The sequence below is a fragment of the Photobacterium arenosum genome, assembly GCF_014841115.1.
Lineage (GTDB): Bacteria > Pseudomonadota > Gammaproteobacteria > Enterobacterales > Vibrionaceae > Photobacterium > Photobacterium arenosum.
The window spans coordinates 401,873-459,543 of sequence record NZ_JACYTP010000002.1; the positions used below are offsets into that span (position 1 = coordinate 401,873).

Sequence of the window (57,671 nt, forward strand, 5' to 3'; positions counted from 1 at the left end):
GATCTGCGAGCCGGAGTGATTCGCGATAATAAAATTCTGCTGGTCAAAGAACGTGAGGATGGCGGCTGGACATTGCCCGGAGGGTGGGCCGATGTCTGTGAAACCCCTTCTGAGGGTATTGTCCGCGAAGTGTTGGAAGAGTCCGGTTTGGTCGTCAGTCAGCCCAAACTGATTGCGATAAAAGACCGAGCGGTTCACCCCTACCAGCCCGACTATCCTTACCACATTTATAAACTTTTCTTTCTCTGCCACTTTGTGTCCGGCGAGCCAAAAGAGAATATCGAAATTTCAGCGATTGATTTTTTTGCTCGAGACACTATTCCGCCTTTGTCACAAAGCCGGGTACTTACCGAAGATATCGTCATGATGTTCGAGCATTTTGAAAACCCGAACTTGCCCGTACAAGTTGATTAATGAGCTCGGGCGGGAAAGGCAACGTAACGAATAAGATGTATAAAAGGACAAGCATTTGAAATATATCTGGCTATCTGTTTTTACGGCGGTTCTTCTCTGGTCTGGCATTGAGCCGAAAGATACTTTTACCTGGTTTCTTGAAGTGTTGCCTGCGCTGATTGGCCTTGTGCTGATTGCGCTTACTTACAATACTTTCAGGCTCACCCCGCTACTGTATGGACTGATTTTACTGCATTGTATTGTGTTAATGGTGGGGGGCCATTACACCTATGCAGAAGTCCCTTTATTCGACAATCTGTTCGGGGCGCAAAGAAATAACTACGATAAAGTCGGCCATTTTTTTCAGGGATTTGTTCCGGCTATTCTGGCTCGGGAAATACTCATCAGAAAGCAAATAGTCAATGGCCAGTTTTGGGTAAGTGCTGTTGCTGTGTCTATGTGTTTAGCCTTCAGCGCTTTTTATGAACTGATTGAATGGTGGGTAGCACTGGCGACAGGTGAAAACGCAGAGGCTTTTTTGGGTACACAGGGTTATGTCTGGGATACCCAGTCTGATATGGCATTCGCATTAGTCGGAGCGCTGTGCGCGACGCTCATGCTGTCTCGCTGGCATAACAGCCAGCTGGTTTCTCTGCATCAAACGATTGAACCACAACAAAGGAATGAATCATGGTGACTTGTTTTTTACGCTACATTATTGACCCTTATAAAGTCAGCGAATTTGAAGAATATGCCCGTAACAACGGCTATCCCTGTAAAGTGATCTAGCTGTCTCGGGCGTAGCTAAAAATACACTAATAACAAATATGTCATTATTGTTGTGTGTTTGTTTTGCCTTCGCAATGTCGTGAAAATAAATTTAAATTATTTTTATGATCAATCATCAAGTTTTCAGTCTGTTATTTGTTCGTGTCAGCCCAATGCTATAAACCTTACGAGTGGGAAATAGATGGATAAAGGGAATTACCCCTATTTAAGGAAGCAGGTATGGAGCAGTTTACATTTGAAAAGTTGGAAAAATTAGTTGGCGATAAAATGTCGATGACTCTTGATAAAGGGGCATCCTGCGAAGTGGAAATTACCGGGGTAAAACGAACTGGCACTCACAGTAACACATGGGAGTCTTTTGCATTGTACCTCGATTGCAGTGGTCTGAATGGCGCAGTTGAACAAGGCACTTATCTTATCGGTCACGAAAGCTTAGGTGAAGCTCCTTTGTTTGTTTCACCTAATTCTGCCAAAGAGCTGGAAGTGATTTTTTCCCGCAAGGTTACTCACTCATAACCATCAGAGGTCAGCATGGAACCTTATATCGGTAATATTCAAATGTTCGGTGCAAACTTTGCACCGAGAGGTTATGCCTTTTGTGACGGGCAGGTGCTGCCGGTCAGCCAGAACGGGGCTTTGTTTGCATTAGTTGGAAATCAGTTTGGCGGTAATGGTCAGACGGATTTCAAGTTGCCAGATTTTCGCGGCAGAATGCCGGTTCAGCCAGGTGTTGCTTTCCCTTCTCAACGGCCCATCACGCAGGCGAAAACGGGTGGCTTGGAGCAAGTCGCGTTGACGGAAGCCGAAATGCCAGCACACACCCATGGCATCGCAGTTTCATCCCAATCTGGCGACTCATTCCGTCCTTATTTGCTCAGGCAGCAAAAAGCGACAGTCCTTGCTGCCGCCGCCGGAGATACACCGGTTTACGCTGTGCCGCAGAATCTTGAAGCGATGAATCCTGAAGCGGTGGGCGCAGCAGGTCATGGGGCCGGGCATGAAAATATGCAGCCTTCAGCTGTTATCAATTTTTGTATAGCCCTGACCGGTATCTTCCCGGAAAGAGATTAGGAGATCAGGAATGTCTGAACGTTATTTATCTGAAATTACCCTTTTCGCAGGGAGTTATGCACCGCAACGTTGGGCTTACTGTGCGGGCTCTTTATTACCGGTTTCATCCAATGAAGCTTTGTATTCACTGCTTGGGACCCTGTATGGCGGTGACGGCAGAACAACATTTAGTTTACCGGATCTGAGAGGCCGTGTACCGGTGGGGCGAGGGGGCGGTAATGGACTGACACCCCGCAATCTCGGTCAAAGAATGGGGCAGGAATACGTTACCCTGACGCTGAATCAATTGCCTGAACACCGGCATTCACTGATGGCTGCCGATACCCCGGCGACGTCTTCTGAGCCTGCATCAAATCTGGTGGTGGGTAAGGCCAGTCAGTTCGTTGCTTCCCCTGTTGCAACTGATTGGGTTGCGTTACAGCAAGATGCAGTGAATACCACCGGAGGTGGAGAGCGTCATTTGAATGTCGCGCCCTCGCTGGCATTGAACTTTATTATTTGCACCGCAGGTATTTACCCGCAAAGAAGCTGAGGAAAATCAGATGAGTGAAGCTTTTTACGGCGAAATTATGATGATGCCTTATACGTTTGCACCACGATTTTGGGCATTTTGTAACGGACAAACACTCAACATTCAGCAAAACCAAGTGCTGTTTGCTGTGATTGAATATAGCTTTGGTCGCTCCAGCCCGAGTACATTTCAATTACCTGACCTGCGTGCCCGCGCACCTATGGGGACGGGCAATGGGCCAGGACTGACGCCCAGAGTCCTGGCAGAAAGGTCTGGCGAAGATATGATTACACTGGACGTCACGGAAATTCCGTTACACAACCATGCGATGCAAGCGGTGAATAACAGTGCGGATGCTGAAAGTGGTCAGAACGCAGGGGTGGGGATTCTGAATGCAAGCGGTGTTGCCGAGGCTCGGTATTACACAGGCGACCCGGATAATCTGTTAAGTGCTCAGGCAATGGCAGTTTCTGGCGGATCGCAATCCCATGAGAATATGCAGCCTTATCTGGGCGTGAACTTTTGTATTTGTATGGACGGTATTTTTCCGTCAAGGTCGTAATGTATCAGGCACTGTTGGGTTGTCGGTGCCTGAACAGCAATTTCAGTGATTCAGGTTGTTCATGAAGCTGATGTTCTATGTCATTGCGCTGACCTTTACTGCGTTGGCGCAGGCCCAGGTTTGGCCGGAATCTTTAACCCTTCGGGTGCAGGAGGAAAACGTCCAATTCCGCTTCCTTCCACAAGCGACCGGTGCTCCGGTATACATTCATCCATGGTTGGGAACCAAAGCCCTGCAAGTCGGGACGCGGGTGTTAGTAAAGCATGAAAAAGCGCTGAAGTTGGCCAACTTACGTCACCATCTGATTGTCAGTTCGGCGGTTGTGTTCGAGTTGGAGGCGTATTATTGGTCTGTGATGGAGACACAAAGTCCACTGGCATCGCTTGCGCTGGTGCAGCAATTACAAAGCTTACCAGGGATTGTGATGGCTGAACCGGATCTGCTGCAAATTCGTCTGGGGACGCAGGGCGGTGAAACAGGGCGGTTACCCATGCCCCCTCCGAAACCTGTCCGTCAGCAGCTGAGCATTGAACAATGGCCCGCAACACCGGGTGCAGAGGTGACTCTCGCTGTGATCGACAGTGCATTCGGCCTGGCTGATCCGGCTTTGCAGCCTTTTTTACCAAAACTGCATTACGATATTGATCAACGTCGCCCTTTGCCGCTGGAACCCAGTGAAATTGCAGTGAATGGCTATGATTCGTTCCATGGTGATGCAACACTGGCGACCCTTTGGTCAAGGCACCCGGACACTCAAGGACTGGCCTTTGCGGCTGATGCAGTGCTGCTGCGCCGGGATACTAACTGGACGTCAGATATTCTGGTTGCTTTGCAATTGGCCTATCTCAGCCAGGCTGACTTGATATTGGCCGCGTGGACTTTACCTCTGACCCAGCAGGCCTTGTCTGATGCACTGACGTTTGTGGCTGAAAATGGCCGACAAGGGAAAGGAACGCTTCTGATTGCTGCGGCAGGAAATTTCAGAGAGAACCTGAATCAGAGCTTCTCACTGGCAGCTCAGCCACAGGTTCTGACAGTCAATGCCGAAAGTCAGGGCACCGTCTGGCCTGTGATCGGCGAACCGATCGCGACTCAGGTTCCCGTGCCTTATCTGACTTTTTCACAGGAGACAGGCCGGTACAGTCTGACATTTTCGAACACATCGGCGGCGGCCACTGCCGTAGCCGGCGTTCTGGCCGCGGTACTGAGTGAGCAGCCTGCACTGACCGCCGCGGACTTACACCGGCTTGTGCGTCAATACAGCCAGCCTGTGTTTGATGCGCAAGGCCTGATGCAGCACTTTCAGCGTTCTGCACAGCATTGATCCGGTTTCGATAACAAGGATGTGAACAAGATGGACAAACAGGATTTGAAATTACCGGGCGGGTTGCATGTTCGCCCATCCAATTCGTCGGCGACGGATCGGATCTTTCTCGAAAAGCTCCATCGAGAGCGCCGGGATGACTTGCGACTGATCGAGGGCGAGCAAGATTTCATCGAATCCTTAATCGACATGCAGTTTCAGGCGATGAATCAGGGCTACGGGGAACAGTTCCCCAACGCGCTGTACTTTATCATTGAATATCATCAGTCGCCGGTTGGCCGCGCTGTGCTGGACTTCTCGCAGGATCAGGTTCATCTGATCGATATCGTGTTTACCCGACAGGCCAGAGGGCACGGGCTGGGAGAAGCGGTGATCCGTTCCTTTATGTATTCCGCGAACCAGTTGAAAGCGCCGATGACATTGTCGGTTCAGCAAATCAATCAGCATGCCCGGCAACTTTACCTCCGGCTGGGATTTAGTGTCACCCGGATTGAACCGCCTTATGAGCGGATGATCTGGTATCCGCCCAGTGTCCAGCCGCTGTATGCCGGTATGCCGACGTGATCCTGTGTTTCTCTGCGGAAGTAATCCATGAATGCGAGTGACGATAATACCTTGAATTATGTGATGAGCAGCTGTGCGCGGTTTCCACTGCTGCTGAATGCAATGCGCTGTAGCCTGCTGGTGAGTGCGCATAATCTTGACTGCCTGTTTGTCATCCGAGGGTGCGGAGAGTCGCTTGTCGTTGAACATGTCCGCCAGCCCAGATTACTGGGGATTGCACTGAGTGACGATCAGCAATGCTTATCGCTGGCGTCATATCAGCAAATCTGGGATTACCGGCGGGTTGACCCCGCCGCTCTTGTGGGTGAGTCAACGCACATTGTTGCCGGGAAAGATGCTGTCTATTCGCCTTGCGGCTCGACCGTTACCGGGCATCTGAATACGCATGATATGGCCTGGGGCACGGATGGTCTGTACATGGTGAATACCCGTTTTAATTGCATTGCCAAACCGACCGACGGAAAAAGTTTTGAGGTGGTCTGGATGCCACCTTTTATTTCTGAATTGGTGCCTGAAGATCGGTGCCATTTGAATGGACTGGCAATGAAAGATGGACGTCCGGCATATGTGTCGTATTTCTCGCAAGTAAACAGCCCTTACAGCTGGCGCCAAGCGAGCAGTTTTAGCGGAGAAATTATGTCTGTTACGACGCATCAGCCTGTGGTGACCGGCTTGTGTCTGCCGCATTCTCCCCGTATTCATGACGGTTATCTGTACTTTTGTGAATCCGGTACCGGACGGTTGTGGCGCTGCCTGGAAGATCGGCTTCCGGCCTCTCGGACGGATCTGGAGCTGGTGGCGGAACTGAATGGGTTCACGCGGGGATTATCGCTGATGGGGGATGTGGCCTTCGTCGGTTTGTCTGTGGTGCGTCGCCCGAAAGATGGCTCAGCGCGGCATGCAGACATGCCCTTACATCAGTTGCGGGAACCCTTGTCTTCGGGTGTGGTGGTGCTGGATCTGCGAAGTGGTGAAGTGATCGCAAACCTCACGTTTTCCGGCGATTTAAATCAGATTTATGATGTCGAAGTGCTGAAAGGCAGCACGACGCCATGGATTGTGGATGCTGAATCAGCGGAATTGTCGGATCTATTTATACTCTGAATGAAAGCAATAGCAGTTTATTGCATAGTAAAATATTCTTATATGTCATATTTTTGAGAGCATCTGCTTGCACATTGTCAAAGCTCTGTTTCAATTGCTACGAGTTGCATTAATTTTTTTATTTTTTGTGTGAAGGTTTTATCCGGTGTCGGGAAGTCGCCGGGTGAACCGCACCTTTTGCATCATAAACTTGCAGGCAGAGTATGACGAACGACCTGATCTTGTCGCGATTAGCCCGTGCGACGCGTCAGCACTTCACACGGACGGATGAAGTGCTCCCATTCTGTGATTCGATTGAGTCGGTAAAAAAAGAGCCCGCCCGCTGGGTGGTTTCCCTGGCGATCGGGTTGGCTGCCAGTCCCTTGATTTTCATGCCAGTCTATGCCGGAACCGACGTATCCGGAATGCCATCGAAAATTCAGACGTCATCACGCGAGTTCCCAAATCCTGCACCGGATGATGCACAGCCTGAGTCTCAGCACTCAGACGAACAGAATTTTGATCTGGATAGTTTTCTGGCACAAACCCAACACCTCAAAAACGGCGTTCAGACTGCGAAACGGGTTGTTGGGGAACTCTCCCCCTTGTCAGCCGGGCCGGGAAGCCGAGCGGATGGTCGCAGCGGTGAAGCCATGACAGCAGCCTGGGAATGTTATTTTGGGTATTGTTACGATGGTCCGATTTCAAACGGCCACTCCTGTTCAACGGATGCGGATTGTAATGGAGGGCCATCCAACAGTGAGCCGACAAATATCAGCCTGACGTCAACCAGCATCAATCAGTCTGTGACGGCATTTGGCACCGATGTGGGCACCTTGTCGACGACAGATGCAGACAGCGGGGACACCCACAGTTATTCGCTGGTTTCGCAAGGGAACAGTGCGTCCGGCAGTTGTACCTCAGATGCAGCGAACAGCCAGTTTCAAATCAATAGTGCGACACTGGAAACCGGGAGTGCTTTGTCGGCAGGGAACTACAACGTTTGTATACAGACTCACGATGGCATTACGACCTTTCAAAAAACCTTCCCGGTTACCGTGGCAGATGATGTCGCACCTCCGGCACCTTCCACACCGGATTTGTCCTCGGGATCAGACAGCGGTACTTCCAACAGTGATAACCTCACGAATCTCACCACGCTGACCTTTACTGGTACTGCGGAAGCCGGCAGTACAGTGAAGCTTTTCAGTAACCAGTCAGTGGGAGCAGAGATCGGCTCAGCGACTGCTATAGGGGGGAATTGGAGCATCACCACCAGCGCTCTGGCATCGAATGTCACGCATGCATTCACGGCCACGGCGACGGATGGGATCAATGACAGTCCGGCATCTTCCGCCCTGAATGTCACCATTGATCAGGTTGCGCCGACCGGGCAAAGCGTCGTCTTTGGTCAGCTGTTTTACACCAGTGCCGATGTGGCTGCGGCATCCTTTACCTTTGCCTCAGCGGAGGTAGGCACCGATTTCGCTTATACCATCAGTTCCAGTGGTGGCGGATCGAACGTGACCGGATCGGGGTCGATCAGCAATGCAGCCCAGTCTGTCACGGGGCTGAATCTGAGCGGCTTGTCCGATGGATTGCTGACGTTATCTGCCACGTTAACGGATAGCGCAGGGAATACGGCTTCAGCCGTGACGAATACTGCGACGCTGGATAGTCTTCAGCCGGGCATCCCAAGCTTTACCAGTAACAAAAGCGCATTGAAATCCGGAGAAACGGCGCTGATTTCAGTCACGCTCAGTGAGATCAGTACCAATTTTATTGGGACTGATTTTGTTGTTTCCGGTGGTTCTTTGTCTAACTTCACAGGCGTTGGACTGAATTATTCTGCGATCTTTACGCCCGACCCGGACACGGAAACCACAGCAACCTTGGATTTGCCTGCTGGTGTCTTTACCGATGCTGCAGGGAACGCCAATACAGCGGCCACGCAAGTGTCGATTACTGTTGATACCGCGCGGCCAACAGTGGCGATTAGTAGCGATAAGCCTGCCCTGAAAGCCGGAGAAAGCGCGACGCTGACTTTCACATTGAGTGAAAGCAGTGCTGACTTTGCTGCCGCTGATGTCACAACTGCCGGAGGCACCCTGTCGAACTTTAGCGGCAGCGGCATGGTCTATACCGCGACTTACACACCCGCCGTGAATGCCACCAGCGGAACAGTCAACGTGTCAGCCAGTCAGTTTACCGACGCCGCAGGGAACGGCAATACAGCGGCAACGCAACTCAGTATTGCGGTAGATACGGTTCAGCCAACGGTGAATATCTCCAGCGATAAAACAGCTTTGAAGAACGGCGAAACCGCGACTCTGACCTTTACGCTGAGCGAAAGCAGCAGCGATTTTGCTGCCGGAGATGTGATTGTTTCCGGGGGGGCGCTGACGAATTTCACCGGCAGTGGCGCCAGCTACAGTGCGACCTTTACACCTGACGCGAATAGTACGGCTGGCGCGACGGTGAATGTGGCCGCGGGTGTCTTTACCGACGCCGCAGGGAACGCGAACACAGCCGCTTCTCAGTTGGCAATCAGTGTGGATACTGTTCTGCCAAGTGTGACCATCAACTCGGACAAATCCGTGCTGAAGCAGGGTGAAACTGCGAACATCACCTTTACATTGACCGAAGAGAGTACAGATTTTGAAGCGACGGATATTGCGGTCAGTGGCGGGACCTTGTCGGGTTTTAACGGAAGTGGGAGCAGCTTTAGCGCGACTCTGACGCCGGTCACCGACGGGAATATCACGCTGGATATCGCCAGTGGCCAATTTACCGATCCGAATGGCAACGGAAATCTGGCTGCGATTCAGTTGGCGGTGAGCTATGACGGCATCGCGCCGTATATCAGCGCACTCAGCCCGGCTGATGATGCCACAGATGTCAGCCGAAATACCAGTCTGACACTGACGTTCAGCGAAGACATACAGATAGGACATTCCTCAGGCACACTGAGTCTTATTGATGCCACGGATGCAACAACGCTGGTGACATACGCGATGTCTGACTCCGAGGTGAGCATTTCTGGCAATCAGCTGGTGGTGGATCCGAGTACCACTTTCACACCGACACATGCTTACTACGTCACCATGACGAACGATGCGTTAACCGATATGGCGGGCAATGCCTTTGCCGGTATCAGCGGTGATTCGGTCTATAACTTCACCATTGCCAACGCCGCACCGGTTGCAGCCGACGATGTGGTCTCTGTTTCGGAAGATAACCTGATTGCGATTGATGTGCTATCGAACGACAGCGATGCAGACAGTAGCCTGAATGCAGCCAGTGTCACCGTCGTGACAGCACCTTTGCATGGTGCCACCAGCATCAATACCGGGACAGGCACCATAACGTATACGCCGGATGCGAATTTCGCCGGGACAGACACCTTGACCTATCTGGTTCAGGATATCTACGGCGCTGTCTCTTCTCCGGCGACAGTCACCGTGACAGTGACACCTGTCGCTGATGCGCCGGTGGCAACGGCTGATGTCGGCAGCACAGATGAAGATACATTGGTGGTGCTGGATGTGCTGGCGAACGACAGCGATGTGGATACAGGGGATACGCTGAACGCAGCTTCTCTGACTGTGGTAACACAGCCGACCCATGGTGCCACGACGGTTGAGAACGGCAAGATTCACTATCAACCGGGGGCGAATTATGTGGGCACGGATACCCTGAGTTACACCGTACAGGACAGCACTGGGCTGGTGTCCAATACCGCTCAGGTGACGGTGAACGTGGCAGGGGTGAATGATGCCCCGATCACGGTGGCGGATGGTCTGGCAACGAATGAGGATGAAAGTGGTGTGATTGATGTGCTGGCCAATGACAGTGATATCGACGGTTCACTCAATGCCAGTACGCTCCAGGTGATCACTCAGCCCCAGCACGGGCAGACCAGCATTGATGCGAATGGACGGGTGACCTATACCCCTAACGCGAATTACTTCGGCAGCGACAGCTTCACCTATGTGGTGCAGGACGACCTGGGGGCGACCTCCCAGCCAGCAACGGTGTCTGTCACGGTGTCCAGCGTCAACGATGCGCCTGTGGTCGCGGATGATACCGCGACGCTGCTGGAAGATACGCCTCATACGGTGAATGTGCTGGGGAATGATCAGGATATTGACGGCACGATTCAGGCCGGAACACTGACGATTGACACCCAACCTGGCGAGGGCAGCGTGACCGTTGAAAGCAATGGTGCGGTGGTCTATACCCCGGCAGCGAATTTCAGCGGTGAGGATCAGTTCACTTATAAAGTGAGCGACGATCTGGGTGCTGAATCCAATATTGCGACTGTGACCATGACGGTACAGGCCGTGAATGATGCGCCGGTGGCCAATGCCGATCAGGCGACGACGCAGGAGGACACCCCGGTTGATATCGCGGTCAGCGGTAATGACAGCGATCTGGACGGGACGCTGGATCTGAGCTCCATTCAGGTGCTGACGCCGCCTCAGCTGGGTCAGGTGCTGGATCTGGGGAACGGTAGCTTGCGCTATACCCCGGATACGGATCAATCCGGCACTGACAGTTTCAGCTACACCATTTCTGATAACGAGGCTGACGTTTCCAATACAGCCACTGTGTCGGTGACGATCGAGACGGTCAATGATGCGCCGACCATCAGCGGTACGCCAGTGCTTAACGTCGATCAGGACCAGAACTACGAGTTCCAGCCGGTGGCTGCGGACGTAGAAAGCGATGGTCTGATCTTCAGTATTACTAATCTGCCTGACTGGGCGAGTTTCGATACCCAGACCGGGCGTTTGTATGGCGTACCAGATAATGGCGCCGTCGGTAGTGTCAGCAACATAGTGATCAGCGTTACTGATGGCGATAAAACCGCAGCGCTGCCGCCGTTCACCCTGACAGTCAACAACGTTAACGATACGCCAGTTATCAGCGGGCAGCCTCAGGATAAGGTGTCTGAAGATGCTCAGTACAGTTTTATCCCTCAAGCTTCCGATATGGATGCGGATACGCTGACCTTCAGCATTGAGAACAAGCCGGTTTGGGCCAGCTTTAATACGCAGACAGGTGAGCTGTCCGGCATACCGGATAATAGCCATGTCGGCAGCAGCAGCGGCATTGTTATCAGCGTCAGCGACGGCAGTGAATCGGCCTCTCTGGCAGCCTTCAGTATCAGTGTGATTAATGTCAACGATGCACCGCAAGGGGAAAACCTGACGCTTACTCTGGCCGAAGATACCAGCCTGAGTATTGCCCCGGCCATGACAGATGTCGACAGCACAGCACTGGGTCTGCTGGTGGGTAATCCGCCGCAGCACGGTAACCTGAGTGCGCAGGGCAGCAGCTGGTTGTATACACCACATGCCGACTTTAACGGTGTCGACAGCTTCAGTTATCAGGTTACAGACGGCGAAGCGCTATCCGGTATTTATACTGTTTCGCTTGCTGTGACACCGGTGAATGATCAGCCAGTGATTGTTTCTGATTCGTATCACTTTAAAGCCAGCGCGTCGGGCCGTTATGTACTGGATGTGCTGAGTAACGACACGGATATCGATCAGGATCTGCTGAACCTGCTCTGGGTGACGGCGGTGAAAGGGACAGCCACCATACAAAATGGTCAGGCAGTTCTGACCACCACACAGCAGGGCACGTTTTCTCTGAAATATGGAGCCAGTGATGGTGGAGGGGGCCAGCACATTGGTCAGGTGACAGTGGTTATTGAGTCGGCGGTCAGCCAGCCTCCGACGATTCAACCGCCAGTTGATATTGAGCTGAACGCAACCGGTCTGTTTACCAGAGTGAACCTGGGCGTAGCCAAAGCCAAAGACAGCCAAGGCAGGCCACTGGCTGTCTCTCTGGTTGATCAGGCACCTGTCTTTAAGCCGGGAATACATACAGTTTACTGGCGGGCGGTGGATGCGCAAGGCAATGAGACCCAGGCCAGCCAGCAGGTTGTTCTGCATCCATTGATCACACTCTCTAAAGATGACCACACCACAGAAGGGACGACGCATAGTATCAGCGTTCACCTCAACGGTCCTGCGCCTGATTACCCGGTAACTATTCCTTATACCGTGTCAGGCAGCAGTGATGCGGGTGATCACACCTTGCTTGACGGTGTGATTGAGATTGAGCAAGGCACTAGTGCTACGATTGAGTTCGATGTGCTGAACGATGGTATGCCCGAAGGGCCGGAGACACTGGAAGTCACTTTATCACCCACGCTGAATCTTGGCAGTAAGTCAGATTACACACTGACTATCTCTGAAGAGAATTTAGCACCAAGGGTGAGCACTGAGATTACTCAGGATGGTGACTCCCGGCACATTGTGTCTATCTCTGGCGGTCAGGTTACTGTGAGTGCACAAGTCACAGATGTGAACAGTGCAGACAACCATAACTATTTGTGGGAAGCCAGTGACAGTGCGATAGCCAATATCAGCACAGATGATGAACACTTTATCTTTGTGCCGGGTGCGCTGTCGCAGGGTGTGTACAGCCTTAAACTGACTGTTACGGATAACGGTACACCTGTTCAGTCTGTGATTAAACATATTTATCTGGAGGCCGTTGCTCAGTTGCCGCAGTTAGGTGGTGAGGACAGCGATGGCGATCTGCTGCCTGACGACCTGGAAGGCTACATTGACTCTGATAACGACGGCATCCCGGATTATCTGGATATGGCGGCAGACTGTAACGTCATACAAGAGCAGGCCTTGGTATCTGGCCGCTATCTGCTGGAAGGCGACCCAGGAGTGTGTTTGCGCAAAGGCGCGACGGTTGCAGCTAATCAGATGGGAGGCGTACAGCTGTTGGACAGTGAAGTCCCGCCAGATGCCGAGGTCAAAAATACTGGCGGTGTGTTTGACTTTATTGCTCATGGTTTACCGACAGTTGGTCAGAGTTATCAGGTGGTACTGCCGCAACGCTTACCCATACCGGCAAACGCGGTTTATCGTAAATTCACTGAGAGTCAGGGCTGGAAAAATTTTGTCACAGATGCGCAAAACTTTGTGTCATCTGCTCAGGGGGAAGCGGGTTACTGTCCGCCTCCGGGTGATAGCCAGTGGCGGGCAGGATTACAGGAAGGGCACTGGTGCGTGCAGCTAACTATACAAGACGGTGGCCCGAATGATGATGACGGCCTGGCCAATGGCAGTGTCATGGATCCGGGCGGTGTTGGCGTACCGCTGAGTGCTAATCTGTCGCCATCGGCGGTGGATGACGCTGTATTGCTTAATCGGAACGGGAACACAATGATAGATGTGCTGGCCAATGATACAGATGCCAACAATGATCCCTTGTCTGTGATGGCAGCGTCGGTGGATTTTGGCGTTGTGAACCTGACGTCTAATCAGATCCACTATGCCGCCCCCGATGGTTTTTACGGTGTCGCGACCATCAGTTACAGCATTTCAGACGGGACAGGCGGTACAGCTATTGCGCAAGCTAAAGTGACAGTGCTGAACAGCGATTACCCGGTTGCGGTGAACGATATTGTTCAGACTGATGATAAAACGGCCGTGGTCATTGCTGTGCTGGATAATGACACAGATGCAGACGGTGACAGTCTGACAGTGGTGGCTGCAGTGGCAAACCGAGGATCGGTGACGATAAACACAGATCAGAGCCTGACATTTACGCCCGAAGCAGGTTATGAAGGAGAGAGTATCATTACCTATCACATTCAGGATGCGACCGGCCTGGAGGCCAGCGCTCAGGCACGCGTTACCACAACACTCAGTGAAGGCATGGTGGTGAAAAACCGGGCAGGAGGGACTGTCACTGCCCTGATGCTGGTATTACTCGGCGGTCTGGGAGTCATGCAGCGCTGGGGCGGACGGCTGCTTGCGCTGGTATTGGCGCTGATCAGCTTTAACAGCCAGGCAGCCTGGTTTGTCGATGCTGAGTTGGGCGTGAGTGAAGCCAGCGAGCGACATACTCAGCCTGCGGATACCCTTGTTTCACAAGATGACAGTGATACGGCTGTGTCACTGGGTGTGGGCTATGAAACCCGTCATCACTGGTTACTGACGGCCCGTTATTTGGATCAGGGGGACGGCAAGGCCACACTCAAACCAGTTAGTGCTGTGTCTGATGGCTATCATCAGAGTGTGGTTAAGGCTACGCCTGTGCTGACCTCGGGGGTGGCGCTGGACATACGTTATCCTGTGGTGTCTGATAATGATTTTCGGTTTTTAATCGGTGGCGGTGTTTACCGCTGGGAAGCAGATTACAGCAGTACGTTTCAGGGGCAGACAATCAGCTCATCTGACTGGGGGGGCGATCCGTATCTGACAGCCGGGTTGGATTATCGCATCACTCCGGCATGGCGGGTCGGAGGGAAATTCAATCGTTATTTCATTGATATCAACGATGTCAGCCAGGTCACATTGACACTGAGTTACCAGTTTGGTCAGTAGGCCGTAGCCAGAAATTATAGTCAGGTAAAATATTGCCAGGTAAATCAGTTCCAGATAAACCCGATGCTGGTATGTGCCAGCATCGGGCGTGGTATCCGTTTGGCAAGGGCCGTTTATACGAACTGGGAAAAATACTTCCCTTTGATTTGTGTCGTGGTGAAGGTTTTCACTCTGACATTGGGTGACCAGTGGTTGATCGGCCAGCCTGCTTTTTGCTTCAGTGCTTTGATAAAGGCAGCCGGTGAGGCCAGTTTATCCCATACCTGGGGTAAAAAGACCGCCTGCGAATGGTGCTCGGTCAGGATCACCCCCACTTTGTGCTCTTCAAGATAGGCGATGAGCGCTTCTTCGGAATCGACCTGCAGCAGTTTAGGATCGGAAAGCACAGAAATCTCTATGGTCAGGCTGCTGAGCTGCTCTTCGGTCAGCGGCATGAAGCGTCTGTCCTGATAGGCGCTGTCTCTGGCTTTATTATGCACTTCAAGTACCAGAGGCTCATTGGCGGTCACTGTCCCCAGGCAGCCCTGCAGTTCGCCGTCGACTTCCAGGGTGACAAAACATGCGCCATTGGCGAGCAATTTGCGGTTGTATAAATCCAGTTGTGGTGGTCGCGGCAGTGCTTCAGAGAAATGGCTGCGAATGGCCTCTCTGGCAATATCCAGCAGTTGGGTCATTTCCCCTTTATTCAGGGCCGGTTTGGGTGGTGGTGGACACGAGGTAACTGACATATCCAACGACTCTCTCCTTATCTCCGGCTTCTGTATCGCCGGAGTTTTTGTATTCTAATTGTGTTAAGAAATAGCCTCTTTGCTTCGCCAGTAATAACAAGGTGTTGATCCCGGTCGAGCCGCAGGCTTGTTGCGGTGTCAGACTGGGGTCGAACGTTTCGATCACTTTCAGTGTGCGATGATCGATATCCTGTGCATCTGCATAGGGGTGGTAATGGCTCAGATCACTGCTGATCACCAGCAGGGTGTCGTCCTGCCACAGGGGATCGATAATCTGTGCCAGCCGGGATGGTGCAATGCGGCTGGTCAGAATAGGCAGCAGGGTAAACGCAGAAAGGCAGCTTTGCAGGAAGGGTAGCTGTACTTCCAGGCAATGCTCCAGTTCGTGTATGTGATCTGATAACTCAATATCATTCAAATGCGACAGCTTTTCAACACCTTGTAAGTCGATTTTGACTTCACCTAACGGTGTGGCGAAATACTGGTCAGCAGGTAGGGCACAACCGTCAAACGCATAATGATGACTGGGGCCAATCAAAATGACTTTGCGATACGGGCTGTGCGCTTTTTTCAGCCAGCGAAAAGCACTGGCCGCCACTTTTCCGGAGAACATATAGCCCGCGTGCGGCACGATCAGTGCCCTTGGCATCAGCTCAGCGTCACAGGGTTCAGCAAACCATTGCTGAATCTGTTTTCTTAGCCCGAGCGGTGAAGCCTGATAAAACCGTCCAGCCACGGCGGGAGCGCGAATGGTCATTGTCTGGCCTTTGTCTTGGTAATTACTGCAACAAGGCAACGCACTGCTTGCAGGCAAGAACAGAGCGCCACCAACTATAGTTAAGTATAGGAAGGAATAATGACCGGACTGTTACCAGAACTGTTACCAGAACAGCTACCGGACCATTGTCAGCAACCCAACCGGACAGAAATCACCGCCATGGCACAACGAACACCGGCACCGACAGTGCAGATTGTAAAAGGAAACGGCTCAGCTGAAAGCTGGCCAACCGAATTCTGGCATCAGCTGGATGATGGCCGGGTGGTGTGTGACGTTTGCCCGCGGCACTGCCGGTTGCGCGAGGGTAAGCGCGGCGCCTGCTTTGTACGCATGGCGGAACATGGTCAGATAGTGCTGACCAGTTATGGGCGTTCGAGCGGTTTTTGTATCGATCCTATTGAGAAAAAGCCGCTGAATCATTTCTATCCTGGCAGCTCAGTGTTGTCATTCGGTACGGCGGGCTGCAACCTGGGCTGTAAATTTTGTCAGAACTGGAGCATCAGCAAATCGCGTGAAATCGATACTTTAGGCGCAACAGCCATGCCGGAGCAGATTGCCCGGGCGGCCAAGGCGTACGGCTGTGATTCTATAGCCTTCACCTACAACGATCCTGTTATTTTCATGGAGTACGCCATGGATTGCGCGCAAGCCTGCCATGCTCATGGTATCCACAGCGTGGCGGTGAGTGCGGGCTATATTTGCGATGCCCCCCGGCAGGCGTTCTACCGCCAGATGGATGCCGCGAATATCGATCTGAAAGCCTTCACTGAGCACTTTTATCATAAAATCTGTAGCGGCCATCTGGCCCCTGTGCTCGATACTCTGTTATACCTTCGCCACGAAACCCGTGTGTGGTTTGAAATTACCACTTTGCTGATTCCGGGCGAGAATGACAGCCCGGCCGAAATTACAGCGATGTCCCGCTGGCTGATGGACAACCTTGGCCCGGATGTGCCTTTACACTTCAGCGCCTTTCATCCTGATTTTAAAATGATGGATACGCCGCCGACACCGCCTGCCACTGTCCTGCAGGCCAGACGGATTGCGCTGGAGGCCGGTCTTCGTTATGTCTATGTCGGTAATATTTTCGATCAGGATGGTGACAGCACCTATTGCCCGGGTTGCGGACAGCGGGTGATTTCACGCAACTGGTATGCTCTGGGCGATTACTCCCTGACCGAGAACGGCCGCTGCCAGCATTGCGGTTTTCATCTGGCAGGACGGTTTACGGCTTACCATGGCAGCTTTGGTCGCAGAAGGATTCCAATCCAAATTCGTGCCTGAAAGCGGATAAAACCAGCAAGCCGGGCAGTGAGATTTTACTCCTGTGCCGCTTTGCATTATCTTACCGTTTTTCCCGGTACCAAACAGAGAACGTCCGCATGACTATTGAAGAATTACACCAGTTTCAGAATCTGGTCATTACCCAACCAAACTGTCCTTACTGTGTGAGAGCAAAAGCTATCTTGGATGATCGCGGTACTGACTACACAACCCTGGTACTGGGGCAGAATTTGGAAAAAACCGAGATGATTGCTTTTATCGAGCAAGTGGCGAATACCACAGTACGCACTGTGCCACAAATCATCCTGGACGGTAAATATATCGGGGGTCACGATGATCTGGTCGCTTTTTTAGAGCGGCAGGTTGAAGCCGATGCGCTTGGTGATTTCGAATTGTGATAGGTAAGGCTCCCGTTGGGGGCCTTTTCTTTATTGATTAACCATTCAGTAGGAGGTCGGTATGAGTTTTAACGTCAAAGTCGCCTGGCAGGGTAACAGTCAGCCGGGTGAAGAATTCAGCCGGGATCATCAGATCCAGTTTGGCAGCGGGCAATCTCTCAATGCTTCGTCGGCGCCGGATTTCAAAGGCAGTGCCGATAAAGTCAACCCGGAAGAAGGCCTGATGGCGGCTTTGTCTTCCTGCCACATGCTGACTTTCCTGGCCATTGCTCACCTCAAACGATTGCCGGTTGCCAGCTATCAGGACAATGTCACGGCTGAACTGGGTAAGAACGACGCCGGAAAAACCAAAGTGGCCGCTATCGATCTCAATCCTGTCATCACATTTGTGGATGGTGTAGAGGTATCACCTGAAGTGCTGGAAAAAATGCACCAGAAAGCGCACGACAACTGTTTTATTGCCAACAGCCTGAATACCACAGTCCGGCTGAATGGAAAGGAGTTCAGCCATTGATTCAGCTTGATACGGCCATAGCACTGGCAGGCCTGTACAGCGGTAAAGTGGCGCAAAGATACGGCATCAGAACCGCAATGGCCAAGCAGGCGGTCAGCGGCAAACTGTACCTCTCAGTAACCGGACTGGATGGCGATGAATGCGCCGAGCCTAAATTTCATGGCGGTACGGAAAGGGCGCTGCATCAGTATCCGCTGGAACATTATGCGTTCTGGCAGCAGCAGTTCCCGGACCGTGACTGGCCGGCACCCGGGGTGGGAGAGAACATCAGCACCCAGGGGATGACGGAAGAGAATGTGCGGCTGGGTGATCGCTACCAGTGGGGCGAGGCGGTGATAGAAATCAGCCAGCCCCGCTCTCCTTGCTTTAAGCTCAGCCGTCGCTGGGAACTGCCGGAGTTCTCTGCCGTCATGCAGCAGACAGGGCGTTGCGGCTGGCTGTACCGGGTGATTACACCGGGATATGTCAGCAGCGATGAACCTTTGGTGCTGATCAGGCAAGGAGAAGACAGGTTCACGGTGAAACGCGTGCTGGATTGGTATTTCAATGACCCGATGAATCTGGACAAACTGCGCATGCTGCAAGAGTGTGAGGCGCTGTCGGTCAGCTGGCGCAACACGGTTGAGAAACGCCTGAATACCGGTGAGCTTGAAAACTGGCATTTCCGCCTCAACGGAGCGGGCTGATGTTGAAAGGGATCCATCATACAGCGATCATCTGTTCTGACTATGCCAGATCGAAAGCGTTTTACGTTGATCTGCTCGGGCTGGATATCGTCTCTGAACATTACCGTGAAGCCCGTCAGTCCTGGAAGCTCGACTTAGCCCTGCCGGACGGCAGTCAGATTGAGCTGTTCTCTTTTCCCGACGCTCCGCCCAGGCCGAGTTATCCTGAAGCTCAGGGGCTCAGGCACCTTGCGTTTGCCGTTGAATCGGTAGAGGCTGTGGCACTATGGCTCAATGAGCAGGGCATTGCGACTGAAGCGGTTCGTATTGACGAACTGACAGGAAAAGCCTTTACGTTTTTCAGTGATCCGGATGGTTTGCCGCTAGAGCTGTATCAAGGCGAATGAAGGGGCGTTTTTCAGTGCTTAAGCACGGGCTACGCAGGTAGCCCGTTGTCTTGTCACGCAGTTTGCAGATGATTACGACAGGGCATAGCCAATCAGGCTGGCAAAAATAATACAAGCCCCGCCAAAAACGCCGTATTCGACGCGCTTTTCAACGATACAATCTACTTCTTCTTTTTGAACGGTCAGCATGCTGAATAAGCAGCCTCCCGCCAGAGCAACGGCCAGCACGCCCAGACTGAACAGACCTGCCTGGACGAAATCAATAAACGCCATATCAATCCTCTTTTATGAGCCCAAGGTGTATGCATGCTTGTTGTTGGCCTTCCCGGCTGACAGCCAGTAACGGACGAACTGCACGTCTAATACCAACCGGCATATTAGCCGGATTGGTCGTTATTTCGGGGCGAATGATACACCTTCTGACCGCGAGTGTAATCCCGGAGGATGTAATCAGGGGTTAAATACTAAGGGATTGTTTGTCTGCCGCTTTTTACACGAAGGCCAGTCTTGCCGCGAAGGCAATCAGGACCACGCCTAAAGTACGCTCAATGATGTGCATCTGGCGGTGAAACCACAGCCGGGCTTTTTCGGCGGAAAACAACAGGCTGACCAGAACAAACCACAAGGCGGTAATGGCACACATCCAGACACCATAGAAAATCTGAATAGCCAGTGGCGTATCCAGGCTGACCACATTGGTGATAATGGCCAGAAAAAACAGCGTGGCTTTTGGGTTGGTGGCATTGGTCAGAAAACCTATGCCAAACGCGCGACGCAGGGTCTGATGGCCGGATTCTGGTGTGGCATCGACTGCCGGGGCGTCACTGGTGGCCGGTTTGCTGCGGCATAATTGCACACCGAGATACACAAGGTACGCGGCGCCCAGCAGTTTGGCGGCGATCAATAGCCACTCTGAGGTGTGCATAATGGCGCTGACGCCAAGCAAGGTATAGAGCACGTGAACGGAAAGCCCCGCGCCAATGCCGAAGGCGGTCACTATACCGTGTCGGCGGCCAAACCTGAGGCTCTGGCGTACTGTCATGACAAAATCGGGACCGGGGGCGACAACGGCCATAAAATGGATCAGCGCCAGAGAAATAAATTCAGGCCAGTATTCACTTAACATCAGCAATATCCTTATGCTTGTTAGACTCAGCCCCTATCAGCAATCTGATAGCGAACCTGAAGCTTACCTTTTTTCAGCTTGGTTGAAACCTGGATATTCGCCGGGATCTCGCTGGTGGTCGCGACATGGGTGCCGCCGCAGGGCCATGCCATCAGATCACCGAAGGCAACCCAACGTGTACCATCCGGTTTTGTGTGCGAGCGCATGGGCAGATCGGCCGCAATCAGGCGGGTCAGGTGCTGTAATAGGGTGTGTTCGTCCAGCTCGACCACATGATCACGGGGCGAGAATTCGACCCGGCACTCGTTAGGCCAGTGATGTGCTTTTTCGGGCTGCCAGCCATTCTGCTGCCCGATATTGCCAATCAGGTGACCCAGACTGTGCAGTATGCTGTGGGTATTTCTGGGTTCTTTATCCATAGCAATAGTGACTGTGCCGGTTGGCAGCGGCTGGCTGATCACATGCTGGATAATGTCATCTGCTTTTTTGGTGTGCAGTACCTGCGCCCGTTCACCGCAATGGGTGGTAATGCGGCCTGTGTCGCCGGGCTGGCCACCGCCTTGCGGATGAAAGACGGTTTTGTCCAGCACGGCAATCCAGTGTTCGCCTTCCTGATAGCAGGCGAGTAACTCGGCTTCACAGTGAAGGGCATGTGAATCCAGGTATAAGGCTTGTGTTGTCATGTTGTGCTTCCCTGTCCGCTTGTCTGTCATCCATTGTAATAGTGGCTGTACTACATGATAATCCATCATCAATTCAAATAACTTTTGCGCAGAGCGCATTAATCAGAGGCGGCATGAGCGGTAACAAACACATTGGCTTAATGCAGGATATGGCGATTTTTGTGTCTGTGGTGAAAACCGGCAGCTTTTCCGAGTCCGCCAGGTTGCTGGGCGTGTCGCCTTCTGCGGTCAGTCGCTCCATCAAGCAGCTGGAGCAGCAACTGGGGGTGTGCTTGTTGCAGCGCACCACACGCAAACTGCGGTTGAGTGAAACCGGCCGGACAGTGTACGAGCGTTGTCTGCAACTGGATAACACCGCAAGAGAGGTGTTAGCACTTTGCGAAAGCCAGGACAGCTCTGCCCGCGGTGTGGTGAAAGTGGCCGCGCCCAAAGCCGTTGCGCATTCGCTGATTCATCCTTATGTCGCGGAATTTCTCAGTCTGTATCCGGACATAGATGTGCATCTGGTGCTGGATGATCAGGCGCTGGATCTGATTGAGCAGGAGATTGATATCCTGTTCAGAATAACCCGCCAGCCGCCACAGGGACTGATAGGGCGCAGCCTGATGCCGATTGATCATGTGCTTTGCGCGTCGCCGGATTATCTGAGTCGCAGAGGGACGCCGACCCACCCCAAAACGCTGGCGCAGCACAGCTGTATTTCGCTGGGCGAAAACGATGCAGACTCAAAATGGCGCTTCAGGCAGGGCGAAAGCCGCTTGACCGTGCCTGTTACCGGCCGCTACCGGGCTAACCATTCCCGTGTGCGGCTGGAAGCGGCGGAGCAGGGTATAGGCATAGCCAGTCTGCCGGTGTTTGTGGCAGAAGCTGGTATCGCCAATGGCAGCATCATACAGGTCTTGCCGGACTGGGAATTTGAAACCGCTTACACAGGCGATTTGTGGATGCTGTACCCGGCAACGCGCCATATTCCGGCCAAAGTCAGCCTGTTTGCCGACTATATTGTGGGTAAGCTAGGCAGGTGAGTGCTTGCTGACGCGTCTTCTATTTTCGATACAGACATGGCATCGACACAGCATGGCATCGGCGCAGATGTGACGTAAAAACAGCCATCCTGAGGATGGCTGCGGCGTTATAACCTGAGGCAGGCATAAGAAACAGAAATCAGAAGCGGGTATCGACTAAGTGAGTGACGCAATCTGTGTCGTCAGCCACACAGATATAACGCCATTTGTCGAAGGTCAGGCAGGGGTGTGAGGTCGAGAACACCAGAATATCTCCGACTTTCAGATCGCAATCGGCCGGCACATTAACAAAGGTATGCTGATCCATGATCGCGGTGGCTTCCAGTCCCTGCACATTCAGCGGCTGGCCGTCGCGGAATCCGCGCTCGACAAGGGGCAGCCCGGCATCAAAAGCCACATCCCGTTTACCCATGCCGATCACAGCTTTGCAGGCTTCAGGCACAGACAATACATAGGCCCACAGTTCAAGGGCGGACTCCAGATCGCCGCCCAGTTCACAGGCGTAGCCCTGATTGTGTTTCGCCCGGGACATGACCTGCTGCTGAGCATCCTGATAAATGCCTGTGTCGTGGATCAGATAACAACCCGGACGTATGATGGCATTTAAGTGCGGATGGCATGAAAACTCATCTGCCACAATGTCGTACCAGGCAGAACCTGCCCCTGTGACAATCGGGCTGTCGACTGTGATCAGTTTTTTCTCGGCCAGTTGCTCGACCAGCATCACGGCATCGCGCAGAAATAACCGGATCTTATCTTCAGCATCCGCGCCGTGGATTACACCTTCGTAAACCTCCAGCCCGTGCAAAGTCAGACCTTTGGCGGCTTGAATGAAGCCAGCCAGTGTCTCCACTTCTTCGTGATTACGGCACCCGCACCGCCCGCCAGGAACACCGTATTCAATCAGCACATTCAGCGTGAGAGACGCATCTGAAAAGAAGTGGCTCAGCTGAGCGGCGTTTTCACAGGAGTCGACACAGCAATAGAATTGTGCGCCGTGCTGGCGCATCAGCCGGGCAATCAGTGCCATGTTGGCTTTGCCGACTAACTGATTGGCCATCAGAATATGTCTGGCGCCCGCCATTGCCGCTGTCTCGGCCTGAGCGGGAGTGGCTACAGTAATTCCCCAGGCACCGGCTTCCAGCTGCTCTGAAAACAGCGCCGGTGTCATTGTGGTTTTACCGTGCGGCGACAATTTCACCTGATGATGATTGGCGAACTGCTGCATCCAGTTCAGGTTATTGTGGATAGCCGATTTCCGGATCACGGCAGCAGGAAGGCAGATTTCCTCGTTAATCAGGCTGTATTGACCGTCACTTTTTTCATCTACCCACACACCTTTGGTGCCTGCAGGAAAGTTTTTGTGATCGAATTCTTGGTATTTACTAACATGCTTTTTGTTTGCTTGAGGCATTGGTTATTCTCCTAACATAGCCTTTAGGCCTTGCCACGTATGACTTGTGGCGTAATGATAGTATGCCTGATGTTAGAAACTATCAAACAATGCGAGATGAATTGTGCGGTTTCTCACTGTTTGTTACCGCCCGTCTTACTAGTATTCACCCCATAGAGGAAAGGCAGCCGTGACCATTGAAGTGGACATAGTGTCCAGAATTACAGAGTGCTTCCCTCAATTAAGAGAAGCAGAAAAAAAAGTCGCCCGCCTGGTGATGGACGATTTAAGTGGTGCAGCGTCTGCCAGCATCACAGAGCTGGCTGAAGAAGCCGGCGTCAGTGAAGCCACTATCACCCGCTTTGCCAAAGCGGTGGGCTGTAAAAATGTGCGCGACCTGAAAATGAAGTTGGCCCAGTCACTGGCGGTAGGACAGAGATTCATCCATGAGAGCCCGGATGAATCGGGGATCCAGGGGGTGTATGAGTCGATTAAGAACGTCATCAACATCAACCGCAAAATAGTGAACGAGGCGGATGTCGCCCGAGCCGTTGAAATGCTGCTTAATGCCCGTCAGGTGTTGTCAATCGGGATGGGGGGCGGCTCTACCATCCTGTCTCAGGAGCTGCAGTTTCGCTTGTTCCGCATTGGCTTTGCCGTCAGTGCTTACAACGATGGTCTGTTAGCCAGGATGGTGGCCTCAACGGCCGACAGCAAAGATGTGATGGTTGCGCTGTCAGTCACAGGTTATACGGCTGAAGTGGTTGAACCGGCGTCTATTGCCAAGCAGTACGGGCTGAAGGTGATCGCCATAACCGCACCGGATTCACCGCTGGCAAAGGTCAGTGATGTGGTGCTGCCGCTGGTCACGGATGAAACCGACTTCATTTATAAACCCTCGGCCTCGCGGTACGCCATGATGGCATTGATTGATGTGCTGTCGACTGAACTGGCACTGAGCCAGAAGCGTCGTTCCCGCGACAGGTTGCGCCGGCTGAAACTGGCGTTAGACAGCCACAGGGGCGGCGATGATCGCCAGCCGTTGGGAGATTAACCCGCCAGCCTGATGTATCCCGGCATGGTGGTATCCAAGCATACAAAGAGAAGGAAAACGCATGCATTTTGAGACCGTATTCCGCCATGTCACCATTGTTGATGGCACAGGTGCTGAGGCGTATCAGGCTGATCTGGCCATCAAGGATGGCCGCATTGCCGCCATTGGTGATCTGGCTGGGTGTGAGGCAACTCAGATCATTGATGGTCAGCATCTGGCCCTGTCTCCGGGTTTCATTGATGTCCATACCCATGACGACACCAATGTCATTCGTTTTCCCGACTGCCAGCCGAAGATCAGCCAGGGTGTTACCACTGTGATTGTCGGTAACTGTGGTATCAGTGCTTCTCCTGCGACTCTGGCCGGGGATCCGCCAGATCCCATGAACCTGCTGGGCAAACAACAGGACTTCAAGTACCCGACATTTGCCGCTTACGCAGACGCCGTTCGTCAGGCGCAGCCGGCGGTCAATGTCGCGGCGCTGGTCGGCCATACCACTTTGCGTAATAACGTGATGGATGACTTGTACCGTGCTGCCAGCGAGCAGGAAATTTCGGCAATGAAAGCGCAGTTAAAGCAGGCGATGGCAGACGGTGCGTTAGGGTTAAGCTCCGGTCTGGCTTATGCCTCGGCTAAACAGGCGCCAACGCAGGAAGTGATGGCGCTGGCGGAAGAACTGGCGGCATTCGGTGGTATTTATACCACTCATATGCGCACTGAGTTTGAGCAGATCCTTGATGCCATGGATGAAGCGTTCCGTACCGGCCAGCACGCTAAAGTGCCTGTGGTGATTTCGCATCTTAAATGTGCCGGTGCCGGCAACTGGGGACGGACGGTCGAAGTGCTGGAGCGAATGGAATCGGCCGCTCAGCGCCAGGATGTTGCCTGCGATTGCTATCCGTATTCCGCCAGTTCATCAACTCTGGATCTGAATCAGGTCACAGACGACATCGACATCTTTATCACCTGGACTGAAAAGCACCCGCAATACGCGGGCACCATGCTTAAAGACATTGCCAGCGACATGGGCCTGCCGCTGATGGAGGCGGCCAAAGCTCTGCAACCTGCCGGTGCCGTGTATCACTGTATGGATGAAGCCGATGTTGAGCGTGTACTGAAGTATCGCCTGACCATGGTGGGTTCAGACGGTCTGCCCAATGATCCGCACCCGCATCCGCGGTTGTGGGGCGCATTCCCCCGCGTGCTGGGTTATTACAGCAGAGAGCGCAAGCTGTTCTCTCTTGAGCAGGCGGTACACAAAATGACGGGCATGTCGGCAAAGCGTTTCGGCCTGCAAGACCGTGGCGTGATTGCGCAAGGCGCGCATGCTGATCTGGTGCTGTTTAACCCGGACACCATTAAGGATGCAGCCAGTTTCGAAAACCCGATTGCCGCCGCAGAAGGCATTGAGCTGGTGATGGTGAACGGACAGATAAGTTACCGGCAGGGCCGGGTCAGCCCGCAACGTCATGGTCGTTTTCTGACCAGACAACAATCCTGACTCACACCGAATTTTTAGCAGTGAACATTATCGGAGAAAAAATATGGCGATCATTCGTTATGGCGTAGAAGGCGGAACAGGAACCGGCGGTCAGCATTTGCCTTTTGCACGTGCAACTCAGGCGGGCGGATTTTTGTATGTGTCCGGGCAGACGCCGATGACAGACGGCGAAGTGGTTGAAGGCGGCATTGTTGATCAGTCGCGTCTGGCGATTCAGAACTGTGTCGATATCATGGCTGAAGCCGGTTACGGCCTGGAAGATGTGGTGCATGTGAAAGTGGTGCTGACCGATTCACGCTATTTCCAGTCTTTCAATAAAGTCTTCAAAGAGTTTTTTGGCGAGCATCCGCCGGCGCGTATCTGCATGGTGTGCGATCTGGTTGTCGATGTGAAAGTCGAAGTGGATGTGACTTGCTACCGTGAAGATCGCCGTTAATTGGCTGAGCTTTATCGGAAACGCTGAAGCCTGAAATATCGCAAAAACAATCACTCTGAGCTGGAATATATCAGACGGAGATAGAGAAAAAGGGCTGGCAATGCACCAGCCTATAAAAAGCAAATTACTGAAATGAAAGCTCAATTCAGTAATACATGGGATAACCAAGCAGGTTCATCCCCAAGCAAATAAAAGCAATGACGGATTATAAGAGGTATGGAATGAACAGTACACTCTTTCTCACCGGATTCGGTGCATATGTGGTGTTTATGATCTGGTTGGGATGGTTTGTGTCCCGCTCGCAGAAATCGGGTGAAGATTTCCTGCTGGGCGGACGCGGTCTCCCTTTATTCCTGATGTTAGGGACAACAGTGGCGACTATGGTCGGTACCGGTTCCAGTATGGGGGCAGTGGGTTTCGGCTATAACAATGGCTGGGCCGGTGCGCTTTACGGTATTGGCGGTGCGTTGGGTATCCTGCTGCTCGCCTGGTGGTTTGCGCCGGTGCGTAAGCTGAACTTCATGACCATGAGCGAAGAACTGGCTTATTACGTGGGCGCTAACAAAGCGGTCAAAAACGTGGTCGGATTGCTGATCTTCATCGCTTGTATCGGCTGGCTCGGCGCCCATATTCTGGGTGGTGGTCTGTATCTGGCCTGGATAGCCGATATCGACCTGAACACCGCCAAAATCATTATCGCTGCTGCCTTTACAATTTATGTGGTGATAGGTGGATATACCGCTGTGGTATGGACAGATACCATTCAGGCCGTCATTCTGTTTGCCGGTTTTATCCTGATGGCGGTGCTGTCAGTCAATCAAATTGGTGGGTTGGAAAATCTGTACGCAGCCATGGACCCTGCCGCTGTCAGCCTGTTGGGTATTGATAAACTGGGCGGTCTGCCTGCACTGTCTCTGGCCACTGTGGTGGGGGTGGGTATCTTAGCCACGCCGTCCTTCCGCCAGCGTATTTACTCCGGCAAGAATGTGTCTACTATCCGGCGCTCTTTCGTGATGTCCGGTGTGCTGTATCTGTTTTTCTCTATCATTCCGGCCATCATTGGTATGTCAGCCCATGCGATCAATCCCGAGCTGAATAACGCCAATTATGCCTTCCCGTACATTGCAGCAACGGTATTGCCAGTCGGCATTGGCATGGTCGTGCTGATTGCCGGTCTGTCAGCCACTATGTCCAGCGCCAGCTCGGATGCCATCGCCGGGGTGTCTATCTTGCTGCGCGATGTCTTCATCCTGTTCACCGGCAAAGTGCCTTCCAAAGACAAAATGGTGCTGTACTCACGCCTGTCGCTGGTGATCGTGATTGGCATGGCGCTGCTGTTTGCCCTGACCTCCAATGACATTATCGGCTATATCACCAAAATGATTTCCACCGTGATGTCAGGCATGTTTGTCTGCGGCATGCTGGGACGCTTCTGGCAACGTTACACTTGGCAAGGCGCGCTGGCGACACTGGCCGGTGCATCGGCGGCCTCCTTTGCCATCATACTGAATGCCGAGTGGGGCGCTTACTGGGGCAACCCCTGTATCCCTTCTGTGATCACAGCGCTGGCCGCCGGTGTTGTCGTCAGCCTGGTCACACCTGCCAACAAGGTAACGCCAGCTCAGGCGAAAGCCATTCTGGATGCAGAACGTGAAGCGATGGAAAACACTGTTCAGAAGGACATCGGTACTCAAGCAGCTTGTGCGAAATAATTAGCTGAAACTTGTAAAAATGCAGGTCTTTGTGATGAACCAAGGCCTGCATCATGAATTAGGCTTTAATTAGAAGCGGTTAACCTGTGCTGTTGGTGTCGGTAAGCAGTCCTCAACGCAGAAGGTTTGCTGGCTCTAGTGTTCAATCTCATTGAAGGGTACCAGTGTGAAAATCGCATTTTTTGGTGAATGTATGGTCGAGTTAAGCGGCCAGCCACTGCGTCGTACGTTTGGGGGAGACACCTTAAATACGGCGCTGTATCTGTCGCGTTTAGGGCGTTCCCGCCGACTGGATGTCAGCTATGCGACAGCGCTCGGAAAAGACAATATCAGTCAGGATATGTTGTCTGCCTGGCAGGAAGAATATATAGATACGCGGCTGGTGCGACGTCTGGAAGACAAGTTACCCGGTTTGTATCTGGTTGAAACCGAACCTAATGGCGAGCGTCATTTTCATTACTGGCGCAATGACAGTGCGGCGAAGTTTTATTTCGCCTCAGACGTGACGCCATTGGAAAAGTCAATTGTAAACAAAGAGTTTGATGTGTTTTATATCAGTGGTATCAGTCTGGCCATTCTGGCTGAAGAAGCCAAAGCCATTCTGATCACCTTACTGGAAAAGCACAAAGCCAACGGTGGCAAAGTCGTCTTCGATAATAACTTCCGTCCGCAACTGTGGACGGCGAAACAGGCACAATACTGGTACAAACAGGTGCTGCCATTTGTTGATATTGCTCTGATCACAGAAGACGACGATCACAAAGTGTGGGGCCAGAGTGACGTGATCGAACGGTGCCGCGATCTGGGCTGCCATGAGGTGGTTATCAAACGCGGCGCTGCACCCTGCGTGGTGGTGACCGGTTTGCAAAACCATCAATCCGAAGCCTGCGAAGTAGCGGCCAATCCGGTCGGCAATGTGGTGGATACCTGTGCTGCCGGCGACTCATTCGCTGCCGGATACCTGGCGGGACGCTTAAGCGGGCAAACCGCCAGTGTTGCCGCTGAGCTGGGCCATCAACTGGCCGCAATCGTTATTCAACACCCAGGCGCGATTATTCCGTCTGAAGCTATGACAGACATTATGTAAGGAGCTAGAAGTTAATGTCTCAATCCCTGATTGAAAAACTGAAACAATTTAAAGTCATTCCTGTTATTCAGATCAACAGTGTTGAACAGGCCGTTCCTCTGGCGAAAACCCTGGTTGAAAATGGCCTGCCTGTCGCCGAAGTGACTTTCCGTACCGACGCTGCGGCGGAAGCGATCCGTCTGATGCATGAAGCGTATCCGTCGCTGTGTATTGGTGCCGGCACTGTGTTGAATGCCGAGCAGGTTGATCGCGCACAAGCTGCCGGTGCAGAGTTTATTGTTGCACCGGGCCTGAACCCGAACACGGTTCGCTATTGTCAGGAAAAGGGCATTGCTGTGGTGCCGGGCGTGAATAACCCAAGCCAGATTGAACAGGCGCTGGAGCTGGGGCTGAATTTTCTGAAATTCTTCCCGGCAGAAGCGTCTGGTGGTATCAACATGGTGAAATCCCTGCTGGCACCTTATGTTGATGTCAGCCTGATGCCAACCGGCGGGATCAGCAAAGCGAACGTTCGCGATTACCTGGCCGTTGATCGTGTGCTTTGTTGCGGCGGAACCTGGATGGTGTCACCGGCACTGATCGACAATGGTGACTGGGATGAGATCGGTCGTCTGGTGCGTGAAGCCGTCGAGCTGGTTCGCGACTAAGTCACGACTTTCATTCTTGTTTGAGCTGTGTGCCACTCCGTGAACGGGGTGGCATTTTTTGTTATGTTGCCGAACCTGATGAATCGAAGCGGCATTGTGTCAGATGTCCTTTGGTATCAAACACCAGGGCTAAGTTATCTGTCTGGCTCTGGGAGAACTGGGCCATACAAGTGTTTTTGGCCAATTGTGTCTGACTCTTTTCGCCGCTACTGATGACCACATCCACGCCCTGAATGGCTTGCAGCAAGGCAGGTGAAACGCTGGCCGGATACTGGCTTAATAACACGATGTTTTTGATACCTTTGACTTGCAGACGGTCGACGCTGTTGCGCAGTAACTCAAGATCCTGTTCCTGCAAGCTGTCAGTTTGATCATGATACGGATTGATTAACGCCAGATACGCCACCTGCGTATTGCCATACCAGCGAATCAGCGCGTCCGCCCGGCCTTTATAGCGGTTATAGGCATAAATACCTGTCTCACTCTGCTTCAGCCCAAAATCAATGTTGCTCGCCAATACCGGATAATTCGCCTGTGGCAGCAGGTTCACCGAATCTTTGTATTCCCGTACTTCAGAAGTAATGGCTGTGATATAGGAAAACGGCTGACGTTCCACATTCGGATTTTGCGCAGAATAAAAGGTGATGCCATCACGGCTGGGCAGGGTGACATGATCAAGATCAGCCTGACTTGGCGAAGGCGGCAACTGAGTCAGAAAGCGAACCTGCAGATGAGCGCTATCCTGCAGGCTGGGCGTGCAGCCTGCCAGCAAGGAACCCATCAGAAGAAAAAGGCAAAGGATGAAACGGCGCATAACAATATCGGAATGTGATCTGGGTCGCTATTTTCTGCTTTTTGCAAGGAAATGACAAGGGGCCAGATGACATGGTGTAAGAGCGGGTGGCAGTAAAATCGGTAAAATGAAAAAAGTCGGGTGGCTGTTTTCATCTGCAGAGGGGGCTAACTCCCTCTTATAGCGCTGAAAACCCAACAAACGCTCATACCGTAACGGGCAAAAAACGAGAAGAAAGACAGGTTTTGAACGCAAAATAATCACTCAGTTCAAAATGATGAATTTTGCAGTTGACTCGATCTCTCCATTGCGTAGAATGCATCCCGTACCGCAACGGAGGCTAACGACGAAGCGGTCATGGTAATAAACGATAACCGAATCGGTTCATCAGTTTAAGGCGCGTTGGCAGAGTGGCTATGCAGCGGATTGCAAATCCGTGTACCTCGGTTCGACTCCGGGACGCGCCTCCATTTGCGACACTAGCTCAGTTGGTAGAGCGCAACCTTGCCAAGGTTGAGGTCACGAGTTCGAACCTCGTGTGTCGCTCCAGATTTTATAGTCACGACAAAATGTCGGTACTAAAGATGGTGTCTAACCCATCGCAATCCAGAATTGCGTGCCCTGGTGGTGAAATTGGTAGACACAAGGGATTTAAAATCCCTCGACGTTCGCGTTGTGCCGGTTCAAGTCCGGCCCGGGGCACCATCAAAATCAACGGCTTACAGGCTAACGCTTGTAAGCCGTTTTTCTTTTCCGAATATCTTTTCCGAATATAAATCAGTCTTTCTGCTTGGGCTCCTTATCAGCAATGCTTACCTCTGCTGTAAGCTAGCTGATGAACATCCAATAAGTTAATTCGTTTGAGATAGGTAGCGATTCTCACACCAATGCAGTTGAGTGCTTTACATAGTTTATTTTCACGATTATAGTTATTTTCATGAATCATGAAATATTTGATAATCGTGAAAGTGGTCAGGTTTATGAAAAGTGTTGAAATCACCATTGATCAAATTTTAAAGCAACTTCCTGAAAGTTGGGAACCACAGTACACGGCATATTCTTACGATGACATAGACGGCACGTTAACACTCAAATTTGGTGATAATACGCGATATTTTCCTGTGAAGATCAAGCAGGTACATCGTAAAGAGTCACTGTATACCTACTCCGAACAGTCTGCTCAAACGGGGATGTTGATTACCAATACTTTGTCTCAATTTCTCAAAGGCGAATGCGATAAGTTAGGTATTAACTATATCGATGGCAGTGGGAGCGTAAGGATCGTTCAAGATAATCTATACGTATTGATCGAGAGACTAGGTAACAAAGCTGAGGTATCAACGCATAGCAATACCATGAGTATTGGAATCGTAAAGTGTGTATTTGCGCTGTACTCTGAACCAAACCTCTTGTACGCAACGTATCAGGAAATTGCGTTAAAGGCAGGGGTTTCTTTAGGCATGGTCAACAAGGCAATACAGTATTTAATAAACAACCGGTACATGCCACAGGCCAAAAAGTCACGCCGTTTGCTCGATGTTGACCAGTTATTGTATGAATGGCTAATTAGTTACAGAAAAACGATTATTCCTAAGAGAGTCACCATTCCATATCCACCGCCTTCAAGTTGGAATGAAATCACATTGAAAGATAGCCAGTTATGGGGAGGAGAAGTTGCGGCTTTGCAACTTACTGAGTACCTAAATCCTCAAGAGTTGTTGTTATATAGCTCAGAAGCGATGCAAAGGTATCCATTAGGTACGAAGGATTCACCAATGCTGTATGTGACTAAACCTTTTTGGGGAAATGAGCTTGAGATAAGCGAGAAAGGTCATGCGTTGTTAACCATCGGAGACTTGCTAGCTTCACATGATGGCAGAAACCGAGAAGTTGCGGAGTTAATCAATGAACGATATTTACGAATTAAAGTACTCCCTCAATAATGATTTTTTAAAAGCTTTGTCCACTGTCGTTAAAGCAGCGGATGCTTTGAGTATCCCTTACTTTATTGCTGGTGCTACAGCCAGAGATATTGTATTGCACGGCATTTTTGGTCACACACCTGGTCGGGCAACACGAGATATTGATACAGCGATATTTGTTGATAGTTGGTCTCAGTATGAGGAAATGAGAGGAAAGCTAATTGCATCTGGCCTGATTGCAACGGATATTGCACATCGGCTTACCGAACCGCAATCAGGATTGCCTGTAGACATTCTGCCTTTTGGTACGTTGGAAGATTCTGAAAGGCGCATACAGTGGCCACCAAAACATGTTGAAACAATGTCGGTCGTTGGATTCAGTGAAGCATATGAATCCTCTATTCAAGTAAAATACGATGATCTTCTTTTTCATGTAGCCTCGTTACCAGGAATTGCACTAATGAAATTGATAGCCTGGTGGGAGCGGGGTAATGAGAACCCAAAAGATGCCAGTGATTTTTATCTGTTACTCAGTAAATATCAGCTTATCCACATTGATCGGATGTGGGAAGACTACATCCCAAGTGATTTGGGATATAAAGTCGAATTCGTAACAGCATTTCTGCTTGGCTTTGATATGCGTGATATCTTGAAAGAGAAATCTAAGGAAATTCTTATAGACATCCGTGATAACCATCAAGATGGCTTGATCACAGCGATGAGTAAAGGTAATCACGGAATCGATATAGACGGATTAGAAATTGAGCTGAAAGCTTTTTGGCGTGGTTTGTTATAGATAATTTATTGCTCACGATCAATTGATGTAATAATATATACGATATTATTTATTTTTAACTCGAAATAGCCTTAAATCACTTGGTGCAAAAAATCATTAGCCCCCTAAAGTTTCTCCATATCTTACTAATCAGCTATGTTTGACTCCTGTTACCGAAACCCCGATGTTAATTCTTGATAAGTGATTGGCTATTATGATTAAAGTGTCACTAAACCCTTTACTGATAGCCTTGCGCCTCAAGCAAATCGAGAATTTGGTAAGAAAGAATGGCAGAAACGATGCGTCGGATGCATTCAGACATTGCTTCTGGTCTGCCCTTATGGCTCGCGATCTGGGATATATGAATGCGCAGCGATTCACAAATGCTCATGAATCCAGCCCGGATAACCCCTTTATGGAGAAGAAAATGGATCTTCATAACAACGATGTCGGGCTGCGTATCGGAGCAAGAGGTGGAAGTGATAGCTCTCTTTCCAATGCATGTATGGCTGCTCTTCAAGGTGGCGAACTGATGATTATTCAATAGGTAGTTATATGTGGAAAAAAATTTACCTTCTAACGGCAGCACTGGTTCTTTCAGCATGCTCTGAGCAGCAAAGTAATGACGCATTTTTAACCTTAGGTGATCAAGCGTTCAGCCAGAGTGCCTGGAGCGAAGCAGATGAATCAACCAGAGGGACGATGGTTGATTCTTTTCTCAAAGAATATAGCGTTACCGGAATGAAAAGCGAAACCTTGATTGATTTGCTTGGTGAGCCAACCGGGTATCATGAGTACGATCATGATCTGGCTTATTTCATTGGCGGAAATGTTCAAAGCCAGTATGGTGAAGGGTACTTACTCGTTTTCTTCATCAAAGATGGCATCGTCGATGAGTATCGAACTTTTCCGGCGATTGATTAGTTTGCTGATTTCAGTTTTCGGCTTTTTGCTGAAATGACCGCCTTTCCGTCCTGTTACCTTAAGTCCGGTTCGATATAATCAGGACCAGAACATCAAGAAAATAACAAATCTATCAATTTCATGATTTTTATTAAGACATCTCAATTTTAAACGTCACATACCGAGCAGGTTGCTGAAATTGACACATCGCTGTCAAAACAGAGTAACAATGCATTCAAAAGGATAGTGTAGTTTGCCGGTAATGTATTTTTCATCTTCAGTTCCTGCGCAGTTTTTCAGCAACGAGATTTGAGGAAAGATATTTTTTCTGACGGAAAAGTGAATTTCATATTCGGGTTCAAACAGGGAAAGTTTGATACGGATCTGAAGGAATAACAAGCCTGTCAGAATAACTGTCTATAACGTGAAAACAACAGCAAAAAAAGTGAGAAATAAGCCTGTTTTCTGACAATGCCCGATGGCGTTGTGCATTATTCATATTCACGGCTTCATGCTTCAATTTATCCTTTTTGGGAAAACTCGTTGTCGGCAAAGAAAGGGGATGATAAATTCCAGAAACCTTGTTTAACGTTTCCTTATATACGGTCGCAAGATGTGACTGGTTTCCTGAAATAAATTTAAATTGATAACTCTATAAATTAGTTGGTATGCATGACCATTCAAGAAATGATCTCGATATTGCTCTCTTTTCCAACGAATGTCTTTTTCGTTCCTTTTGTCATCTTTTTGGTCATCATGCTGGTGGATCTGGTATTCAACATTGTTGAAAGTGTCGCACCTGAGGTTGATCTGTTTGATGCGGAGAATATTCCGGGTGCGGGTTTGATTCTGCCGCCGATTCTGTCGAAAGTGCCATTAATGGTGGCCTTGTGTGTCAGTTTCTTTGTCGGAACCATTGTCTCTTTTTATCTGGTGCAAGCGCTGAATGCAGTCTCAGAAGCCGGTTGGATGATGGTTGTCGAAGTCGTGTCAATTCCATTTACGGCTTATCTGGCTCTTTTCATTGCCGCCTGGTTGCTCAAACCTTTGGCACCATTGTTTGATAAAAAGAAAAGCTTCGCCAAGGTTGATTTTATTGGCCTGAAAGGCCGGGTTCACAGCAGTTTGGTGAACCAGAACCGGGGTGAAGTTGTCGTGCAGCATAACGGCAGTGAATTCTTACTTGATGTCCGGGTGATCGAGCCGGAGATGTCAATGGAATATGGCGATGAAGTGATCATCGTTTCTCAAAATAAAACAACAAAACATTATATAGTAGCGAAAAATAGCTAAGCATAAGGAGTTGGCTATGCAAATCTCTCCAAGCGTTATCTTTATTAGTGCTGGAGTCGGTATATTTTTACTGATTTTAATTTTTCTCACATCCAGATATAAAAAAGTCCGAGGGGAAGGTGATGCACTGATCGTCAATGGTCTGCATGCCACCCGTGCTTCTCTGACCGGTACCTTTGTCTGGCCGGTCATTAACCAGCACGAATATATGGATATCACGCGTAAGAAGATTTCTGTGATTCGCAGCGGTCGTAAAGATCAGGAAGGCGAAGAGTACGAAGGTCTGCACTGCCGCGATAATATCCGTGCCGACCTGAAAGTGGATTTCTATATCGGTGTTAACCACGAAGAAGAAGATATCGTTCGTGTTGCGAAACTGTTTACTGCTCATGAAGCATCGAATATTGAACGTCTGAAAGAACATTTCCAGCCCAAGTTTTCTGAAGCACTGAAAACGGCCGTCAAACAGTTTGAATTTGAAGAACTGCTGACTAATCGCCGTACTTTCCGTGATGCTGTGGTTGAAGTGATCGGCAGCGAAATGGATGGCTTTAAAATCTATGACGTTGTAATCGATAAAATTGACCAGACGTCTTTGGACGCGCACAGCCCGGACAACATCCTGGACGTTGAAGGTATTCGCAAGATTTCCATGATCACCGCGCATAAGAATACCGAAACCAATGCGATTCGTCAGGACGAGCGCACAACCATCAAGAAGAAAAATGTTGAAGCGGAAGCCAACCGTTTGCAACTGGATAAGCAGGAGCAGGAAAGCATTGCTCGTGCGAAACGTGAAATTGATATTATCAAAGCGCAGGAAGAAGCTTTGTCTTCCGAGAAGCGTGAAGAATATGAACGCGTGACGCAACTGGCGAAACTGGAAACTGAAGAAGAAGTTGCCAAGAAACGCGAAAGTGTTCAGATGGAAGTCGAAATGACGCGCATTACCAATCAGCGTCAGGTGGCAATCCAGCAGGAAGAGCTGAACCGTTCCGTTGAAACCGAGAAAGTCCGTACTGCAACGGAAGTGGCAGAGAAAGAAATGCACAAAGAGACCACAGTGGAAGAATCGCTCAAAGCTGTGGCGGAAATGCGTTCTCAACGTGTTGAAATTGAACGTAAGATTGCTCGCGAAGAGGAAGAAACGGAGAACCTGCGTGTTCACGAACAAGTGAACCGTCAGAAACGTGTCACTCTGACTGAAGCCGAAGCGATTGCAGAAGCGAAACAGCTGGAGCTGCTGGTTGCTGCCCGTGCGGAGAAAGACGCTGCCCGCGAGAAAGCGGAACGTCTGCTGATTGAAAATGACGCCGCGCTGAAGGTTAAGACTCGTGATGCTGAAAACGCACTGGCTGTGAAGACCCGTGAAGCAGAAGCTGACCAGATCGTAGCGACCAAACGTGCTGAAGCTGAATTTATCGCGAAAGAGCGTGAAGCCGCAGCGAAAGAGCGTATGGCGAAAGCTGAGAAAGAAGTGATCAGCTCAACGGGTCTGGCTGAAATTGAAGTGGAACGCGAGCGTGCGCTGGCGATTCGTGAAGTGGGTGAAGCGGAAGCTTTCGCACTGCAGAGTGCGGGCGAAGCGGAAGCGCAGGCACTGCGTGCGAAAGGTCTGGCGGAAGCCGAAGCGCAGACTGCTCGCTTCGAAGCGGCTCAGCAGTACGATGAGCACACACGTGAGCATGATAAGTGGGTGATGAAGCTGCAACAGGATAAAGAGCTGGAAATCGCCCGTATCGACGCGCAGAAATCTGTGGTGGGCGAGAACGCGAAAGCGCTGGCCCAGGCTCTGTCTCAGGCGGACATCAAGCTGTTCGGTGGCGAAGGCATGGAGCAAATCCGTCGTACCATTATGGATGCCGCTTCAATGGATGCGAAGTTTGCCGAGTCTAAAGTACTGAATCCACTGGTTTCTGAATATGTTGAAGGTCTGCGCAGCATGCCTCAGGACATCAAAGACATCCTGGAAAACACAGATCTGAAAAGCAGTGATCTGAGTAACGTGGCGCTGGCCGGTCTGCTGAATTCACAGGGCGGTGCATCAGAATTACTGAAGAAAATTCAAAGTACACTGAGCTCTCACTCAGAAGACAAACTGTAATTTACGTTAATCATCCCACGCTTCCCGCCTCTTAGGAGGCGGGATTTATTAGGTAATTGCATGTCCGAAACAACTCAACAAGCGGTGAGCGAGGGTGGGGCGTACGAAATACTGAAATCCCGTCTATTTCAGCAAGGTAAACAGCTCAAGTCCCTGTCTCAAGCCTTTAATCAGAATCGTCAGACAATCTTTGGCGGCCAAGAAAGCCAACTGGTCGGTAAAACGAATGTCCAGACACAAGCCCGCTCCATTCCCATCGATATGGCGCAGGTCAATCAGCAACTTCTCTTCGGTTATCAGGTGCATGTCGGCCTGAAATCCGCTCCGTCCCTGGAGGATGTTTTTGGTTTATATCAATTACACGAGCAGGACGGCACGTTCCGCATTGAACCTTTAGCGCTGGAAAACAGTTTTCTGACGGATGCTCGTTTTCTGCACGAATTTACCGAACTTTTTACTTACTACAGCGATGCCCGCCTGACACAGATTTCTCGTCAGGAAAGCATTCTGTACATTGCCTTCCAGATTGGGATGCGCCCTGAAGACCGCAAAGTCTTCCGTTTCCAGCTCAATGCCAATTCGATTGAATACATTGACTCGCTGGGTAACAAACAGCTGGAAAATGTTCAGCAGCATGACTTTGAGTGGATTGCCACAACCCGTGACGATCAGGTTGCTGGTGCTCATCCGCATGTGTCGATTCGCGACAAGCTGTTTGTCGAATGCATTGGCGGCGATCTGACCATCAAGGTAGAAGACAACACGGATGACGGCAGAGGGATCTACAGTGAATCGGTCGACGATCCGCACCAGAGTGTTGCCGATGCTTTCATTGAATATGCCTTTATTGGTGAGCTGATCGCGTTAAAAATCAAACCGCACCGTGAGAAGCACTCGCGCTATTTTATTTATAACCCGATCAACCAGTCAGTTGCCCGGGCTGATGCGTTAGGGCTGAGTGCCAAAGCACTGCCGGAAGATCATGGTGTGCTTTATTCTCACGGCTTTGTGCTGGCAAACGGCGAAAGCAAGCAGTTTGACATGCCGTGGCAGCACCTGAAGTTCTTCCAGAAAATTGCCTCACCCAACGGTGAAGATATCCTGTATTTCTTTTTCAACATGCTCGAAGGCCATTACGTTGGCTTCACCTATAACATGATTGAGAAGAAGTTTGCGGCACCTATGGAGAGCCACGGATTCAGCCTCTATCCCGATGGCCGGATGCTGGTATTCCAGTTGTCTGAAAATGTGGAAGCGTCAACCATTCACCCGCTGCGAATCTGGGATACGCCGTTTTCTACCCCGGAACACTATGCCGCGCAGAATGCCAGTGCTGACAACACCAGCCCGCTGTTTAATCTGGGTAATGCCGAACTGGTTCGTGCGCTGTCGTCCGTGTTGTCTATCTGCCAGCTGGCTCAGACAGAAGAAGTCACTCAGGCTGCTTTTGAAGTGCTGCTGAAAGAGTGTCAGACCACGCTGGATCACTATCACTGGCTCAACCATCATTATGCGCTGGGCATGGGGGAAGTGATTAACAGTCTGATGGACACGGCAAACAAGATCATTGATGAGTTTGCCAAAGTTCTTCAGATGCAGCGTCACGCTGAAGAGAGCCTGGCTGAGCATCAGCAGGTCGTAACCAACCTGATTGCGAAGATCAAACTGGCCCCCAAAGAGCAGGCAAATGTCCTGTTGTCCCTGCTGTCAGAGCTGAAAACGCAGGTGGGTGCCACCATGGCGCTGTGTCAGCAGCATTATATGGATACCGGCAGTGTTGATGCCTTACTTGATAGCCTGCAGCAGCACCGTGAGCAGTTGAACCAGCAGCTGCTGACATTGTTACAGGAAGAAAAGGCGTATCAGCCGTTTAAGCAACAGATTCACGAGATAGAAACTTCGCTGGCGGATGTCAGCAAGACCGCAGACATTCAGGCACTTCAGCAGCAGGTGGACACACTGCGTGCAGACTTGCAGCTGGTGTCTGAAGAAGTCACAGACATTGAAACCGATGATCCGACCCAGTCGACCCGGATTCTAGACTTAACCACCGAAGTCTCGTCGTTGCTGAATGCGGTCTCGGCCAGGCTGAGAAATAAATCGCAGAGTCTGCAAAGTAACGAGGCTCAGGCTGAGTTCAGTGCCCAGTTCAAACTGCTGGGCCAGTCGGTCAGCAGTGCGATGGAGCAGGCGACCACGCCGGATGAGTGTGATACACAATTGGCGAAACTGGTTGGTCAGCTGGACAAGCTGGAGTCCCGTTTTGCAGATTTCGATCAGTTTCTGGTGGAGATTTACGCCAAGCGCGATGAGATTCAGTCGACGCTGGACAATCACAAGCAACAGCTGATTGCAGCGCAGCAGCGCCGGGTACAGAACCTGATGCAGGCTGCCAATGTCACCATGGGCAGCGTCGAAAAACGAGTGTCCCGCTTTGATGATGTGAAAGCGCTGAACAGTTATTTCGCCACCGACGCCATGGTGCTCAAACTGCATCAGCTGTCGCAGTCGATTCGTGATCTGGGCGACAGCGTCAAGGCTGACAGTCTGGATGCTAAGCTCAAATCGCTGCAAGACCAGTCGCTGCGTTCGCTTCGTGATAATCAGGATATCTTCGAAGATGGCGGCAAAGTACTGCGACTGGGTCGTCACAAGTTCAGTGTCAACCAACAGGCGCTTGATCTGAGCCTGGTGGAGCATAACAAACAGCTTTGTACGCATATTTCCGGTACCGATTTTTATCAGCCTATTGCAGATGAAAATTTCCTGTCTCTGCAGCAAATCGCGCGCCTTGATGTGTCGTCTGAAAGTGAGGCGGTTTATCGCGGTGAATACCTGGCGTACCTGATGCTGCACAGTGCCATGAACAAAGCTGATGATCTGTCGCTTGCTCAGCTTTATCAGGCTGGCCGTGACAAATCCTTGTTGCCGCTGGTTCAGCATTTTTCTGCGCCGCGCTACAAAGAAGGGTATGTCAAAGGGATCCACGATCACGATGCGGCTCTGATATTGCAGGATGTGCTGCCGACCTTTGAACAGGCCGGATTGCTGCGATTCAGCCAGCGTGCGCGGGCCAATGCGTTATTGTGGCTGATGATGCAGGAGGAAACGGAACTGCATCGCTGGCAGGAAAAAGCGAAAAATGCACAGCTGCTGAAAGAGCACCTGAATTCTGCGGATGCATTCTTGTCGCTGCAGCACACTCTGGCCGAGTCGGTGCAGGGTCAGGCTGCTATGGAAAGCAGCGATTACCTGATTCGGTTACTGGCGGGTACGGATGTGCGGATTGAAGTCAGTCAGGATGGCTTTGAACTGAGTGAAGATTACCTGCAATTTCGTCGCAGTCTGGGCTGGAACGGCGAGCAACTGGCGCTGGATGTCGCCTTTGCCGATCACCAGCAATGGCTGAGTGCTTACACCGCCCAGAAGCAATATGGTCAGGCGTTTGTGGTCGAAGCCGCTGCGATTGCGGTATGTAATACCCATTCAGACCGCTTGCTGAGTCCTGTGGACTTCTCTCTGGCTTGTCCTGTACAGGGACTGCTGGGCGAGCACGATCGGGTTGAAGGCGGCACATTAACCCTGGTACTGGATGATTTCATCCAGCGCTGTGAACATCACCGCAGCGAAGTGGTTCCTCAGTTTGAGGCTTATCTGAGTCAGCGGACGGCATTACTGAATCAGGCAAAAGATCAATTCAGGCTGAGCGAGTTTAAACCGCGGCCGCTGACCTCTTTCGTTCGCAACAAGCTGATCAGCGACAGCTACCTGCACCTGATTGGCGACAACTTTGCCAAGCAGATGGGCACAGTCGGCGACAAGAAGCGGACGGACCTGATGGGGATGCTGCTGCTGATTTCTCCGCCTGGCTACGGTAAAACAACCCTGATCGAATATGTGGCGCATAAGCTGGGACTGGTCTTTATGAAGGTCAACGGCCCGTCGATTGGCCATCAGGTCACTTCGCTGGATCCGGCCGATGCGCCGGATCAGAACTCAGCGCGTGAAATCGAGAAGATCAATCTGGCCTTCGAAATGGGCAACAATGTGTTGTTGTATCTGGATGATATTCAGCACACCAGCCCGGAACTGCTGCAGAAATTCATCTCACTCTGTGACGGTACCCGACGGATTGAAGGAACCTGGCAGGGGAAAACCAAAACCTATGATATGCGCGGCAAGAAGTTCGCTGTGGTCATGGCCGGGAACCCGTATACCGAAACCGGTGAAGCGTTCCGGATTCCGGACATGCTGGCCAACCGGGCCGATATCTATAACCTGGGTGACATGCTGTCGGATCAGCAATATGCGTTTGAGCTGAGCTTTATTGAGAACTCACTCACCTCTAATCCGGTTCTGGCGCCACTGGCAACCCGCGATCTGAACGATCTGTATCGTTTTGTCAAAATGGCACAAGGGGATGGCGTTGCGCTGAGCGATATGTCGCACTCGTATTCATCAACCGAAGCCAACGAAATTGTGGCGACGCTGCAGAAACTTATGCTGGTTCAGCAGACGGTTCTGAAGGTGAATCAGCAGTACATTCTGTCGGCAGCAACGGCAGACGATTACCGTGTTGAGCCGCCGTTTAAGTTGCAGGGTTCTTACCGGAACATGAATAAGCTGGCTGAGAAAATCGCTTCGGTGATGACGGATGATGAACTCAATACCTTGCTTCAGGATCACTATCAGGGCGAAGCGCAGACGCTGGCCAATGGCACAGAAGAAAACCTGCTTAAGCTGGCAGAACTGCGCGGCAACATGAGCGCTGAACAGCAAGCCCGCTGGGAAGACATCAAACAGGCCTATCAGCGCAAGCAAATGATGGGTGATGAAAGTGACCGTGCCGGACAAGTCGTTCAGCAATTAGCGATGCTGAATCAGCATGTTGCGCGGTTCGCTCAACCTGTAAAACTGGAGGATTTGCAATGAATCAGCAACAGTGGCTCGACTGGCTGAAAGCGTCGCTTGAAGATGGCCGGCTGGACGACAACGAGCGGCGTGAATTACAGGTTTCACTGGTGGAAGTGGGTTTATCGGATGATGAGCGTTCTTTTTTGCGCAACCAGAGCTTCAAACTGGCGCAACAAGCCATACAGGAAGGGGCAGAGCCCCTTGCTGTACTTCGCTGGCTGGAACGGGTAGTGAAAGTGCTTGATAACACCCGCAGCTCTGCCATTGCACAAGTCGCGACCAGTTGGTTTTCACCGGGGCGTGCCTGTGCGGGCGGCATCATTGAGCAACTGCGACAGGTGCGCAGTAAAGTGGATATTTGTGTCTTTACGATTGCGGATGATGAACTGACTAAACACATTCTGGCAGCGCATGAACGTGGCGTGCAAGTGCGGGTGATCACCGATAACGACAAGCTCAATGACGCTGGCAGTGATATTGATTATCTGGCACGTAAAGGCGTCGCCGTGAAAATTGATACCACGGCTTATCATATGCATCATAAGTTTGCCGTATTTGATGGCACCCGGCTCATCAACGGCAGTTTCAACTGGACACGCAGTGCGTCCAGATACAACCAGGAAGACATTACGCTGACGGATGACCGCCGTTTTCTGACAGCGTTCGAGCAACAGTTTGAAGAGCTGTGGCAGCGTTTTCCTTGTCATCAGCCGAGTTAAGGAGAGCAAACATGAATGACATTGTGAACCCGGAGCCGCAGCCTGTCCGCTCAGCCAATCCAGCCGACTTGCTGGAGTTGGAAGTGACACCTGAAATCGTTGCCTTGTCTGACAGCTTTGATCCTTTCGACGCTGTTGCAACCATCACTTTTGGTAAAGAAGCGCTGGAAAAAATCACCGCGTTTTCCGATAACGTGCTTGAACAAGTTCGGGTCCGTGATACCGGGGATGCCGGAGAAATCCTGCAATCTATGGTGGAGTCGATGGACAGCGCCGCGTTTGACCGCCTCAAAGGCAATAGCTTTCTGGCGAACCTGCCGCTGATTGGCGAACTGTTTGATTCCTTCAAGAAGTTCTCTCGCAGCTTTGATTCAGTCAAACAGCAGCTTGAGCAGCTATCGCAGCAGTTGGAAGCGCAGGAAGTGAAACTGGCGCACGATATCACGCAATTGGATGGCCTGTACGATAACAACCTTGAGTTGCTCAAAGGCCTGGAGCACTTCATTGCCGCGGGTAAATACAAACTCAATCAGTTGAACGTGGATATATTACCAGCCTTGCACGCGGCCTCTGTTCAATCCGGCGATGCGCTGGAAGCGCAGAAATACCGTGATGCCAGTCAGGCCGTCGCGCGACTGGAAAAACGGGTTCATAATCTGGAGCTCACCCGGCTTGCTGCAGTGCAAACCGCGCCGCAGATCCGTTTGTCGCAGGAAGGCAATAAAATGTTGATGGAAGATATCCAGGATATCGTTCATAACACCTTTCCTTTGTGGAAGCGCCAGTTCCTGATTGCGATTTCCAACTACGAGAAAGAAAAGGCGTTGAGAGTCACCCGCACTGTGAAGGATTACACCAACAAACAGTACGTGAAAAACGCTGAACACCTGAAAGTGCTGGAAGAGCAAATTGCTGAAAACTATCAGCGCGGTATCCTGGATCTCGAATCCCTGCAGGCGGTTAACCAATTGACGATAGAAACGCTGAACAACACGTTATCCCGCGTCAAAGAAGGCCGTCAGCAACGCGAACAGGCCGAAAAAGTGATTGCGAAAGCCGAGAAAGAGCTGAAAGTGGCCTTGCAGCAAACGCTTGAATGATGATGTTGGGCTGCACAATAGGTGCGCATTAATCAGAACGGCAGTGAAAACTGCCGTTTTTTATGGTTGTGTTTTTTGATAATTGTCAGGCTGCTGTATTTTACTCAGTGTTGGATGGAGTGATTTATAACGATATAGAGCCACATTCATCGGAATATAGGTCAGGATAAAAAATGAGATCAACGCCATGGCTCTTGCCTCTATCGCTTCCAGATCAATAATCATCAAGGTAACGAGACAGGGCCATACCATGAAGAACGGTGAGAAATACCGCCAAAATTGTGCTGAAAAATATTGAATACGGTATACATAACCCTGTAAGCCAATCACAGAGAATAATAGAAAAACACAGTCGATGATACTCAGAAATGTCATTTCATCCTGATAGGTAAGACGAATCGCCATGATGAGGTTATAAATACTCAGCCAGAAATAAATTTTCCACAAACGCATGATTTTTAAAATTTTTACCATTTTTATGTCTTTATATCATATACATTTCAAAGTCATAAATCGAACTATGAAAGAGTGTGGTTGTGGTTCAGTATATATCTTCACCAAACTGAAAGGTTGAAGCTTTGAATAAAAATTGCTATTGAATTAAAAAACATAATAAATTGGTATTCTTGATGAGGTTCCTGAAATTGAGCCATGAAAGTAAGAACATAGAGCCAATGAATTTTATATAGCATCCGCCCATTCTGCAGTGAGAAAAATATCAACCGGGAAGGCAAATTTCGTGTGCCTGTGTAGGACTGACGATAATATGGGCAGAGTTATGTATGGCTGCCAGATTCGAACCGTTTTAATCGCTTACAAATTCACCTCGGTTTGAACTGGGTTCCATTTTATTGCTCGTAGTTTCAGTGCAACTTTGACAGATTCCGATACCGTCAACTATAGGTCATACCTCTTACCAATAACCTATGGCTCATTATGAAAAAATTATTACTCCTCATGCTGTTACCCTTTACCGCTGCTGCGCAAAGTGGAGAAGCGCCTGCCTCACACCATCTTTATGCTCAGCCTTTGTCGACGGCGCAGATTGAGCAGGTTCAGGGCAGCAACACTTATACTTATGTCCGTTGCTGGTATCGTCCGGCGCAGACTCACGATGATCCTGCCACAAGCTGGGAGTGGGCGTTAGATGAAAAGGGCGAGTATTACCAGCTCAAGGGTTACTGGTGGTCATCCTTGTCGTTTAAGAACATGTTCTATACCCATACCCCGCAGTCTGAGATCAAAGCGCGCTGTGCGGAAACCCTTGGGGTCAGTCATGAAACGGCTGACATGACCTATTTTGCTGCCGATAACAGCCTGTCTTATAACCATTCTATCTGGACCAACGATCTGGGTATCTCGATGGGCATCAACAAAGTGGTCGCGTTTGGTGATAGTTTGTCGGATACCGGCAACCTGTTCAATGCATCGCAGTGGGTGTTCCCGAACCGCAATTCCTGGTTCCTCGGCCATTTTTCTAACGGCTTTGTCTGGACGGAATATCTGGCAGAAAGCCTGAATCTGCCGCTGTACAACTGGGCAGTGGGCGGTGCAGCCGGTTCTAATCAGTATGTCGCGCTTACGGGAGTCACTGAGCAGGTGAGCTCGTATCTGACGTACATGCAGCTTGCTCAGAATTACCATCCGGCCAATACCCTGTTTACGCTGGAGTTCGGGCTGAATGATTTCATGAATTACGACCGCACGGTGGAAGAGGCCAAAGCAGATTACAGCACGGCTATGCAACGTTTAACGGCATCTGGTGCGAGCAATATTCTGTTGATGACCTTACCGGATGCCACCCGTGCGCCGCAGTTTAAGTACGCGACGCAGGAAGAGATCGACAAGGTGCAGGCGAAAATTCTGGCCTTCAACGCTTTCATAAAGGCCGAGGCAAAACGTTATCAGGACCAAGGCGTAAAGGTGGTGTTGTTTGATGCGCACCAACTGTTTGACCAGATCACTACAAATCCTGCATCACACGGTTTTGCCAATGCCAAAGATGCCTGTCTGGATATCAATCGCAATTCCGCGGCGGATTATCTGTACAGCCACAGCTTTACCGATGAATGTGCGTATCTTGGTTCGGATAAGTATGTGTTCTGGGGGGTAACACACCCAACTACAGCAACCCATAAATACATCGCCAATGCCATGTATCTGCCGGTGATTTCCGCGTTTAATATCCAGCCTTAAAGGCATACTGGATCTTGGCAAGCAGGGCATTTGCCCTGCTTTTTCAGTGAAACGAAAGTGTCAGTGAAAACGAAAGCGGGACAGCAGAATTGCTGGATCTGAGTGCGTTCTATGCTTGCCATTTTCAATGGAAAGCCATAGAAGGGTTTCAAATCGCCTATGGGAACAAGTCAAACCCAGTCGGTTCTCACGAGCGTATTTGTTTATCGGACGCATCTGAGGCAGTTAAAAGAAGATGTCGCATCTGAATATCGTTCGTATTGAGGAATATGAATCAATGAATGGCTTCATCCAGTCGCCTTCATTTTGATTAAGCTTCCTGAAAGTGGTTTTCTGAGTGGGTTATTTCAAGTCATTATTCAGCGTACCAAGTGTCACGGTGAAGCGCTGGAAAAGTTGAATCGCATCGGCAGTGCATCGAAAGTGACGCTGTCTTTTGAATTGTGGGGTTGGTATAGCAATGCAAAAAAATAAATACGACGATATCGTCACCTGTAACTTGAGTGTCTGGCACAGGCCAGTTGGTTTGGTCTTTTTCCTGGCATCTGTTGTATTGATTGTGCTGTTTCCTTATTTCCCGGTTCAGTACCTGACCGCTTTACTGAGTCTTTGGTCCGTATTACGAAAGAAAGAAATGGTATGGCGGAAAAGGGAGCGTCAGTGGTCTTTTCGAGTTCGGCGATTTTTTCTGTGGCGCCAGATCAGCCATCAGATGACAGAGCGCGATGCAGTGATTCTGTATTACGAAAAACCTGTTGAGGAAGAAAGAGATGGCACGACAATGACTCAATACGGCTGGTTTGAGCTTGAGTTCGAACCACAAGCCAATCGGTTTGATCTGGATAGCCAGTCTGAATATCAAACTGGCGCTCAATATCGATTAAAAAAATTCGACCAAGATGCCAAAGCGCCTGAACTAACGGAGATGATGAAACAAATTATTGAGGTCTACCGTGCCAGCAATCTGGATGTCCGAATCGTCTTCGGATTGGAAGATCTGGATGAGGAAAGATATAGGGCTATCCAAACTGCGCTTGGCATTGATCCATCACGTGCCTCTTTTGAAGGTGCATTGCCTGCTACAGATAAGCGCCCCGATTATTATGAAATAAAGCGATACACACTGACGTCCAGTCAAATGAGAGATGAAACGGCATCGGCAGAACAGCGCAATGATGTTTGACGTATGGCAGACGAGATGAAAATAACAAAAAACACAGACGATAGTGTCATCTGCAACTTAAAGGTCTGGCATAAGCCGTTTGGCTGGTTTTGGACGGTTGTGTTCGCCATCTTCCTGCCTTTTGTGTCGCTTCACCCCTTGCAGGCTGCATTGGGTGTGCTGGGGCTATGGTCTGTGTTGCGAAAAAGAGAGATTCACTGGTGTGCCATAGAGGCGCAATGGGTCTACCGAACCCGAAACTTTTGGAAGTGGCGTGAAGTGCAATATGACATGACTGCGAATGATACGCTGACACTCATCTGGAGCATAACGGAATCCGATTCGTCGCACTTCAATCTGAGATTTATACCCAAATCGGCTCAGTTTCTTCAGCGTCATCGAATCATGGAGCATTTTACTGTAGAGATATTCCCGACGCAGACAGGTGAAGTTGAATTAACGGCAACGATGAAAAAAATCAGTCACATTTATCGCTCCTGCAATATCAGCCTGAACACCGGCGTTGAACTCGATGAATTGAACGATAAAACAAGCAAAGCTATTCATGATGAACTTGGCATCGACTTTTTACCTACTCAATCTGATGAGAAGGTTGTGTTATTCAGTGATATTATCCGGCGTGAAAAGCAATGACGAATACAGATGTAATCTCTAGACTTCATTCAACCTGCTGTTACTGCATATCTGACGGGGGAGTGGGGTTCAGGATGGAACATCATTCCCCCGGTCTTTTCCCGAGGAAATGATGCTCGGGACAGAATCATTTACTCCGGCTTTAATGTTGTTCTCACAAACACTTTGTTTTCGATGCAGAGAACTGCTTGGCGACATGAGCTGCATCTGCCGGCGCACCGATTGTTGCAACCGCCTGAACGCTTTGAATGCGTTGTGCGGCAGAGATGACCGCCCGGCCACCGAGGCTATGGCCGATCAGTAACGAAGGTGCCAAAAATTTTTCTTCCAGATATCTGGCCGCCGCGACTAAGTCTTCAACGTTCGATGACATTGAACGGTATCCAGTGGAAATCCATATAAAAACTCTGCCATGTACCTGCCGGTGATTTCCACGTTTAACATTCAGCCTTAACTCGATACTGGGCCCCAGCAAGCAGGATATCTGCCCTGCTTGGTTACAGAATCAGCTTGGTTACAGAATCAGCTTGGCTACAGAATTTGCTTTGCTAAAGAAAGACGGTTAAACCAGATGTCGCACTCAGTACGATGAGTTAGCCGACGTCAGGGCCTGCGTTGATTCACGCAGTACCAGTTCTCCGCTATAGGTCTGGTGCCGCGTTTGGGCGTGCTCTTTATTGGCTAGGGATACCGCCAGTGTCATGGCATCCTGAGTGAGCTGAACAATCGGCAAGGAGACGGTGGTCAGGCTGGGAATGGCGTAAGCGGCTGCAGGTTCGTTATCAATACCCATCACAGAGACATCCTGTGGCACGCGCAGACCGTGATCGAACAAGGCACGAATGGCACCGATTGCCATGTCATCGTTACAGGCAAAAATGGCACTGACGCTCTGCTGGCTGCTGAGGAGCTGTTCCACGGCCTGATAACCGCTTGCCAGAGTATTTGTCCCTTCATGAACCCAGCCGGGCTGCATGGTTATCTGCTGTTGCTCCAGCATTTGCTGATACACCGCATAGCGGATCTGACCAGTTTCGCTCGCCAGTGGGGAAGTAATACAGGCAATGTGGCGATGACCGAGAGACAGCAAATGTTGCATCGCAATTTCTGCCAGCTGGCGTTGATCCAAACCAAAACTGTGCAGGGTGTTATCTTCAAACTGACGGTTCAGGATGATCAAAGGTGGCAGTACGCTCTGCTGCAGAGCAGCCAGATCTGCGATGCTGAGATGGCGGCTGTAGAGCAATATCGCGTCGCAGCGCTGGTTGGCTAAGGTGGCAACGGCTTCCCGCTCACCGCTGGCGGTGTTGCGGCTGTTAACCACCAGCAGCTTTTTACTGGCCTGCTGAGTGCTTTGCTCGGCATGGTGCAAAATGCTGCCAAAATAGCTGCTCTGAAAGTGGGGCAGGATAAGGCCGATGGTATTGGAGGTATTGGTTGCCAGCGCCTGCGCCATTGCGTTGGGCTGATAGCCGAGAGATTGCATGGCAGAAAGCACCGCGTCGCGGGTGGCGGCTTTTACCTGCCCGGTGCCGTTTAAAACACGTGACACTGTGGCTTTGGAATAGCCTGTTGCTTTACACACATCGTTTATGGTTGCCATTGCCTGTCCTCTTTATCATCCGGCCACGGGCAGTAAGCCGCGGCCGGATGGCGAGTGTAGCGAACTTTAGCTGTTGTTAGAATGCTTTATCCGTCGTTACAGGCTTTCACCCTTGGTGGCGATGACGTTTTGATACCAGAAGAAACTCTTTTTCTTCGACCGTGCCATGGTGCCACTGCCGTCATCGTGTTTATCGACATAAATGAAGCCGTAGCGTTTCCGGTATTCCCCGGTAGTGAAAGACACGCAGTCGATGCAGCCCCACGGGGTGTATCCCATGACATCAACGCCCTCAATCGTTATAGCTTCTTTAACCGCCCGGATATGCGCACTCAGGTAATCAATCCGGTAGTCGTCATTGATCGAACCATCATCTTCGACCTGATCAATGGCGCCAAAACCGTTTTCGACGATGAAGATAGGTTTCTGGTAGCGTTCATACAGATCAGACAGCGCGACGCGCAGGCCATCGGGATCAATCTGCCAGCCCCAGTCAGAGGCTGGAAGGTAAGGGTTCAGCTTACTGTCTTCAAACAGGGAAGTGGTTTCGCCGTCTGGGTCTTTCTTCGCCGACACTATGTTGGTCATGTAATAGCTGATGGCCAGATAGTCAGCGCAACCTTCACGCAAAATGGACTCATCACCGGGCTGCATTTCAACCGCGATGCCTTTGCGTTCCCACTCTTTGCGCAGGTAGCTGGGATAATAGCCCCTTATCTGAACGTCACTGAACAGGTATTTCTGACGCATCAGCTCTTGCGCCAGCAGCACGTCGTCAGGGTGACAGGTGGCCGGATAGAGCGGCATCATGTGAATCATGCTGCCGATTTTGAAATCCGGGTTGATGGCATGGCCCAGTTTTACCACTTTTGCACTGGCCAGAAACTGGTGGTGTAGCACCTGATACATCACTTGTTCCGGATTGCCATGATCGCTGTAGATCATGCCTGAGTTGCAGTAACCCCAGATAGGCAGTTTCCAGTTGCGCTGGTTATTGATTTCGTTGAAGGTGATCCAGTATTTCACCTTGTGTTTATAACGCTCCATCACGACCTGGCTGAAGGCCACGAAGAAGTCCGCAACCTTACGGTTCAGCCAGCTGCCGTAGTGTTTCACCAGGTGGTTCGGCATCTCAAAGTGAGAAAGGGTGATCACAGGTTCGATGCCGTGTTTGAGCAACTCATCAAACATATCGTCATAGAACTGCAGCCCGGCTTCATTGGGCTCTTTTTCATCGCCATTGGGAAAAATGCGTGTCCAGGCAATGGAAGTCCGGAAGCATTTGAAGCCCATTTCGGCAAACAGCGCGATGTCTTTTTTGTACCTGTGATAGAAATCAACCGCTTCATGGTTGGGATAGAAGTGATCCGCTTCTACCGACTCGGTGATCACTCGCGGCACTTCATGGGCGCCTTTGGTCAGCACATCCACCACGCTGACGCCTTTGCCTCCCTGATCCCAGCCCCCTTCGACCTGATGGGCAGCCACTGCGCCGCCCCAGAGAAAATCAGTCGGAAAGCCTTGTTGTGACATCTGTAACCCCCTTGTGCTGGCAAAACGATCTCATGAACAATATTGGATCCTGAGTGCAGTGTAGATCATTCAATTTCAGAATGTAACCGGTTTCTGTAGCCGGTTTCTTTGGCGGGTTTGGCTGTCTGGCAGAAACCAGAGAAGCATTACGCTTGCTGGCCAGTAGATGGCATTTGGTTAGTGCTTGGGCGCTGGAGAAAAGGCTCAGAAGAGCAGGCAGTATGCCAGCCTGAGTACGTGAATACATTCGTACGTGAATAGATTGGCTGACATACTGTCTGTGCTTAATGCGGGAACCATTTTTTTGCTCTGTACCTGAGCAGAGCGCGGACTTTACCCTGCTGGTGGCTAGTCTGCGAACGCAACGTCACGCAGGAATAAAGCAATTTCAGGGAAGATCACGAGCAGGGTGGCTGAAAGCAGCAAGATGGCAATAAAGGGGCCAGTTCCTCGCACCACTTCCCAATAGGGTTTTTTAAATATCGCAATGGCAGTAAAGATGTCACAGCCAAACGGCGGTGTGGCGGAGCCGATCGCCACCTGCAAGGTAATAATGATCCCGACATGAACCGGATCGAGATTGGTGGCTTCGATGGCTGGCGCAAAAATTGGCGTCAGCACCAGAATCACTACAATCGGGTCGACGAACATGCAAGCGATGAAGAAAGCCACAGAGATGGATGCCAGCACCCCGAGCGGGCCCATTTCATCAATGCCGACCGCTTCCAGGATCATTTGCGGAATCTGCGCGAAGGATATGATCCAGGAAAAGCCATTCCCTACACCGACCAGAATGAAAACAACCGCGGTAATCAAACCGGTGGATTTGGCAATGGCGTAAATATCTTTGCTGCCCAGTGAGCGAAAAACAATGAATTCCAGAAACACGGCGTAAAGCACGCACACGGCTGCGGCTTCCGTCGGGCTGAAGATGCCGCCGTAAATCCCGCCTACTATGATCACCGGAAACATCAGCGGCCAGATGGCGCTTTTAGCGGCATCAAAGCGCTCAGACCAGCTGGCGCGTTCTTCTGTCGGTACCTTATTGATGGTGGCGTAAGCCAGACAATACAGAGAAAAGAACAGCAGAATCATCAGACCGGGGCCGACGCCAGCAATGAAAAGCTCAGCGATAGAGGTTTCCGAAATGACACCATAGATGATCATCCCGATACTGGGCGGGATCAAAAAGGCGATATCACTGGCATTGATAATCAGGGCCAGCGAGAAAGAATCGCTGTAACCGGCTTTGAGCAACTTGGGGCGCAGCGTGGAACCCACGGCGACAACGGTAGCCTGAGTAGAGCCCGAAACTGCGCCAAACAGGGTGCAGGAAGCGGCGGTACTGATGGCAAGCCCCCCCCGGATATGGCCGATAAAAGTCATCACCATATTGATCAGGCGATCAGCAGAGTGGCCGCGGGTCATAATATCAGCGGCCAGAATAAACATAGGGACGGCTATCAGAGAGGCCGGCCGGATCCCACCCAGCACCTGCTGGATAAAAGTATCCATTTGTCCCATACCGCCAAACATCATGTAGAAACCGGTCAGGGCGGCGGTAATCAGAGGGATCATCATAGGGAAGCCGATCAACAGCATCACTATCATGATCAGCATTAAGGTCATTGCCATGGTGAATACCTTCTGTACTTCATTTTTTATGCTTTATTTTTGGTATCTGTGTACTCGTCAAGCACACCGGTGGACAGGTAGATTTCCGGGCTGGTCGCATTTTTATAGGCAGTCAGCAAGTACTGCACACCAGTGACGGCAAACCCCAGGGGAACCCAGATATATATCCACCAAATCTCAAAACCTAATGCTGGCAAAATACGGCCACGTTCAAAAACAGACAGCACATACTGGTAGGAAAAATAAGCCAGCAGGAACATGATAGCGGCAGTGATGACTGAAATCAGGATCATGACGATTTTCCGGCCTTTGAAAGGCAGCATGTCATAGAACGCAGACATACGGATGTGGCGGCCATGGCGGGCAGCATAACCGATGCCGGCAAAAGTAATCAGAATAATAAGTATGCGATTGATTTCGCCGGAGAAAAACAGGCCCTGGCCAAAGCCGAACCGCGCTACTACGTTTACGCAGGTGTTCAGGGCCATGAGCAGCACGCCAGTAGCAAGCATGAAGGATTCAATTTTACTGATCAGTGTATCGACTTTGCCGAGCACACCGGGCAATTCCGAGTGGTATTCCAATGATTCGGAATCGGACATAACAACTTCCTCAAACAGTAAGGTACCGCCTGTCAGGCGGTACCTCGTACGACTTTATTATTGTTGAGCAGCTTTTAAGTCAGCTTTGAACTGATCCAGCAGTTTCTGACCGTCCGACCCTGTCATTTCAATAAAGGTTTTTTCTACCTGGGGTGCACGCTCTTTGAATTTTGCAATTTGCTCGGCAGATAAGCGCGTTACCGTGACATCGTCACTGGATTGCTTGATTTTAGCGAGGGATTTCTCAGCCAGACCCGTAATGTGTTTCATGGTCTCGCTGAACGCGTATTCCGCCGCTTGCCTTACCATTTCCTGGTCTTCGTCTGACAGACCATCAAAGAACTTCTTGTTGGCCATTGAAGCTGTGGTGAACCAGCCATGGTGCGTAAAGATCAGGTTTGGCGAGACTTCGTACAAACCGCCGGACTCAATCCAGAAGATAGGGTTTTCCTGGCCCTGAATCATATTGGTCTGCAGGGCACCGTATACTTCACCCCAGGGCAGCGGGGTCGGGGTAGCGCCAAAAGCTTCATAGGTGGAGGACAGCAGAGGGTTAGTCATGACTCGGATTTTTTTGCCTTTTAACTCTTCCGGAGAGGTAATAGGTTCATCAACCGTCATCACCATTTCGCCTTCAGGGTACATCTTGAGCAGCTCTAAGCCTTGTTCTTCATACAGTGCAGGGAAGTTGTTGTTCACTGCTTTACTGGTTTTGAAGAAATTGATTACCGCCTTCATGTCTGTTGGCATCAGGTAAGGGATGAAGAAAATTTGTGCCTCAGGAATGAGCGAGCCGGTAAAGCCGGGTGACTGGTTAACAAACTGCAGAATTCCTGCCTGGGTTTGCTCCATAATATCGTCTGATTCGCCCAGCTCACCAAAGCGGTATATTTTCAGATTATGGTCAGAGTGCTCTTCAATATAATCTTTAAATTTGTGGGCATAAACGTCTTGTACATCGCCTTCATATTCTTCGTGAGCGTAACGCCAGGTATCTGCATTAGCCAGAGTGGAAAATCCTAAAGTTGCAGCAACACAAGACATTGCAGCAATTTGCTTGATATGACGGTGAATAAACATCACGTCCCTCCTTGTTGGAATGCGTTAAAGCCATTTCAGACAACAATAATTAATCCGTGATGTTTTAATGCACGGTTAATTGCGGTTTTTATCCGGTTGAATAGTGGCAATTTTCAGTGTCAGTCCTTTAATACCCTGACAATATTATTGTTTTTATTAAAGTAATTCGTCGATGGAATGTCTTCTGATGTGACTTGAGTCACGATTATTTGTCAGGGTTTTTAATGTGATAAATAATATCCATACAAAGGTTGACATTGTTTTTGTTGGCTTTGTTTAAGAGAGTGGTAACAATGATTTGTTTTTAATTGAACGATTAATTAAATTAATTTTCTCATCTGAAGCATGGAACGAACAGTCATTATTAATTTAATGTTTATTACTGATTGTTGCGGTTGTTTTTTATGATTGTGTGGCTATTTTTAGCCACTGGCGTTTTAACGCTTTGGTTTATTGTTCACAGAGGGTAAACACAAGCCAAGAGTAGTCATAGCAGGAAATGGGGGTAATAAGTAAAGCAGCTTATTTATAATAAGGTGCCTGATGCTAAGTAAAAGTGTGTGTGTTTTTGTGCCTTGATACAGAGATATATCTGAAAAGGACAAATAATGAAGAATACACCCTGATGGTTTCACAGGTTTTGCAATATTCTGATTGTGCATCGGTCTTTCTTTGTTAATGCGCAGGGTTTATGCAAGGGTTAATGCGCCTGGGCGGGCTGAATTATGCAGCCAAGTGTGTATTGCTCTGACGGGACAGGCAAAAGCGTTTCAGGCAACCTTGTCATTCAGGCCTATATAATTTGTGAAACTTGTTAATAGTAAAGGGTTCTAACTCACAAGCGTTTGAGGCCGTGATTTGGCAGAGAATGGCCCAATATGTATCAGTCAGGGTCGAATTTATTCAATGAGGTAAACAGAATGGCAAATGAATACGTACCACCGAAAGTCTGGACTATGGATGCTGAAAACGGCGGTGAGTGGGCAAGTATCAACCGTCCCGACTCCGGTGCCAGACATCAGCAGGCATTGCCTGTGGGTGCCCATCCATTACAGCTTTATTCTCTGGCCACGCCAAATGGCCAGAAGATTACTATTATGCTTGAAGAGCTGCTGGCGCTGGGTGTTACCGATGCCGAGTATGATGCGTACCTGATTAACATAGGCGATGGCGATCAGTTCTCCTCGGGCTTTGTGGCGGTTAATCCGAATTCAAAAATTCCGGCGCTGGTGGATCAATCCGGCCCCGCACCTGTCAATGTGTTTGAGTCGGGTTCTATTCTGGTCTATCTGGCGGAAAAATTCGGCTACTTTTTACCGGTCGACATTGCCGAGCGTACCCGAGTACTGAACTGGCTGTTCTGGCTGCAAGGCTCTGCGCCTTATCTGGGCGGCGGCTTCGGGCATTTTTATGCCTATGCGCCGGAGAAGTTCGAATACCCGATCAATCGCTTCACCATGGAAGCCAAACGCCAGCTGGATGTGCTGGATAAGCAACTGGCAAACCATACCTTTATTGCCGGTGAAGAATACAGCATTGCTGATATGGCGATCTGGCCCTGGTACGGCAATCTGGTACTGGGCTATGCCTATGATGCGGCAGAGTTTCTGGATGCCGGCAGTTATCAGCATGTGCAGCGGTGGGCGAAAGCGATTCTTGAACGTCCGGCGGTACAGCGCGGTCGTATTGTGAACAGAACGTCCGGTGAAGAATGGGAAGTGCTCCCTGAGCGACACAGCGCCGCAGATATTGATGCTGTGCTCAAACTGAAGCCCTGATTTATTCAGCACTCGTTTTTCAGTAGTTGTAAGCAACAGGCTTAGAAGTGGCAGCGTCGTCTGCCACTTTTTATTGTCATCCCTAAACCACCGCCTATGGCGGTGAGGATTGCTTCAAAGGATCACCGCAATCTCATTACTGCGCTTTTACTCAGTGGGTTGGTAAAGCTCTGAATTACATTTGAACCCTGTCATCGACCATTGGCTTGTGGCCTCTCAGGCGGCTGATGTCCGTCATCGGTGGGATGCCAAACAGCCGGCTGTATTCGCGGTTGAAATGGGAAGGGCTTTCATAGCCGACTCTGTAGCTGGCGGCGGAGGCGTCTATGCCGTCCTGTAGCATGATCCGGCGCGCTTCATTGAGCCGGAGTTGTTTCTGAAACTGCAACGGCGTCATGGATGTCACGGCTTTGAAGGCATTGAACAGCGAAGATTGACTCATGTGAACCATATCGGCCAGCTCCTGCACCCGGATTGGCTCTTTAAAGCGCTGCTGGATCAGCTCGACGACTTTACTGATGCGGTTGGCCTGGGTATCCCGTAACAAAAACTGGCGAAGCTGAACCCCTACCGGGCTTTTCAGCAGCCTGAACATGAGTTCCCGCTTAAGCAGTGGCAACATAACGGGGACATCTTCCGGATGGTCGAGTAAGGCCAGAAAACGTTTGAACACCGACAGTATATCGTCATCAGATGCCACGGTTCTGATGCAGTAAGGACACTTGGTGATGGCTTCGGGCGGTTCGT

Annotated in this window: 50 protein-coding genes and 3 tRNA genes (2 of these 53 running past the window's edge); 38 read left to right on the top strand and 15 right to left on the bottom strand. The window is 50.5% G+C overall.

The features are described from left to right. From IFO68_RS05080 to IFO68_RS05125, 10 genes are all read left to right on the top strand, one after another. Positions 1 to 414 carry the 3' portion of an NUDIX hydrolase gene (locus IFO68_RS05080; protein WP_192014874.1) on the top strand. Its footprint begins 204 nt before the window's first position, so only the last 414 of its 618 coding nucleotides appear in the window; the start codon falls outside the window, past its left edge; it ends in the stop codon at positions 412 to 414. A gap of 55 nt (positions 415 to 469) precedes the next feature. Next, the gene (locus tag IFO68_RS05085) at positions 470 to 1,090 is read left to right on the top strand and encodes a DUF2238 domain-containing protein (protein WP_192014875.1); all 621 of its coding nucleotides are present in this window, start codon (positions 470 to 472) and stop codon (positions 1,088 to 1,090) included. A 311-nt stretch (positions 1,091 to 1,401) separates the two neighbouring features. Next, the gene (locus IFO68_RS05090; protein WP_192014876.1) at positions 1,402 to 1,698 is read left to right on the top strand and encodes a DUF6916 family protein; all 297 of its coding nucleotides are present in this window, start codon (positions 1,402 to 1,404) and stop codon (positions 1,696 to 1,698) included. 15 nt (positions 1,699 to 1,713) lie between these two features. Further along, positions 1,714 to 2,253: a phage tail protein gene (locus tag IFO68_RS05095; protein WP_192014877.1), complete on the top strand. Its 540-nt coding sequence runs from the start codon at positions 1,714 to 1,716 to the stop codon at positions 2,251 to 2,253. A gap of 10 nt (positions 2,254 to 2,263) precedes the next feature. Next, complete coding sequence (locus IFO68_RS05100) at positions 2,264 to 2,785, top strand: phage tail protein (protein WP_192014878.1); 522 nt, start codon at positions 2,264 to 2,266, stop codon at positions 2,783 to 2,785. A gap of 10 nt (positions 2,786 to 2,795) precedes the next feature. After that, positions 2,796 to 3,326, top strand: a complete 531-nt coding sequence (locus tag IFO68_RS05105; RefSeq protein ID WP_192014879.1) for a phage tail protein — start codon at positions 2,796 to 2,798, stop codon at positions 3,324 to 3,326. A 61-nt stretch (positions 3,327 to 3,387) separates the two neighbouring features. After that, entirely contained in the window at positions 3,388 to 4,650 is a 1,263-nt protein-coding gene (locus tag IFO68_RS05110; protein ID WP_192014880.1) for a S8 family serine peptidase, read from the top strand. A 30-nt stretch (positions 4,651 to 4,680) separates the two neighbouring features. Continuing rightward, positions 4,681 to 5,214: a GNAT family N-acetyltransferase gene (locus tag IFO68_RS05115; protein ID WP_192014881.1), complete on the top strand. Its 534-nt coding sequence runs from the start codon at positions 4,681 to 4,683 to the stop codon at positions 5,212 to 5,214. A 27-nt stretch (positions 5,215 to 5,241) separates the two neighbouring features. Then, on the top strand, positions 5,242 to 6,318 hold the full coding sequence (locus IFO68_RS05120) for a TIGR03032 family protein (protein WP_192014882.1): 1,077 nt from the start codon (positions 5,242 to 5,244) through the stop codon (positions 6,316 to 6,318). Positions 6,319 to 6,521: 203 nt separating this feature from the next. Beyond that, positions 6,522 to 14,720 (top strand): tandem-95 repeat protein, encoded by an 8,199-nt coding sequence (locus IFO68_RS05125; protein WP_192014883.1) that lies wholly within the window; start codon positions 6,522 to 6,524, stop codon positions 14,718 to 14,720. A 113-nt stretch (positions 14,721 to 14,833) separates the two neighbouring features. Here the strand turns inward: IFO68_RS05125 and amrA are convergent, their stop codons facing one another. Together amrA and amrB are read right to left on the bottom strand one after the other, a co-directional pair. Beyond that, the gene (gene amrA, locus IFO68_RS05130; protein WP_120510459.1) at positions 14,834 to 15,448 is read right to left on the bottom strand and encodes an AmmeMemoRadiSam system protein A; all 615 of its coding nucleotides are present in this window, start codon (positions 15,446 to 15,448) and stop codon (positions 14,834 to 14,836) included. Further along, positions 15,402 to 16,205 carry an AmmeMemoRadiSam system protein B gene (gene amrB / locus IFO68_RS05135; protein ID WP_192014884.1) on the bottom strand — a complete coding sequence of 268 codons (804 nt, stop codon included), beginning with the start codon at positions 16,203 to 16,205 and terminating at the stop codon, positions 15,402 to 15,404. The genes amrA and amrB overlap by 47 nt, the downstream gene beginning before the upstream one ends. A gap of 99 nt (positions 16,206 to 16,304) precedes the next feature. Between amrB and amrS the strand changes: the two genes are divergently transcribed. From amrS to gloA2, 5 genes are all read left to right on the top strand, one after another. After that, positions 16,305 to 17,510 carry an AmmeMemoRadiSam system radical SAM enzyme gene (amrS, locus tag IFO68_RS05140; RefSeq protein WP_225445047.1) on the top strand — a complete coding sequence of 402 codons (1,206 nt, stop codon included), beginning with the start codon at positions 16,305 to 16,307 and terminating at the stop codon, positions 17,508 to 17,510. Positions 17,511 to 17,608: 98 nt separating this feature from the next. Beyond that, positions 17,609 to 17,908, top strand: coding sequence for a glutaredoxin domain-containing protein (locus IFO68_RS05145; protein WP_192014885.1), 300 nt, complete (start codon positions 17,609 to 17,611; stop codon positions 17,906 to 17,908). A 61-nt stretch (positions 17,909 to 17,969) separates the two neighbouring features. Then, a complete protein-coding gene (locus IFO68_RS05150; protein WP_161459787.1) occupies positions 17,970 to 18,422 on the top strand; it encodes an OsmC family protein in 453 nt (150 codons plus the stop codon). Further along, positions 18,419 to 19,108: an MOSC domain-containing protein gene (locus IFO68_RS05155; protein ID WP_225445048.1), complete on the top strand. Its 690-nt coding sequence runs from the start codon at positions 18,419 to 18,421 to the stop codon at positions 19,106 to 19,108. The genes IFO68_RS05150 and IFO68_RS05155 overlap by 4 nt, the downstream gene beginning before the upstream one ends. Further along, on the top strand, positions 19,108 to 19,494 hold the full coding sequence (gloA2, locus tag IFO68_RS05160) for an SMU1112c/YaeR family gloxylase I-like metalloprotein (RefSeq protein ID WP_192014886.1): 387 nt from the start codon (positions 19,108 to 19,110) through the stop codon (positions 19,492 to 19,494). The genes IFO68_RS05155 and gloA2 overlap by 1 nt, the downstream gene beginning before the upstream one ends. Before the next feature lie 72 nt (positions 19,495 to 19,566). Here gloA2 and IFO68_RS05165 read toward each other — a convergent pair whose 3' ends face one another. The 3 genes from IFO68_RS05165 to IFO68_RS05175 all read right to left on the bottom strand — a co-directional run bounded on the left by IFO68_RS05165 (position 19,567) and on the right by IFO68_RS05175 (position 21,303). Beyond that, positions 19,567 to 19,767: a hypothetical protein gene (locus tag IFO68_RS05165; protein ID WP_027252583.1), complete on the bottom strand. Its 201-nt coding sequence runs from the start codon at positions 19,765 to 19,767 to the stop codon at positions 19,567 to 19,569. Between the two features lie 217 nt (positions 19,768 to 19,984). Next, positions 19,985 to 20,620 (bottom strand): LysE family translocator, encoded by a 636-nt coding sequence (locus IFO68_RS05170; protein WP_192014887.1) that lies wholly within the window; start codon positions 20,618 to 20,620, stop codon positions 19,985 to 19,987. A gap of 26 nt (positions 20,621 to 20,646) precedes the next feature. Beyond that, on the bottom strand, positions 20,647 to 21,303 hold the full coding sequence (locus IFO68_RS05175) for an alanine--tRNA ligase-related protein (RefSeq protein ID WP_192014888.1): 657 nt from the start codon (positions 21,301 to 21,303) through the stop codon (positions 20,647 to 20,649). A gap of 113 nt (positions 21,304 to 21,416) precedes the next feature. On the opposite strand from IFO68_RS05175, the gene IFO68_RS05180 reads away from it, so the two are divergent. After that, positions 21,417 to 22,328 (top strand): LysR family transcriptional regulator, encoded by a 912-nt coding sequence (locus IFO68_RS05180; protein WP_192014889.1) that lies wholly within the window; start codon positions 21,417 to 21,419, stop codon positions 22,326 to 22,328. A gap of 139 nt (positions 22,329 to 22,467) precedes the next feature. Here IFO68_RS05180 and IFO68_RS05185 read toward each other — a convergent pair whose 3' ends face one another. Continuing rightward, positions 22,468 to 23,742 (bottom strand): amino acid deaminase, encoded by a 1,275-nt coding sequence (locus IFO68_RS05185; RefSeq protein WP_192014890.1) that lies wholly within the window; start codon positions 23,740 to 23,742, stop codon positions 22,468 to 22,470. Positions 23,743 to 23,911: 169 nt separating this feature from the next. On the opposite strand from IFO68_RS05185, the gene IFO68_RS05190 reads away from it, so the two are divergent. From IFO68_RS05190 to IFO68_RS05215, 6 genes are all read left to right on the top strand, one after another. Next, on the top strand, positions 23,912 to 24,775 hold the full coding sequence (locus IFO68_RS05190) for a MurR/RpiR family transcriptional regulator (RefSeq protein ID WP_192014891.1): 864 nt from the start codon (positions 23,912 to 23,914) through the stop codon (positions 24,773 to 24,775). Positions 24,776 to 24,836: 61 nt separating this feature from the next. Further along, on the top strand, positions 24,837 to 26,276 hold the full coding sequence (locus tag IFO68_RS05195; RefSeq protein WP_192014892.1) for an N-acyl-D-amino-acid deacylase family protein: 1,440 nt from the start codon (positions 24,837 to 24,839) through the stop codon (positions 26,274 to 26,276). 43 nt (positions 26,277 to 26,319) lie between these two features. Further along, a complete protein-coding gene (locus IFO68_RS05200) occupies positions 26,320 to 26,712 on the top strand; it encodes a RidA family protein (RefSeq protein ID WP_192014893.1) in 393 nt (130 codons plus the stop codon). Between the two features lie 221 nt (positions 26,713 to 26,933). Next, the gene (locus IFO68_RS05205; RefSeq protein ID WP_192014894.1) at positions 26,934 to 28,424 is read left to right on the top strand and encodes a sodium:solute symporter family protein; all 1,491 of its coding nucleotides are present in this window, start codon (positions 26,934 to 26,936) and stop codon (positions 28,422 to 28,424) included. A gap of 193 nt (positions 28,425 to 28,617) precedes the next feature. Then, complete coding sequence (locus IFO68_RS05210) at positions 28,618 to 29,511, top strand: sugar kinase (RefSeq protein WP_237028851.1); 894 nt, start codon at positions 28,618 to 28,620, stop codon at positions 29,509 to 29,511. Positions 29,512 to 29,525: 14 nt separating this feature from the next. After that, complete coding sequence (locus IFO68_RS05215; RefSeq protein ID WP_046219344.1) at positions 29,526 to 30,158, top strand: bifunctional 4-hydroxy-2-oxoglutarate aldolase/2-dehydro-3-deoxy-phosphogluconate aldolase; 633 nt, start codon at positions 29,526 to 29,528, stop codon at positions 30,156 to 30,158. Between the two features lie 61 nt (positions 30,159 to 30,219). Here IFO68_RS05215 and IFO68_RS05220 read toward each other — a convergent pair whose 3' ends face one another. Further along, positions 30,220 to 30,972: a bifunctional UDP-sugar hydrolase/5'-nucleotidase gene (locus tag IFO68_RS05220; protein WP_192014896.1), complete on the bottom strand. Its 753-nt coding sequence runs from the start codon at positions 30,970 to 30,972 to the stop codon at positions 30,220 to 30,222. Positions 30,973 to 31,347: 375 nt separating this feature from the next. On the opposite strand from IFO68_RS05220, the gene IFO68_RS05225 reads away from it, so the two are divergent. The 12 genes from IFO68_RS05225 to IFO68_RS05280 all read left to right on the top strand — a co-directional run bounded on the left by IFO68_RS05225 (position 31,348) and on the right by IFO68_RS05280 (position 44,681). Next, positions 31,348 to 31,421, top strand: a tRNA-Cys gene (locus IFO68_RS05225). 3 nt (positions 31,422 to 31,424) lie between these two features. Continuing rightward, positions 31,425 to 31,500, top strand: a tRNA-Gly gene (locus tag IFO68_RS05230). A 69-nt stretch (positions 31,501 to 31,569) separates the two neighbouring features. Then, positions 31,570 to 31,656: transfer RNA gene (locus IFO68_RS05235), tRNA-Leu, on the top strand. Between the two features lie 275 nt (positions 31,657 to 31,931). Beyond that, on the top strand, positions 31,932 to 32,894 hold the full coding sequence (locus IFO68_RS05240) for a type IV toxin-antitoxin system AbiEi family antitoxin (RefSeq protein ID WP_192014897.1): 963 nt from the start codon (positions 31,932 to 31,934) through the stop codon (positions 32,892 to 32,894). Continuing rightward, the gene (locus tag IFO68_RS05245) at positions 32,857 to 33,669 is read left to right on the top strand and encodes a nucleotidyl transferase AbiEii/AbiGii toxin family protein (RefSeq protein ID WP_192014898.1); all 813 of its coding nucleotides are present in this window, start codon (positions 32,857 to 32,859) and stop codon (positions 33,667 to 33,669) included. The genes IFO68_RS05240 and IFO68_RS05245 overlap by 38 nt, the downstream gene beginning before the upstream one ends. 193 nt (positions 33,670 to 33,862) lie before the next feature. Beyond that, a complete protein-coding gene (locus tag IFO68_RS05250; RefSeq protein WP_192014899.1) occupies positions 33,863 to 34,195 on the top strand; it encodes a DUF6973 domain-containing protein in 333 nt (110 codons plus the stop codon). A gap of 8 nt (positions 34,196 to 34,203) precedes the next feature. Further along, positions 34,204 to 34,572, top strand: a complete 369-nt coding sequence (locus tag IFO68_RS05255; RefSeq protein WP_192014900.1) for a hypothetical protein — start codon at positions 34,204 to 34,206, stop codon at positions 34,570 to 34,572. Positions 34,573 to 35,223: 651 nt separating this feature from the next. Further along, positions 35,224 to 35,844, top strand: a complete 621-nt coding sequence (locus tag IFO68_RS05260) for a DUF1449 domain-containing protein (protein ID WP_225445050.1) — start codon at positions 35,224 to 35,226, stop codon at positions 35,842 to 35,844. Positions 35,845 to 35,860: 16 nt separating this feature from the next. Next, positions 35,861 to 37,948, top strand: a complete 2,088-nt coding sequence (locus tag IFO68_RS05265) for a flotillin family protein (RefSeq protein ID WP_192014901.1) — start codon at positions 35,861 to 35,863, stop codon at positions 37,946 to 37,948. A 60-nt stretch (positions 37,949 to 38,008) separates the two neighbouring features. Beyond that, a complete protein-coding gene (locus IFO68_RS05270; RefSeq protein ID WP_192014902.1) occupies positions 38,009 to 42,880 on the top strand; it encodes a DNA repair ATPase in 4,872 nt (1,623 codons plus the stop codon). After that, complete coding sequence (locus IFO68_RS05275; RefSeq protein WP_192014903.1) at positions 42,877 to 43,581, top strand: phospholipase D-like domain-containing protein; 705 nt, start codon at positions 42,877 to 42,879, stop codon at positions 43,579 to 43,581. The genes IFO68_RS05270 and IFO68_RS05275 overlap by 4 nt, the downstream gene beginning before the upstream one ends. Positions 43,582 to 43,592: 11 nt before the next feature. Next, positions 43,593 to 44,681, top strand: a complete 1,089-nt coding sequence (locus IFO68_RS05280; protein ID WP_192014904.1) for a toxic anion resistance protein — start codon at positions 43,593 to 43,595, stop codon at positions 44,679 to 44,681. A gap of 60 nt (positions 44,682 to 44,741) precedes the next feature. Here IFO68_RS05280 and IFO68_RS05285 read toward each other — a convergent pair whose 3' ends face one another. Then, positions 44,742 to 45,155, bottom strand: a complete 414-nt coding sequence (locus tag IFO68_RS05285; protein ID WP_192014905.1) for a hypothetical protein — start codon at positions 45,153 to 45,155, stop codon at positions 44,742 to 44,744. 462 nt (positions 45,156 to 45,617) lie between these two features. On the opposite strand from IFO68_RS05285, the gene IFO68_RS05290 reads away from it, so the two are divergent. The 3 genes from IFO68_RS05290 to IFO68_RS05300 all read left to right on the top strand — a co-directional run bounded on the left by IFO68_RS05290 (position 45,618) and on the right by IFO68_RS05300 (position 48,693). Further along, positions 45,618 to 46,877, top strand: coding sequence for an SGNH/GDSL hydrolase family protein (locus tag IFO68_RS05290; RefSeq protein WP_192014906.1), 1,260 nt, complete (start codon positions 45,618 to 45,620; stop codon positions 46,875 to 46,877). Positions 46,878 to 47,337: 460 nt separating this feature from the next. After that, positions 47,338 to 48,060 (top strand): hypothetical protein, encoded by a 723-nt coding sequence (locus IFO68_RS05295; protein WP_192014907.1) that lies wholly within the window; start codon positions 47,338 to 47,340, stop codon positions 48,058 to 48,060. Between the two features lie 3 nt (positions 48,061 to 48,063). Then, complete coding sequence (locus IFO68_RS05300) at positions 48,064 to 48,693, top strand: hypothetical protein (protein WP_192014908.1); 630 nt, start codon at positions 48,064 to 48,066, stop codon at positions 48,691 to 48,693. Between the two features lie 154 nt (positions 48,694 to 48,847). Here the strand turns inward: IFO68_RS05300 and IFO68_RS05305 are convergent, their stop codons facing one another. The 6 genes from IFO68_RS05305 to IFO68_RS05330 all read right to left on the bottom strand — a co-directional run bounded on the left by IFO68_RS05305 (position 48,848) and on the right by IFO68_RS05330 (position 55,146). Then, entirely contained in the window at positions 48,848 to 49,066 is a 219-nt protein-coding gene (locus tag IFO68_RS05305; RefSeq protein WP_225445051.1) for an alpha/beta hydrolase, read from the bottom strand. A gap of 207 nt (positions 49,067 to 49,273) precedes the next feature. Then, positions 49,274 to 50,296 (bottom strand): LacI family DNA-binding transcriptional regulator, encoded by a 1,023-nt coding sequence (locus IFO68_RS05310; protein WP_192014909.1) that lies wholly within the window; start codon positions 50,294 to 50,296, stop codon positions 49,274 to 49,276. Between the two features lie 96 nt (positions 50,297 to 50,392). After that, positions 50,393 to 51,829 (bottom strand): 6-phospho-beta-glucosidase, encoded by a 1,437-nt coding sequence (locus tag IFO68_RS05315; RefSeq protein WP_192014910.1) that lies wholly within the window; start codon positions 51,827 to 51,829, stop codon positions 50,393 to 50,395. A gap of 348 nt (positions 51,830 to 52,177) precedes the next feature. After that, positions 52,178 to 53,464, bottom strand: coding sequence for a TRAP transporter large permease (locus tag IFO68_RS05320; protein WP_192014911.1), 1,287 nt, complete (start codon positions 53,462 to 53,464; stop codon positions 52,178 to 52,180). 26 nt (positions 53,465 to 53,490) lie between these two features. After that, positions 53,491 to 54,066 carry a TRAP transporter small permease gene (locus tag IFO68_RS05325; protein ID WP_192014912.1) on the bottom strand — a complete coding sequence of 192 codons (576 nt, stop codon included), beginning with the start codon at positions 54,064 to 54,066 and terminating at the stop codon, positions 53,491 to 53,493. 57 nt (positions 54,067 to 54,123) lie between these two features. Further along, a complete protein-coding gene (locus IFO68_RS05330) occupies positions 54,124 to 55,146 on the bottom strand; it encodes a TRAP transporter substrate-binding protein (protein WP_192014913.1) in 1,023 nt (340 codons plus the stop codon). A 920-nt stretch (positions 55,147 to 56,066) separates the two neighbouring features. Here IFO68_RS05330 and yghU point away from each other — a divergent pair. After that, on the top strand, positions 56,067 to 56,924 hold the full coding sequence (gene yghU / locus IFO68_RS05335) for a glutathione-dependent disulfide-bond oxidoreductase (protein ID WP_192014914.1): 858 nt from the start codon (positions 56,067 to 56,069) through the stop codon (positions 56,922 to 56,924). Between the two features lie 175 nt (positions 56,925 to 57,099). Here yghU and IFO68_RS05340 read toward each other — a convergent pair whose 3' ends face one another. Beyond that, positions 57,100 to 57,671, bottom strand: partial view of an AraC family transcriptional regulator gene (locus IFO68_RS05340; protein ID WP_218384045.1) — the 3' portion only. The gene runs 358 nt beyond the window's last position; only the last 572 of its 930 coding nucleotides appear in the window; the start codon falls outside the window, past its right edge; its stop codon occupies positions 57,100 to 57,102.

What these genes read in the sequence shown, in the direction of transcription:
- gloA2 (WP_192014886.1), top strand. Translation starts at nt 19,108, where the DNA reads ATGTTGAAAGGGATCCATCATACAGCGATCATCTGTTCTGACTATGCC.
- IFO68_RS05265 (WP_192014901.1), top strand. Translation starts at nt 35,861, where the DNA reads ATGCAAATCTCTCCAAGCGTTATCTTTATTAGTGCTGGAGTCGGTATA.
- IFO68_RS05285 (WP_192014905.1), bottom strand. Translation starts at nt 45,155, where the DNA reads ATGGTAAAAATTTTAAAAATCATGCGTTTGTGGAAAATTTATTTCTGG.
- IFO68_RS05100 (WP_192014878.1), top strand. Translation starts at nt 2,264, where the DNA reads ATGTCTGAACGTTATTTATCTGAAATTACCCTTTTCGCAGGGAGTTAT.
- IFO68_RS05240 (WP_192014897.1), top strand. Translation starts at nt 31,932, where the DNA reads ATGAAAAGTGTTGAAATCACCATTGATCAAATTTTAAAGCAACTTCCT.
- IFO68_RS05320 (WP_192014911.1), bottom strand. Translation starts at nt 53,464, where the DNA reads ATGGCAATGACCTTAATGCTGATCATGATAGTGATGCTGTTGATCGGC.
- IFO68_RS05120 (WP_192014882.1), top strand. Translation starts at nt 5,242, where the DNA reads ATGAATGCGAGTGACGATAATACCTTGAATTATGTGATGAGCAGCTGT.
- IFO68_RS05220 (WP_192014896.1), bottom strand. Translation starts at nt 30,972, where the DNA reads ATGCGCCGTTTCATCCTTTGCCTTTTTCTTCTGATGGGTTCCTTGCTG.
- IFO68_RS05110 (WP_192014880.1), top strand. Translation starts at nt 3,388, where the DNA reads ATGAAGCTGATGTTCTATGTCATTGCGCTGACCTTTACTGCGTTGGCG.
- IFO68_RS05245 (WP_192014898.1), top strand. Translation starts at nt 32,857, where the DNA reads ATGAACGATATTTACGAATTAAAGTACTCCCTCAATAATGATTTTTTA.
- amrA (WP_120510459.1), bottom strand. Translation starts at nt 15,448, where the DNA reads ATGTCAGTTACCTCGTGTCCACCACCACCCAAACCGGCCCTGAATAAA.
- IFO68_RS05325 (WP_192014912.1), bottom strand. Translation starts at nt 54,066, where the DNA reads ATGTCCGATTCCGAATCATTGGAATACCACTCGGAATTGCCCGGTGTG.
- IFO68_RS05205 (WP_192014894.1), top strand. Translation starts at nt 26,934, where the DNA reads ATGAACAGTACACTCTTTCTCACCGGATTCGGTGCATATGTGGTGTTT.
- IFO68_RS05300 (WP_192014908.1), top strand. Translation starts at nt 48,064, where the DNA reads ATGGCAGACGAGATGAAAATAACAAAAAACACAGACGATAGTGTCATC.
- IFO68_RS05115 (WP_192014881.1), top strand. Translation starts at nt 4,681, where the DNA reads ATGGACAAACAGGATTTGAAATTACCGGGCGGGTTGCATGTTCGCCCA.
- IFO68_RS05315 (WP_192014910.1), bottom strand. Translation starts at nt 51,829, where the DNA reads ATGTCACAACAAGGCTTTCCGACTGATTTTCTCTGGGGCGGCGCAGTG.
- yghU (WP_192014914.1), top strand. Translation starts at nt 56,067, where the DNA reads ATGGCAAATGAATACGTACCACCGAAAGTCTGGACTATGGATGCTGAA.
- IFO68_RS05125 (WP_192014883.1), top strand. Translation starts at nt 6,522, where the DNA reads ATGACGAACGACCTGATCTTGTCGCGATTAGCCCGTGCGACGCGTCAG.
- IFO68_RS05250 (WP_192014899.1), top strand. Translation starts at nt 33,863, where the DNA reads ATGATTAAAGTGTCACTAAACCCTTTACTGATAGCCTTGCGCCTCAAG.
- amrB (WP_192014884.1), bottom strand. Translation starts at nt 16,205, where the DNA reads ATGACCATTCGCGCTCCCGCCGTGGCTGGACGGTTTTATCAGGCTTCA.
- IFO68_RS05275 (WP_192014903.1), top strand. Translation starts at nt 42,877, where the DNA reads ATGAATCAGCAACAGTGGCTCGACTGGCTGAAAGCGTCGCTTGAAGAT.
- IFO68_RS05305 (WP_225445051.1), bottom strand. Translation starts at nt 49,066, where the DNA reads ATGTCATCGAACGTTGAAGACTTAGTCGCGGCGGCCAGATATCTGGAA.
- IFO68_RS05210 (WP_237028851.1), top strand. Translation starts at nt 28,618, where the DNA reads ATGGTCGAGTTAAGCGGCCAGCCACTGCGTCGTACGTTTGGGGGAGAC.
- IFO68_RS05295 (WP_192014907.1), top strand. Translation starts at nt 47,338, where the DNA reads ATGCAAAAAAATAAATACGACGATATCGTCACCTGTAACTTGAGTGTC.
- IFO68_RS05290 (WP_192014906.1), top strand. Translation starts at nt 45,618, where the DNA reads ATGAAAAAATTATTACTCCTCATGCTGTTACCCTTTACCGCTGCTGCG.
- IFO68_RS05270 (WP_192014902.1), top strand. Translation starts at nt 38,009, where the DNA reads ATGTCCGAAACAACTCAACAAGCGGTGAGCGAGGGTGGGGCGTACGAA.
- IFO68_RS05105 (WP_192014879.1), top strand. Translation starts at nt 2,796, where the DNA reads ATGAGTGAAGCTTTTTACGGCGAAATTATGATGATGCCTTATACGTTT.
- IFO68_RS05095 (WP_192014877.1), top strand. Translation starts at nt 1,714, where the DNA reads ATGGAACCTTATATCGGTAATATTCAAATGTTCGGTGCAAACTTTGCA.
- IFO68_RS05200 (WP_192014893.1), top strand. Translation starts at nt 26,320, where the DNA reads ATGGCGATCATTCGTTATGGCGTAGAAGGCGGAACAGGAACCGGCGGT.
- IFO68_RS05165 (WP_027252583.1), bottom strand. Translation starts at nt 19,767, where the DNA reads ATGGCGTTTATTGATTTCGTCCAGGCAGGTCTGTTCAGTCTGGGCGTG.
- IFO68_RS05330 (WP_192014913.1), bottom strand. Translation starts at nt 55,146, where the DNA reads ATGTTTATTCACCGTCATATCAAGCAAATTGCTGCAATGTCTTGTGTT.
- IFO68_RS05280 (WP_192014904.1), top strand. Translation starts at nt 43,593, where the DNA reads ATGAATGACATTGTGAACCCGGAGCCGCAGCCTGTCCGCTCAGCCAAT.
- IFO68_RS05185 (WP_192014890.1), bottom strand. Translation starts at nt 23,742, where the DNA reads ATGCCTCAAGCAAACAAAAAGCATGTTAGTAAATACCAAGAATTCGAT.
- IFO68_RS05170 (WP_192014887.1), bottom strand. Translation starts at nt 20,620, where the DNA reads ATGTTAAGTGAATACTGGCCTGAATTTATTTCTCTGGCGCTGATCCAT.
- IFO68_RS05260 (WP_225445050.1), top strand. Translation starts at nt 35,224, where the DNA reads ATGACCATTCAAGAAATGATCTCGATATTGCTCTCTTTTCCAACGAAT.
- IFO68_RS05310 (WP_192014909.1), bottom strand. Translation starts at nt 50,296, where the DNA reads ATGGCAACCATAAACGATGTGTGTAAAGCAACAGGCTATTCCAAAGCC.
- IFO68_RS05255 (WP_192014900.1), top strand. Translation starts at nt 34,204, where the DNA reads ATGTGGAAAAAAATTTACCTTCTAACGGCAGCACTGGTTCTTTCAGCA.
- amrS (WP_225445047.1), top strand. Translation starts at nt 16,305, where the DNA reads ATGACCGGACTGTTACCAGAACTGTTACCAGAACAGCTACCGGACCAT.
- IFO68_RS05150 (WP_161459787.1), top strand. Translation starts at nt 17,970, where the DNA reads ATGAGTTTTAACGTCAAAGTCGCCTGGCAGGGTAACAGTCAGCCGGGT.
- IFO68_RS05195 (WP_192014892.1), top strand. Translation starts at nt 24,837, where the DNA reads ATGCATTTTGAGACCGTATTCCGCCATGTCACCATTGTTGATGGCACA.
- IFO68_RS05145 (WP_192014885.1), top strand. Translation starts at nt 17,609, where the DNA reads ATGACTATTGAAGAATTACACCAGTTTCAGAATCTGGTCATTACCCAA.
- IFO68_RS05215 (WP_046219344.1), top strand. Translation starts at nt 29,526, where the DNA reads ATGTCTCAATCCCTGATTGAAAAACTGAAACAATTTAAAGTCATTCCT.
- IFO68_RS05180 (WP_192014889.1), top strand. Translation starts at nt 21,417, where the DNA reads ATGAGCGGTAACAAACACATTGGCTTAATGCAGGATATGGCGATTTTT.
- IFO68_RS05090 (WP_192014876.1), top strand. Translation starts at nt 1,402, where the DNA reads ATGGAGCAGTTTACATTTGAAAAGTTGGAAAAATTAGTTGGCGATAAA.
- IFO68_RS05175 (WP_192014888.1), bottom strand. Translation starts at nt 21,303, where the DNA reads ATGACAACACAAGCCTTATACCTGGATTCACATGCCCTTCACTGTGAA.